Genomic DNA, 57,671 nt, shown 5'->3' on the forward strand with positions numbered 1-57,671 from the left:
GATCTGTACAGGATAGGTGGGAGCCTTTGAAGCATGAGCGCCAGCTTGTGTGGAGGCGACGTTGGGATACCACCCTGATCGTATCGGAGTTCTAACCTACTACCGTGAAACCGGTAGAGGGACCGTGTCAGGCGGGCAGTTTGACTGGGGCGGTCGCCTCCTAAAATGTAACGGAGGCGCCCAAAGGTTCCCTCAGAATGGTTGGAAATCATTCGAAGAGTGCAAAGGCATAAGGGAGCTTGACTGCGAGACCTACAAGTCGAGCAGGGACGAAAGTCGGGCTTAGTGATCCGGTGGTACCGAATGGAAGGGCCATCGCTCAACGGATAAAAGCTACCCTGGGGATAACAGGCTTATCTCCCCCAAGAGTCCACATCGACGGGGAGGTTTGGCACCTCGATGTCGGCTCATCGCATCCTGGGGCTGAAGTAGGTCCCAAGGGTTGGGCTGTTCGCCCATTAAAGCGGTACGCGAGCTGGGTTCAGAACGTCGTGAGACAGTTCGGTCCCTATCTGTCGCGGGCGTAGGAAATTTGAGAGGAGCTGTCCTTAGTACGAGAGGACCGGGATGGACGTACCGCTGGTGTACCAGTTGTTCCGCCAGGAGCACCGCTGGGTAGCCAAGTACGGACGGGATAAGCGCTGAAAGCATCTAAGCGTGAAGCCCCCCTCAAGATGAGATTTCCCAGTATGTAAGACCCCTTGAAGACGACGAGGTTGATAGGTTCGGGGTGGAAGTGCAGTAATGTACGGAGCTGACGAATACTAATCGGTCGAGGGCTTATCCTAATACGCTTATATAGGCCATACAACTTATAAGCAAACAGCTAAAGACATTCAAGCAAGATCTTTCGTATCCAGTTTTCAGGGCGCAAACTTTGTTTGTACTTTGAAGCTCAGTTCTTTTGCAATTGAAGCTCGTGGATCATTTCTTATTGAAATGTGCATTGTTCCCTGATAGCTCAGTTGGTAGAGCACTCGACTGTTAATCGAGTTGTCACAGGTTCGAGTCCTGTTCGGGGAGCCATTATTGCTCTCATAGCTCAGTAGGTAGAGTGCATCCATGGTAAGGATGAGGTCACCGGTTCGATCCCGGTTGAGAGCTCCAGTTCTTTACTGAACAAATCCTGATTTCATGCGAAGGACAAGTTGTTTCACTTTTAGTTAGGCCCGTTGGTCAAGTGGTTAAGACACCTCCCTTTCACGGAGGTAACAGGGGTTCGAGTCCCCTACGGGTCACCATTTATGGAGGATTAGCTCAGCTGGGAGAGCATCTGCCTTACAAGCAGAGGGTCGGCGGTTCGATCCCGTCATCCTCCACCATACCGTTCGCTGGGGTTTAGCCAAGCGGTAAGGCAACGGACTTTGACTCCGTCATCCTAGGTTCGAATCCTGGATCCCCAGCCATTTTCTTAGTAAGAGCCATTAGCTCAGTTGGTAGAGCACCTGACTTTTAATCAGGGTGTCGAAGGTTCGAGTCCTTCATGGCTCACCAGTTTATTTACCGGTAAGACCCACGCGCGTATGGCGGAATTGGCAGACGCACTAGACTTAGGATCTAGCGGGCGACCGTGGGGGTTCAAGTCCCTCTACGCGCACCATACATGAGAAAACCCTTCTGATAGAAGGGTTTTTTGCTGTCTATTTTTTCGTATTCCTTTTGTTTTCTTATCCCGTATAAATCCTCCTCACAAATAATTTCTAATTCCTAATGCAACCTAATGAACACAGGCATGTTTTTTTCACTAAATAGCTACAATATTGCACTTACAATCCGAGCATAATATGCTTTTTTGAAGAATAAGTACATAAATGCGCTTAAAATAAAAAGATGGTAAGTCAACTTCGAATACAAGAGGATATTTACGTTTAGATTTCAATAAAAGAAGGTTTCTTTGAAGAATAAGTACATTATTACTCTTAGAAACTGACAATGAAGTATGTTCCATATACGTTTAAATTGATTCAGATACTTGAATTCGTAAGAAAAGCTGGATATTTGACGAGTTGATCAATTTTATTCATTTCATCCTTTGTTGAATAGATGTTGCTTTTGTTGTCATAATAAACGAATTGGGGCAAAAGTTATAATCAATGAAACGACTTCCGAAAATTAACGTATTAAATAGTTCATTTAATGAATGAAATATACGGAGGTGAATCCCTCAGCTTGAGGGAACTAGTTGGACTTATCAATCATAATTAACTTACTGCTCGTACTATTATTAATTGTGTTAACGGCCTTTTTTGTCGCATCAGAGTTTGCAGTTGTTAAGGTAAGGATGTCGAGGATTGATCAGTTAATTTCGGAAGGTAACAAAAAAGCGATTGCAGCTAAACGATTAGTAACTGAACTTGATTATTACTTATCAGCATGTCAATTAGGTATAACGGTTACGGCTCTTGGGCTTGGTGCACTTGGTGAACCAACCATCGAGAAAATATTGCACCCTCTTTTCCAAACTTGGGGCATCTCGGACGCATGGGCTACTCCGATATCTTACATGTTGGCACTCTCATTGATGACATTTCTACATGTTGTATTCGGCGAACTTGCTCCTAAGACGCTTGCCATTCAATATGCAGAACGTATGACTTTGTTGCTTGCAAGACCGTTAGTGTTGTTTGGTAAAGTGTTATTTCCGTTAATATGGTTGCTGAATGGTTCTGCTCGTCTGTTTCTTCGCATATTCGGGGTACAACCTGCAGGGCATGAACAAGCCCATTCTGAGGAAGAATTAAAGATTATTATGACTCAGAGCTTTAATAGTGGAGAGATCAACCAAACCGAACTTTCATATATGCAAAATATTTTTGCATTCGATGAAAGAGTTGCTAAGGATATTATGGTACCGCGTATGCAAGTTGTTGCAATTGATGAGTTAATTGAAAAGGATGACCTTTTGGAAATTATCGACGCTAATCGATATACTCGTTATCCTGTTACACAGAATGGCGATAAAGATAAAATTATTGGCTTTTTAAATGCAAAGGAACTTGCAATAAATTTAGTACTTAAGCGACCGATGCATATGGCAAGTCATATTCATGAAATAGATGCAATCCATGAAACTGCACCTTTGCAGGACGTACTTTTGAAGATGCAGAAGAAGGGTACACCGATATCTCTTGTTATCGATGAATATGGAGGTACGGCAGGTATCATTACGATGGAAGATATTTTGGAAGAAATCGTTGGTGAAATTCGTGATGAGTTTGATAACGATGAAGTTCCTGATATCGTGAAGCTAAAGGATCATGTGTATCATTTCAGCGGACGTGTATTGTTAAGTGATATTGAGGCCCAATTTGGTCTAACGTTTGATAACAGCCACAATGTAGATACAATAGGTGGATGGCTACAGATTCAACTCCTTTCGCTTGACGAGGAGCCAGTACCTATTCATCAGGGTGAGCATGTATGGCATATCATTAAGATGGACAATCATCAGATCTTACAGGCATCACTTACGTTACATGTTGAGAGTTCCGAATAAATAACACACTCCAATTTCTTATTTAAAAAGATGCACAAACTGAGGTTAGTTTGTGCGTCTTTTTTATATTAAGTATGAATGAGAGGCTTAATATCCTTACAATGAGGGATGCGTTACTTGAAACGTACAGCAGGTTAATGCTTCCTTGAAAAGAGGACGTAGGTTCCGTTAATTATATATAAATGCATCAAAAAGACACACAGATTCCGCTAGTTAGCCTAAATAATGCTTAAAACATGGCATTTTTTAAAATAAGAGATCCTGTGTCCTTGTAAATTTTATAACTAATCTTTTTGCAAAAATAAGAGATCTGGTGTCCTCTCATATACTTTTCTTATTTGAAGACTTAAAATAGTGTAATTCATTTATCATTATGTTGTTTTTAAGTGTTCGTAATAAAGTTTAAATTTTTTTAAAAGTGGGCTTGCAAAGCAATCGAGAATTGTGTATTATATAAATCTAGGCAATAACACGCGCGTATGGCGGAATTGGCAGACGCACTAGACTTAGGATCTAGCGGGCGACCGTGGGGGTTCAAGTCCCTCTACGCGCACCATTCATGAAAAAAACCTTCTGATAGAAGGTTTTTTTGCTGTTTATTAACTTTATTAATAAGCTTCAATGATCAACTCTAAGATCGTGAGTAGCAATTCATAAAGAAAGAGCAAGTCATTGTTAGATGATGGCTTGCTCTTTTGGCGTTTTAAGGTCCATAACTTAGCGAGTGAGGAAAGTATAGAAACGTAATTAGTGTTTGTGAGCTGTTTCTTCAGCTTTAGTTAGCGTAACACTCCATGTGGGTTGATCCCACTTCACATCCCAACCAAGTAATTCAGAAGCGAAACCTAGGGGTACTTATGTACGGCCTTTTGTAATAAAAACGTTGTCGTCAACTTTCCTCTTTGTTCCATTAAGAGTCATCCAATCAGAGTCGATCCAGAAGATCGCGATATTTTCGCCTGTTTTGACAGATAGTACGGGTACACATTTACTCATACAAGCAGAGAAACTTCCGGAGTTTAAAAATCAGAAGCTTATCAGGTGTGGTTATTGAAGGAAGGGCAACCTCACAATGCTGGAACATTTTTAGTACAAGATGGAACTGTTGCGTTAAAGTTCACGTTTGAGCCGAGTGAATATGACACTGTCGCTATTACACATGAACCTGATGCGGGGGAAATCAGTCGCGAGGGGGAAATTGTATTAGCTGCGGCATTCATGAATGAAATACGATCGTAGGATGCAGAGATTGTTTTGGCTAAAATATTTTTTAATTTGTACTTGCAATGGGTGAATGCACGTGATATATTATAGATCTAAAGCATTTTACGCGCGTATGGCGGAATTGGCAGACGCACTAGACTTAGGATCTAGCGGGCGACCGTGGGGGTTCAAGTCCCTCTACGCGCACCATTCATGAAAAAACCCTTCTGATAGAAGGGTTTTTTGCTGTTTATTTTGCGTCTGGATGACGTCTTCTTCCCACAAATCCATCGTTCCAGCCGTGATAATGAGTAATTTGATCTTCGCCTTCTTTCCAACAAAGAAGAACCTCTTCTCCATCAACAATAGCTGGGAAGTCCATTAGACCAGGATGAATCATTTTTAAAAGTACACCTTTACGTGTAATATTCCCCATATACAAACTAAATTCCATTTGCATAAAATCGAGCTTTCCCTCCAGCTCAAACAAAGGATCATCAGATCCTGCGACATTATTTGCTTTTACCTTGCGGTAAGAGATGTAATGCTCTTCGATCTGTTTGGTCATAAGTTGTAATTGCTGCAATTCTAGTTTGATCTGTGGCAGCAATTCATTGGCTTCCTCTAATGTAAACCTTTTGTTAGACAACATACATCCACTCCTTGCTCCCAAGTGTACTAAAACATAGACCTAAAATTCAAATAGAGTTTTTATTACACTGAAAATTGATGTGGATATGGCCGATATAGTTCTAGTTAACTATAATTTGCATTAATGGTGGGGGTACTTCGGACTATGTTAGTAAAAAGAGAGAGACGTTGGATTCGTAGAATAGCTATAGCGGTAGCTGTAGCGATTGGTTGCAGCTCTATAGGTGTGGGTGGAGACATGCGGTCATTGCAGAGAGACAATGTTGCAGAAGCGGTCGGACACAATGGGCATCAAAACAAAGATATTTTCGTCGATAAAAAGGTAAATAGTGCTACTCAAGTTAAAAGTGAGTTTAAAACAGAAGTTGAATATTGGCGCTATGCAATGGACGGGGTACTAAACAGACCGTTAGTATTGGCGAACGGTTTGTTATTTTTGACGACCGAAAATGGATTAATTTCTGTAGTTGATAAAGATGGTAAACAACATTGGAGTAAAAATCAATATACAGGTTTAACTGCACCTTCAGCAAATAAACAAGGGGATATATGGATTGCCGGAAATAGCGCCAGACTCTATCGCTACTATGATAGTAAAGGCAACGGTGTGATGGCGGGTATGTACTATTTCCAAAAGAAGACGGAGGGGCTAATGCCGTCGGCTGTAACTGTAGATGGTGAAGGAAGACCTTATTTCACTTATGAGCACGCAGTTCTATCGCTGAATGCAAGTGAAGATAAGGAAATGTATCTGTTGCCTGTAGGGGTCAAGGTCATATCTTTGGTGCCGGCAAATAAGGGTGTTTACGCGTTAGGCAGTGATGGTAGCTTGTACGTTATTGATGGGAGCAAGCTGTTCTGGAAGGTTGTTTTGGTTGAAGGGCTGTCGAAAGTAGAACTAGGCAGTATGGATGAGAAAAATGTACAAAATGAGGAAGCGGAGTTTGTTGAGACGAATGTGAAGGATGAGTTGGGAGCGGCGTCTTTGGCAGGGGAATCGGGCGATAGCTTGCAGCAGATATCGAAGCAAGGTACGCAGTCGCGAGATGCAAAGCAAGAAGTGACAGATGTGAAGGGCGATAGTATGCAACTGTCAAAGCTAAGCGAAGAGTCACAAGAAGCTAAGCAAGAAGTGGCAAAAGTGAAGGACGATAGGGTGCAACTGTCGGAGCCAGGTGCAGAGTCGCAGGAAGCAAAGCAAGAAGAGGCAAATGCGAAGGACGAAAAGGTAGAGCTAGACAAGTCGCTGCAGATTGCTGAGGTGCAGAAGGCGAAGCTTGCCGCCGATGGAACGGGCGGCATCGTGCTTATGGCGGGCAAGACGCTCGCAGCTTACGATGCGGACGGCAAAGTCCGCTTCGTTCGCGAGCTGGCGGCGGAGCCCGCCGGAGGTTGGACGTCCCCGGTAGTTATTCCCGGGGACGATGGTTCGATCATTGCCGCTGAGCTTAGCGGCAATGCAGTTGTGTCGCTCCGCCTCCGCGACGGGGCGGAGCGGTGGCGCAAAAGCGTAAGCGGGGCTGGTGGCTTCGGCCCCGCGGCGCTTACGCCGGATAGCTCTAGCGGCCAAATTTTGGCCGCTAGTCGCTCCGGCGCCGTGCATGCGATCGATGGCGGAGCCGGCATGATCGCACACAGCTTTAAGCACGCCGCGAGCGCTGCGGGCGGCGTTGTTGCCCTTGGCGGCGGACGGATCGCTTATGCGTCCGCCAAGCAATTGGTCGCGGCGGGGTCGTATCGGCCCGTCGCGGTAACGTATGCGGCAGCGGTGCTGAAGCTGCCGATTGGTACGAGGCTGCTGCTCTCGGACAAGCTGAAACTTTCTGCTCCAGTTGCAGTGAGTTATCGCTCAGACAATAGCAAGATTGTTCGCATTAGCCCAGATAGTATCGTGACGCCAATCGCAGTTGGCAAAACTAATTTGATCATCGATGTTACAACGTCAGGCTACAGGGGCCAGCTCAAGCTTCCTGTTGAAATAACAGCTACGACATCTAAGCTAAAATCGACTGCTGCCTCTAAGAAGATTAAGCTGGGTTCTGGCCAATCATTTTCTATTCAGACCGTCAACATCCCGAAAAGCATGCCAATGACGCTAGGAGTAGCCCAACGATCTGTTGGCAAGTCGCAAGGACTTTCAGCTATAGCGAAAGCTTATGGTGCAGAAGCAGCAATTAACGGTACTTTCTTCTCTGCTTATGATGGATTGCCTGAGCCCTATGGAATGATGATGTCGAATGGCAAGTTAGATTTTATCGGAAATATGGGAACGACCATCGGTTTTACATGGGATGGTACAGTTTTAATGGATAGTTTGCGTGCGAAAATTATAGGCGGAACAAAGGGTTCATTTTCCCACCCGAATAACTGGTATGCCTATTTCGTTAATCGGACACCACAAAAGGGGAAAGCAACTGCAACGATGTTTACTCCGGCACGTGGACCGAAAATTGGATTCAACTTCGGTTCTTCCGTTACGGTCCGCAATGGTATCGTTACAAGAAAGGACAAAAATGTAAACGTCTCTATACCAAGCGATGGATATGTACTTGTATTTGCAGGTGCTGAAGAGAAGCTCGCTGACCGTTTTAAGGAAGGCATTAAAGTAGACTACAAGCTAGAAACTAAAAATATGAGCGGCAAAACGGTGGGCTGGTCTCGAGTACATACAGCCGTCGGAGCGGGCCCAAGACTTGTGAAAGATGGAAAGCTCGCTGTTAATGGTGCACAAGAAGGATTTACTGAGGCGGAAATTTTAAAGGGCTCAGCTGCAAGAAGCGGTATTATCGTTGAAAAAGATGGAACCATAATTATCGCGACTGTACCTTCTGCGACGATGAAGCAATGGGGAGAAATCATGTTGAAGCTGGGAGCTCATCAGGCGATGAACTTAGATGGAGGTGCTTCATCTGGCATGTACGGAGGTGGCAAGGTGATTACAACACCTGGCCGTTTAATTAGTAATGTACTCGTATTTGGAAATTCATTGAAATGGTAATGATGGGTGTGAATTTCTAGTTTTCTCATATTATAAGGGATCATTTTAATTGACAATCGTTCTGAGAACAATTATCATTAAAGGGAATTTGATAATCGTTATCACCACTAAGGATACAAAGTCTGCGGAAGCGCAGCAGAAGGAGAGTGCTTGTCACATGATTCGTTTGACGACTTCCGATCTCGACATTGCGTATGATGATCGTCTCATTGTCCAAAATTTAAATATTGCTATACCCCAAGGTAAAATCACAGCACTCGTAGGAGCTAATGGCTCTGGTAAATCTACAATTTTGAAGACGATGGCTAGGATTATGAATCCTTCTAAAGGCAATGTTTTGTTGGATGGTAAGTCTATTCATAAGCAATCTACGAAGGAAGTGGCGAAGCAACTCGCAATTTTGCCGCAAAATCCGACAGCACCAGATGGACTCACAGTAGCGGAACTTGTATCATATGGTCGTTTCCCATACCAAAAGGGATTCGGTTCGATGTCAAAAGAAGATCGCAGCATCGTCCAATGGTCGATTGAAGCAACAGGAATGGGTGATTTCGCAGATCGTCCAGTTGATCATCTCTCTGGAGGTCAACGTCAACGTGCGTGGATCGCTATGGCTCTTGCACAAGAGACTGATATTTTGTTCCTGGATGAGCCTACGACGTTTCTAGATATGGCCCACCAGCTTGAAGTGCTCCATCTTTTGCAAAAACTTAATGAGATGAACAATAGAACGATTGTTATGGTTGTCCATGACTTGAACCATGCAACGCGCTATGCTCATCATATGATTGCCATCAAAAATGGTGTAGTTAGTGGAGAAGGTTCTCCAATCGAAGTAGTTACCCCGGATATTATGCGTGAAGTATTTAATATAGAAGCGGACATTGTCCCAGATCCAAGAACGGGTGTGCCTTTATGTTTGCCATTTGCTTTGGCGGCAGCTCCAGTAGCTGATAAAGTGATTGTGAACACTGCTCCCAAGAAGCAAAAAGAGCTTGCTGCAGCAGGCGCATAGCCTTACATAAAACCCTCATTCTGTAGCCAGAATGAGGGTTTTAAAAAAAGTTTAATTATTTTTTAAAAAAGAGTTGCATTCTGTTTTGAAAGGTGATATATTATTACTTGTCGCCGCAATGAACAATGAATTGCAAGACGAAAGAAAATATCGCGCGGAAGTGGCTCAGCGGTAGAGCATCGCCTTGCCAAGGCGAGGGTCGCGGGTTCGATTCCCGTCTTCCGCTCCATAATTGTGCGGCCTTAGCTCAGCTGGATAGAGCGTTTGACTACGAATCAAAAGGCCAGGAGTTCGAATCTCTTAGGCCGCGCCATTTCCACAACAAAGTGGTTAAAATGTATATTTTCACGGGATGTAGCTCAGCTTGGTAGAGCACCTGGTTTGGGACCAGGGGGTCGCATGTTCAAATCGTGTCATCCCGACCATATAATTTTTGCGGGTGTAGTTCAATGGTAGAACTTTAGCCTTCCAAGCTAATAGCGTGGGTTCGATTCCCATCACCCGCTCCAGTATCTTAAGAGCCAAAGTCTTGTGTAAACAAGGCTTTTTTTGTTTTTATTTTTCAGTATAGGAATAACTCGTCCCCTAGTTTGGGACGGAAATGGGGCCAATTAATCATTTATTGGATTAGGTTATTTCCACCCATCGAATAATCAGCTAGTTTGCCAAAAAAGTTAAGCCCGCGAACCTTGATGGTCGGTGGGCTATTTACATTAAGAGGCTATCCATCTAATTCGCATTATCGATATAAATTTTTCCTGAATACTTGAAGATTAACTGTCAAAATACATAGATTTAAAGAGTTGAAACTGGCATGTATTGGCTAGTCTCACGAACTAATCATTTATTCTAAGCTCATTCCTTTCTTTTGAAATTTGAGGAATGAGGATGATATCAATTTGATATTTAATACTTCAGGCTGTCGAGAAAGTCTCGACAGCCATCTTTACATTCAGATCATTAGTACGAATATTATAGGCCCAAGCAATGACGCGGCTCTCTAATAGAGAAACCGAGTCAGAAAGATGCGAATAATTACACATTTTGTGATTTTATAATGGCAGTTGAGTGATTTTAGTTATTTTAATAAGTCCAAATGTTTATATAACTCCATGTGCTGTTTGAAGGACCAAGCACTAATGTCAGTTTTTTCATCGATTTTTTCATGAACATTCACCTTCCCATTGATAAGTTTTGGACTGCCAAAAACGCGTATGAATTCTCTCCTACTACTTTCACCTCCATTCAGTTAATATCAACCTGTCTATCCATAGATGACGATCATCACTTATCAGATGACGGTCATTTCGTATAGTTAGTCCAAAAAAGAAGATTTTAGAAAAACATGTACGTGGTGATGATCGGTAAAACGATTAATTCAAAAACGCAAACACAACCTTGAAGACCTTCAGGGTTGTGTTTGCGAGACATAATTGTTAGTGGCTAGTGATACGAATGTGTCACTCAGTCTTTTTTAGAAAAGATTGAGCTGTGCTAAGACAAACTGCGTATGCTTGCTGAGGTATATGACGACGAAGGTGTGCAGATGTCATTAACGGTGGAGTGATTTTTGTGAGGGATCAATACAATATTTGATTATAAGTAAATTTCTGATCTTCTATGTTGAATACCTAACTGTAATGCATAGTCTTAGTTGTAGTTATGGTCCCAAGTCCAAGCATGTAAATTACTCCATGTGCTTCCCGGAGGAGCTATAAAAGTGACTTTATAAATTCCCGTTGAGAGATTTGGTTGATTCATGTGCTGTCTAAATCCACCATCAACAAAAGATTGGCTTTGACCATTCGCAAGGACAGGCATATGATCCCCTTGAACATTGACCCAAGTGCCATCATTACGTAGCGCCCAAACTAAAAAATATACAAATGAAATGCCATCAGGTCCATATGCCTGTGATGCAGGGATTGTTACATTTCCGCTAACTGACATTTCACCACTTTGTAAATATTGCTGACCTAAATATACTTCTTGAATGACGTCGCCTGATGCCGAAGCCGTTGCGCTGAGCGAGAACATAAGTATCATTGTAGCCATCAGCACCAAAGTCAGTTTTTTCATCGAATTTTTCATAAACAATCACCTTCCCATTCATAGGTTTTGGAATGCCAGGAACGCATTTTGGATCGTTTCTACTTAAATCTGTTTTTCATAAAGCTACATTTACATTTGCTTGCCAATCCTAATTGAATTAGCAGCGCATAGGTACTTTTTCACCTCCGTTCAATAAATTTCAACTTGATATCCTTAATCAAAGATGGTGCTAATTGATCATAGCGTAAACAATCGGATGAGATAAGTACCATAATACACATAACCTAATACCTAATCATTGCTTGTTTTTGATGACGATCGTCACTTATCATATGGCAGTCATTTTTCATAAAGTTGTTCGATAAAGAAGAAAAAATGTTAATTGTAGAAACTCATGCGCATGGGAGGTGATCGGTAAAACGTTTAGATTAGGATACAGATATAGATAATTGTACGAATTGAATGAAAGAGGTTTAATAAGATTACCTAAAGTACTTTATGGCCAAAAGAGTTATCAGGAGTAAAATAGAGATAACAGTACTTTTGATGCGATTGTTAATCTGCACCCCTGAGGTGAATGCCAGTGAAGACGACATTCAAACTTGCTCGGATGATCACCCACGCTCGATGTTTCAAGTTGTGTTTCGTTATTTCGCAGCGTGAAAAGAAGCGTTACGGATTCAGGTTTTTGTAAATAAAATATTGGTATTGAATAGGCTATCTTTAGCTATGGAGAAATGCAATTTTTCATCAATCATATTGTTGAATTAGTCAGAATAATGCAAAGTCTTACGCTGCAGGGCTTCAACGTAGTAGTTTTTTGTAGTATGATGGTAGGAGTGATTACGCCATTAAATGAAACTGAGAGTAACCTTACGGAGTTGAACTAGGCATGTGCGCTAAGGATAAGCGGATGCTTTCAAAGTGAGTTTGCTGTACAGATTTGTAGGAGGAACGGTATGTCAGAACAATCTGTTTCATTAACAGCTGCTAGTCGAACACAAGCAAACAATTTGCTTAGACGAGATGTGCGATTCCTTGGGAACATTTTAGGTGAGGTATTGGTTCATCAAGGTGGACGGGAACTGCTTGATATCGTAGAGCAAATTCGTGAGCAAAGTAAAGCGCTTCGCGCTGAGTTTGTGCCGGAACTATTCGAACAATTTAAGTCTACAGTATCATCATTAAACCCTGATATTCGTCATCAGGTTATTCGTGCATTTGCCCTGTACTTCCAACTGGTTAACATTGCAGAGCAAAATCATCGAATTCGGCGGAAGCGGGACTACGAGGTTTCAACGGGTGAAGCTGTGCAGCGTGGATCAATCGAAAGTGCAGTTCAAGATTTGAAGGAACGCCAGGTTGATATTAACGATGTTAAAGATATTCTTGGTGGAATATCGCTTGAGCTAGTGATGACTGCCCATCCAACGGAAGCAACACGTCGTGCAGTGCTTGATATCCATAAACGGATTGCTGAAGATGTTATGTTACTTGATAATCCGACATTGACATTCCGTGAGCGTGAGAAGTTGAAAGAAAAGCTGATGAACGAAGTTTTGATTCTTTGGCAGACGGATGAGCTTCGCGACCGAAAACCGACTGTTATCGATGAAGTTCGTAATGGCTTGTACTATTTTGATGAGACGTTATTTGAAGTGTTACCAAGTGTTTATGAAGAGCTTGAGCGCTGCCTCAGCAAATATTATCCGGATGAGCACTGGCATGTGCCAGATTATCTGCGTTTTGGCTCATGGATCGGCGGCGACCGTGATGGTAACCCATCTGTTAAAGCGAATGTAACTTGGGAAACGTTGCAATTGCACCGCCAGCTGGCACTACGTAAATATGAAGAGAAGCTGAACGGTTTAGTTGACTTGCTAAGCTTCAGCACTAACTTGGTTACAGTCTCTGAGGAATTGACGGAGTCAATCCGTCTAGACCGCGAACATGTGGAGCTAAAGTGTGTGGAGCTGTGGCGCAATACGACGGAACCGTACCGTATTAAGCTTGGCTATATGCTTGAGAAGCTTGCAAATACACGTGATGAATCGCTTAAAGGCTCACCGATGCGTTATAACAGCCCTAATGAACTACGTGAAGATTTGCTTGTTATCGATCGCAGTTTGCGCAATCATTATGCAGATTACGTCGCAGATACAGATTTGGCTAAGTTAGTTCGTCAAGTTGAGTTGTTCGGATTCCATCTGATGGCATTAGATGTGCGTCAGCATAGTAAAGAGCATGAGAACGCTATGGCAGAAGTTTTGGCGAAAATGCACATTGTTGAAGACTATGCGTCCTTATCCGAGTCTGAGAAGACTGAGCTTCTACACAAACTTCTTAATGATCCTCGTCCGCTTACGTCGAGTCATCTAGATTATTCGGAATCGACACGTGAATGTTTGGACTTGTACCATACGATTTACCGTGCTCAAGGTGAGTTTGGCGAAAACTGTATCGGAAGTTACCTCATTAGTATGACGCAAGCTGCAAGCGATATGCTTGAAGTTATGGTATTTGCTAAAGAAGTAGGTTTGTTCCGCAAAGAAGCAAATGGTACTGTTAGTTGCACGCTTCAATCTGTACCTTTGTTTGAAACGATAGATGATTTACATGCGGCACCAGGTATTATGAAGGAGTTGTTCGAGCTTCCAGTCTACCGCCAGGCAGTAGAAGCAAGAGGGAACTTGCATGAAATTATGCTTGGTTATTCCGACAGTAATAAGGATGGCGGCGTTGTTACAGCGAACTGGGAGCTACGTGTAGCGCTTAAGGAAATAACAGCTGCAGCGAAGGAATATGATGTAAGGCTGAAGTTCTTCCATGGACGCGGCGGAGCACTTGGTCGTGGCGGTATGCCACTTAACCGTAGTATTTTAGCACAGCCACCTCATACAATTGGTGGGGGTATTAAGATTACGGAGCAAGGTGAAGTATTGTCCTCTCGTTATTCTATGCAAGGTATTGCATACCGAAGCTTGGAACAAGCAACGTGGGCACTTATTACAGCTGCTCGTATGGCGAAATACCCTGAGAAGGAATCGGCATCTGAGGCGGAGTGGGATGCAATCGCATGTTCAATCTCAGAAACGGCACTTAACAAATATCAAGATCTGATCTTCCGTGATCCAGACTTCCTGCAGTTCTTCAAAGAGTCTACACCATTACCAGAGGTTGGTGAACTGAACATCGGCTCACGTCCTTCCAAACGGAAGAACAGCGACCGCTTTGAAGATTTGCGTGCAATTCCATGGGTATTCGCATGGACGCAAAGCCGCTACTTGCTACCAGCATGGTATGCAGCAGGTACTGCGCTTCAGCAGTATGTATTGGATGAGCCGGAGAAGCTTGAGACGTTGAAGACAATGTATGAGCATTTCCCATTCTTCCGCTCGCTAATTGATAATCTGCAGATGGCACTTGCCAAATCAGATTTGCTCATCGCGAAGGAATATGCAACCATGATCAAGGACCATGGCGTTCGAGATCGGATTTTCACTCAAATCGAAACGGAGTTTGCACTAACTTCGAAATTGATTTTGAGTATTACAGGCCAAGAAGAGATTCTCGATAATGTGCCAGTCATTCAAGAATCTATTCGTTTGCGGAATCCGTACGTTGATCCGCTAAGCTATATGCAAGTACAGCTACTAACAGAGCTTCGTGAGCTACGCGACAATGACCAAGATGATCCTGAGTTGCTCCGCGAGGTGCTTCTTACGATCAACGGTATTGCAGCGGGTCTTCGGAACACGGGCTAATAGTTATTATTAAGGACCAGCTACGGAAATTTTTCCGTAGCTGTTTTTTTGATTTTAGAGATTGTTATTGTGTTGAAGTTAGTTTGCTTTCGAGCATGTGCGGGGCTTTCTAAACCGAAAAAGTCGGGTTAGCGTTGCGTCCGGTCTAATATTGGTCGGCGTAACCCGAGAAAATCGGGTTAGCGTTGTGTCTGGTCTAATATTGATCGGCGTAACCCGAGAAAATCGGGTTATAGGTGTACTTTTGCAAGAGGATAGCATTACTTCCCTATGTTTTATGTTACGTTTACTCCCACTTAAGACTACTTTAAGGTACAACCCCCATTATAGAGATATCAAATAGATCAGTTGATCATACATGGGAGGATGTTAACCAATGAGCAACGATAAACATGATTTCAAAACACTACACTCACAGAGCAGCACGAATGGTGAAACTTATGCGAGCAAAGATACCAATATAAATTCCGGCACATATGAAAGCTCGAATGCAAGCCATCAGTCAGTTGCGCCACAGTTCGAAGCCTATTATAGAGAAGTGGGACAAACTCGTCCTAAACGCAAAAAAAATAACCCAGCGATTGCAATGTTCGCGGCATTTCTGACAGGTGCACTTGTGATCGGTGGAGCGACTTATTCAGCGGATAAAGCGAACTTGTTTACCGGAGGAGTTACAGATAGTCGTTCGGCAAGTGGGATTGTAGCAAACGGTGGAGCGGGTAAGGACGCTGGACTTACGACAGCTTCGCTTACCACAAGTGAGGGTATTGCAAATATTTATGAACAAGCAAGTCCAGCGGTTGTAAAGATTGAAAACTATAAGGAAGCGCATCAGTCTGGAACGATGAGCGATATGTGGCTGCGTCAGTTTATGGGCGGAAATAACGGAAACGGTCAAAGTGAAGCAGAAAGAAACAGCATAGAAGGTCAGCAAGGTAATACTGGCGAGCTGGTGCTAAAGGGAGCGGGAACAGGATTCTTTTTTGATAAAGAAGGCTATATTTTGACCAATGAACATGTTATATCTGGTGCGTCGGAGGTACGGGTGACGGTGAGCGGAAGGGATGAGCCGCTAGTTGCCAAGGTGCTTGGAACGAGTAAGGAACTGGATTTAGCAGTACTAAAAGTTGAAAAGCCGGACGGGGGTAACTTTCCTGCACTTAAGCTAGGCGATTCTAATAAAACGAATATAGGTGATTGGGTCATTGCGATTGGCAATCCGTACGGCTTTGATCAGTCATTGACGATGGGTGTCCTTAGTGCGAAGGAACGTCCTATAACCATTCAGGATGAACAAGGAGTAGAACGGAAATTTGAACATCTGCTCCAGACGGATGCATCCATTAATCCCGGTAACTCTGGCGGACCTCTGCTAAATGAAAAAGGAGAAGTAATAGGAATCAATACGGCAGTAAATGCACAAGCACAAGGAATTGGCTTCGCGATTCCAACAACAACGATTACAAAGGTGCTTGAAGGGCTGAAATCGAATACGTTGTAAGAAAATGTAGGATCTGAACCTTCTTGAAGGCTCAGATCCTTATTTTTGCGAAAATAACTTCTATTAATAATGACTTCTTTCTCGTTGGTCTTGCTTTTTGAGTGCAGGTCGTTTACCATTTTTTTATGTAGTTGATAAACGTTTATTATTGTCGCAGAAACGACGATTATATAGATAGAAAGATGATAGGAACGTTTGGAGGAGTAAAAAGGTGAACGTGGTGGAGAACGGGCTTGCTCGATTAGCTCTTAAGGGCGATCAAGGGGCATTTGCAGAGCTAGTAGACTTATACCAAGACAAGCTCTTTCATATGGCTTACCGAATGCTGAACAATCGACAGGAAGCGGAAGATGTCGTACAGGACACTTTCCTTCGTGTACACAAAAATTTAGACCGGTTTGATGAAACGTTGAAATTTTCAACTTGGATTTACCGAATTGCTACGAATCTATGTATCGATCGACTTAGAAAGCGTAAACCTACGTATTCTCTGGATGCGGAGTCCCATGATTATGACGGTTTAGATGGGTATTCGATGATCCCAAGTGATAATCGAACGCCTGAGTCGGAGCTTATCCTTTCAGATACACAGCGGATTATTCATCAAGCAATGGAGTCGCTGCCACCTAAATACAAGTCAGTTATGATGTTAAGGTACATACAAGATATGTCGCTCCAAGAGGTAGGAGATATTCTCGGTATGCCGGTAACGACGATTAAGACGCGTGTGCACCGTGGTCGTGAGTTTTTGCGGAAGAAACTAGAACACCGATTATAATGGGGTAACAATTGATTTAAAATATTTGAAACATCACTCATTCTATTACGTATCCTATAACGAGATTAAAGCGAACGCACAAGCAACGGAAGAAAGGAATGGCTGCTATGGAATGTAAAGTTGCCATCGTCAAGATCCATCATTACTTGGACGGCGAGTTGCCACGTGAAGAAATAACACCTTTACAAGTGCATATGAATGCCTGTCCTGCTTGTCGCACTCGGTTTGAACAGCTAGAGAAGACAGACGCTGCTGCGTTCGTCGCCTTGGAAACGGTCAAGCTGACTGCGAATTTTGACGCTGCGGCATCCCAGCAATTGAAAGAACGTATTATGTCGCAACTACCGAAACAAAAGAAGAAAGAACGTAGTTCGTTTGTCCGTTTTCTGTATCGCTATCCCGGCATAACAGCGGCGGCTGTGTTTCTGCTAGTTATGATGGGCAGCTTCTTCGCATCATGGGAAGAAGATTCCAAGATGATTGTCTCAGGCGAGGATCTGCAGCATGTTGTCATTGACGGTAATACGGTCATCGTCCCTGCGGGCGTCCAGATTACTGGTAATTTGACGGTTGAGAATGGTAAGGTTGAAGTGCAAGGTTCCGTAGATGGCGATGTTACAGTCATTGACGGTTCGATGGTTCTTGCTTCAACTGGTCATATTGCGGGGCAAAGTAGAACGATTGATCAAGCACTTGATTGGTTCTGGTACAAAGTTACCTCCACTTTCGGTGTCGTTGTTTCAAAATAATCATAGTCGCTTCCCTCCAAAAGGGAAGCATTTTTTTTACTTTGGCAACTGTTCATAACTTTTTCTGAAAATAATTTTAAAATAAAGGATTTCCAATCCCATTTATAGAAAATAATAAGGTTGATATGCGATTATAGAGATAGTAAGTGATCTGCAGTTGGGGGTTGGCGCATGAGTTATTTTACAGATTCAACTTGGCATGATTGGTTAAAGGATATTATAGATATTGGTATCGTTAGTTTTATTATTTATAAAATGATTTTGTTAGTCCGTGGAACGCGTGCGGTACAGTTGTTAAAAGGAATTTTTGTACTTGTTGCAACTTGGGGCATTAGTACGTGGTTTAACTTATATACGCTTAAATGGTTAATGAATCAGTTGTTTACATTAGGTATCGTAACGGTAATGATTTTATTCCAGCCTGAGCTACGTCGTGTACTAGAGCAATTGGGCCGTGGCAACCTGTTTTCTCGTACTTATTCCCAAGAGAGAAACGCCGTAAGCGAACAGATCGAAGAGGTTATTCGCGCGGTTCAAAATATGTCCAAGCGTAAAGTCGGCGCATTGATCGTATTCGAGCGAAAGACAGGTGTTACCGAATTAATTGAATCTGGTATTGCAATGGAATCAAAAATTACATCGGAGCTGCTAATTAATATTTTTACACCGAATTCACCGTTACATGATGGAGCCGTCATTATTCGAGGGAATCAAATTATGGCTGCTGGCTGCTATTTGCCGCTGTCTGAAAATCCGTTTATAAGTAAGGAGTTAGGCACGCGTCATCGTGCTGCAATTGGCGTTAGTGAAGTTAGTGATGCATTGTCGGTCGTCGTGTCAGAGGAGACAGGGCAAGTTTCGTTATCCATTAATGGAATGATCGTTAGGGACATTAACGAAGAGTCACTTATTTCTAAGCTGTTCGAAGAACTCACAATGACATCGAACAATGGTCGAAAAGATAAAAGTTTGAAGATTGCGTTTTGGAAGCGGAAGGGAGAGTAACATGGACAAATGGCTAAGTCACCCCACCGCCCTTAAGATTATATCTGTCATTCTAGGGCTTCTATTATTTATAGTTGTACATATTGATCCACAAACATCACCACAAACGGTCACCTCGAATGTGGATACAAAAGTTATTGAGGCTGCAACAATTGTGCCGATGGGACTGGATGAGAAAAAGTACGTGCTGACGGCAATGGAGCCTACAGTCGCGCGTATCGTCGTTGAGGGGCGTATTACAAATTTACTTACGGCAACGAATGCCGATTATATTGTTAATGTTGATTTAACTCATGTGAGAGCAGGCATTCAAGAGCTTCCGCTAACGGTGAAGATGCCTAGAGGCATTAAAGAAGTTGAGTTGTCACCAAGGAAAGTAACCGTGCAAATCGAAGAGATTGTGAGCAAATCGTTTGATGTACAGGTCATTACTGAAGGTAAACCTGCGGCAGGATATGTGCTAGGCACACCAGAAGTTTTGACTGAAAACAGTGATGTCGTACAAGTAACATTGCCAAAGGATGACATGCTCAAAGTTGGTGCTGTAGCGGTAACGATGAATGTTGAAGGCCAAGATAAAACGGTCACGAACAAAAAGGCGAAAATAGTCGTCTATGATACTGAGGGGCAAGAAATTACGAATGCGAAGGTTGAACCAGCGACGCTACATGTGGAGACGAAGATCACACTCCCGTTCAAGCAAGTACCGATTCAGATCAGGTATTCCGGGAGTTTACCACAAAACTTAGGTCTAGTATCAGTTAAGCCAGCTCAGGATGACATAACCATTTATGCACATCAGAACGTACTTGATAAGGTCGATGTTTACGATGGAGTTGTTCTTGATCTCACGAAGGTGAAGGAGTCGGGAGCCTATAAAGTGAAGCCATCGCCAGTTGAAGGCATTCACTCGGTATCTCCTGGTGAGATTGAGCTTGAGGTTGTTGTCGAGAATGCTGCTACACGTGTTTTGAAAAACATACCCATCCTCATAGATGGGATTGCACAAGGATTAACGGCACAAGTAATGAATCCTGTGACAGGGACGATGGATCTGGAGATAAGTGGAGCGCAATCTGTTCTTAATCGTGTAAAGCTAACAGATATAGCTATCGTAGCCCCAGTTACGGGACTTGCTGTAGGGACACATACAGTGTCTCTCGAACTGGATTTGCCGCCGCTTGTGCAAACTGTTTTAACAAATGGACAATCTTTATCTGTTACAGTTGAGATTAAAGATGACTCTACATCTACCGAACAAGGTGGTGGAGGTGAAGAGCTTGAAGTTGGAGGAACGCCAACCGAAACACCTACAACAGGGACAGAAGAGGGCGGACAGACTGGTACTGGGACCGACGATGGAACGTCTAGAGGAAATGATACTGAGAGCAGCCCTCCGGCAAATGAAAGCGGGAGTGTCAATGGTAGCCCGGCTAGAAAAGATTCACTAACAATTGATGAAGTCACGAATAAATGGTACGCAATTTTATAAAAATTTCATTCATGATAATAATTTAAATCCATTCATAGTAAAAGGGGATAATGAACGATGGGGAAATATTTTGGTACAGATGGTGTACGTGGTGTTGCGAATAAAGAATTAACGCCTGAGCTTGCATATAAGATTGGTCGTTGTGGAGGATATGTACTTACTAGACTAGCGGAAAAGCCGAAAGTTGTAATCGGACTGGACACTCGTATATCGGGCCCAATGCTCGAAGCATCTCTAATTGCAGGATTGCTTTCGATTGGAGCTAGCGTTGTACGTCTTGGTATAGTATCTACACCTGCTGTAGCTTATTTAACGAAAGAGCTTGGTGCAGATGCAGGTGTTATGATCTCTGCTTCACATAATCCGGTTGAAGATAACGGCATTAAGTTTTTTGCTGGTGATGGTTTTAAGCTATCAGATGAAACAGAGCTTGAAATTGAAGCATTGATCGATGCAGAAGTAGACGAATTGCCTCGTCCAGTTGGTGGAGACATTGGTACTGTATCGAACTACGATGAAGCGAAAAGAAAGTATTTGAATTATTTGAAGACGACAGTTGGCGGTAAGTTTAGTGGGTTAACAATTGTACTGGATTGTGCAAACGGTTCGGCATACGAGCTTGCTCCGACCTTATTCCGCGAACTAGGTGCGGATATTATTACGGTAGGTGCGGAACCTGATGGACGCAATATTAACGCGGGTGTTGGTTCTACCCATCCAGAATATTTACGTGAGAAAGTTTTGGAGCATGGAGCTGACCTTGGCTTAAGCTTCGATGGCGATGCGGATCGTTTGATTGCAATAGATGAGAATGGCGAAGAAGTGGATGGAGACTTCATCCTTTGTATTATTGGTGACCGTTTGAAGCGGGACGGCAGGTTAAACCATGATACTGTTGTTACGACAGTTATGGCGAATATCGGCTTCTTCAAAGGTGCAGAGAAGAACGGCTTAAAAACTGCACAAACAGCAGTAGGCGACCGTTATGTAATGGAAGAGATGCGTCGTGGCGGCTATAACTTGGGCGGCGAACAATCTGGCCATGTTATTTTCTTAGACTATATTACGACTGGGGATGGCATCTTGTCGGCTTTGCAGCTCGTAGAAACAGTAGCTTTGTCAGGTAAGAAGCTAAGTGAACTGAAGAAGTTGATGCGTAAGTATCCGCAAAAGCTTGTTAACGTTCGTGTAGCTGACAAGAGCCTATATAACGGCAATGCAGCCATTGAACAGGCTGTGAAGCAAGTGGAAGACGAACTTGGCGACAATGGTCGTGTACTTGTTCGTCCGTCTGGAACGGAGTCGCTTATTCGCGTTATGGCTGAAGGACCGGACAAAGAGCAAGTTGAAGCTTATGTGGATCAGATTGCAGCAGTTGTAAAACGTGAACTAGGTTAACGATTATTAGCAATAATGAATGAAACGGTCATGCGGAGCAACGGTGCTCTGTTTGGCCGTTTTTTGCGAAAAATAGCGAATTTGAGGTTCGTTTATGAGGGATTCGGACAAAATAGTTACGAATTAGATCAATTTTCAACCATTTTCATAAAGGGGTTGCACCATGGAGTGAAAATGAATATGATAGGACATAGCATTCAAGAAGGAAAGCGAGGGTAGAGGTTACATTGGTAATACAAGCGCCAGAGCTTGCGTGATGAATAGACTTGAAGTAGTTGCTAAAAATAGTGCTATGAAGGGATGTTCATACGGGAAGCTGACGAGGTGAAGGTGTTCGAAACATTCGGCGGGGACCTTCCGGTATTTAGCTAGCCATCCGAAAGCTGTTACGTAAAACGATTGGGCGACCGATCGGACAATCGTACAGCAGGCTGCTGCAAATGAATTGCTCCCATATGTCCACGATGCCGCCTGCGAGGCTGGCACGGGCAGAAGGGTTACGTTTTTCGCAACAATAAGAATCATGTGACAACTTCATATTTGCTTGTGCTACGCAGAGCTGGCATCCGTATGGACGGGAAATATACCGTTGACGGAGGTCTATTAAATTATGTGTGGAATAGTAGGATATATTGGTAAACGCGACTCTCAGGACATTTTGGTAGAAGGATTGAAGAAGCTGGAGTACCGTGGGTATGATTCCGCTGGCATTGCAGTATTTACGGAAAATGGTCTAGAGGTATCGAAGTCGAAAGGTCGTCTAGCTGTACTTGAGGATAAGCTGAAGGATGAGCCGCTTGCTGGTTTTGTTGGGATCGGGCATACTCGCTGGGCAACTCATGGTAAACCATCCGATGTTAACTCGCATCCTCATACGGACAATTCAGCGAAGTTTTCTGTCGTGCACAATGGCATTATAGAAAATTATTTGGATCTCAAAGATGAGCTTATTGCAAAAGGTCGCGTAATCGTGTCGGAGACGGATACGGAGATCATCGCACATCTTGTCGCTGACGAATACGAAGGCGATATCGTTAAAGCTGTTCAACAAGCGGTAAAACGTATGCGCGGAGCTTTTGCTCTTGGCGTATTGACGGAATATGAGCCAGAACGACTCGTAGCTGTGCGTTTCGCTAGTCCGCTCGTTATCGGTGTTGGCGATGGAGAGAACTTTATTGGGTCGGATATTCCCGCTATTTTGGAACATACGCGGGATGTATATATATTGGACGACGGCGAAATGGCCGTACTGACACGTAATGGTGTCGAACTTATGACTACTGACGGCGAAATTATTTCCAAGGAAATATATCATGTCGATTGGGATCTAGTGACAGCAGAGAAGGCCGGATTTGATCATTTCATGCTGAAAGAAATACACGAACAGCCTAAAGCTTATCGTGAAACGATGCTTGGACGCATCGCTGACGATGGCAAATCTGTAAATTTGAAGGAACTAACGATGACGGACGACTACATGAAGTCGATTCGTAAAGTGCATATTGTCGCTTGTGGTACGGCATACCATGCAGGACTTGTCGGCAAGTCAGTTATTGAATCATTAGCACGTATTCCAGTCGAAAATGATGTCGCTTCGGAGTATCGTTATCGCTCCCCGATCATCACACCGGATACACTCGTTATCGTTGTAAGCCAATCGGGCGAAACAGCAGATACGCTTGCTGCACTTCGTGAAGCTAGACGTAACGGGGCAAGAGTATTAGCGATTACAAATGTTGTCGGAAGCTCAGTTGCTCGTGAAGCAGATGACGTGCTCGTTACTTGGGCGGGTCCTGAGATTGCGGTTGCTTCGACAAAAGCGTATACGTCGCAGCTTATTGCGTTCTACTTGTTAGGGATGCATCTTGCGCGTGTACTTGGTACACAAGAGCAGTCGGCAGTAGAAGCTATGGTAGCTGGACTTCAAGCATTACCGGAGCAAGTTGAAACGATTTTGGAGCAAGCAGCGGTATTGAAACAAGTTGCTGAATCTATTTCTCATCATAAGAGCTTGTTCTTCATCGGACGTGGCGTTGATTACGCTGTTGCTCAAGAAGGTTCACTTAAGTTGAAGGAGATTTCGTATATTCATTCGGAGGCTTATGCAGCTGGGGAACTAAAACATGGAACTTTGGCACTTATCGAAGAGGGCGTGCCTGTTATTGCGTTGGTTACGCAGGAAGCGTTGTACGAGAAAACACTTAGCAACATTAAAGAAGTGAAAGCGCGTGGCGCTCACGTACTTGGTATCGCTAACAGCGGATTTGAAGGCGAAGTCGCTAAGTCAGTCGACGAAATATTTGCTATTCCGAAGACACTGCCGATCCTGTCGCCAGCACTTTCCGTTGTGCCGCTACAATTGCTGTCTTACTACGCTTCACTAGCGCTGGGACATGATGTGGATAAGCCGAGGAATTTGGCGAAGAGTGTGACGGTGGAGTAGGGTTGCGGTTTTTGTAGTAGACAAGTGTTAGAAGAAAATAAAGTGTTAGACTGAAAATTATCAAGACCTATAATCAAGAAAATCAAATAAAATAAAGAGCTCCACATATTATGTATGACTAATATGTGGAGCTCTTTATTTTAATTATCGTAACGAAAAAGGTGGCGACAGCGACGGCGATCTGATTCCTTGATGCATTCAACTAACGTTTCCCGTTAGCTTAACAGGACCGAAGGCCGAATAGCCCGAAGCGTGAATGCGGTGTTAGCCGATGCTTCTGGCTTTGAGGGTTTACCCATATGTTCTTAACCTAGGAAATTTCGGCTAACGTTTTGTATTGACGACGTCCTGGCCCCTTAGAGCCGCTGCTTATAGTTGTGAGGCTTGCCGAACACCTAATGCAGTGACTTCCCGACGGGCTTAGGGGGCTGGATGTGGCCAGTCGCTTCTCAGAGTGACCCCGAGCATCAATATGGTGTTAGCCGAAGGAAGTTCTGGAAGCAGCCATTGTATTTAAGACGTTCTCAAAATAGCTATATACTTCATCTGCAATTCCAAGAAACTCTTCAACAGGTACATGACTATCCAAGTAACAAGCATACAGATAATCAACTAACGCGGAGTCAATCTCACAATAGTCTAATATGGCATTTTTCATCTGAATAATGTCATCTTGCCATACACCTGTATCTTCTAAAACCAAAGAGTATAATGCACGAATTAATCTCTTAGAATAACCTTTAATATATCTAGTTTTCAATGTGTTATCACTAGCATTAGAAAGTAAACTATGTATACGATCTACTTCCTCCTTGGTCTCTGTATTTAAGTCTAAAATGAACTCTGGAGAAGTAATTATCGGTGGCACTCTTTCACCAACGTCATGACCATATACGCAAACACAAATTATCTTAATCCAAAAACCCCACTCATTCGGTTTACTTAATACATCGTCAATCGAGCAAATTATCGTATCAATCTTAGTTAATACTGGATATTCTTCCAAAAGATTATCTTTAATATTTGACAATCTTTCGTAATCAATATCTTTGGGATTTGCACATACAATAGTAAAGTCTGCATCTGACTTAAAAGGTTTAGCAGTTCCTTTTGGAATCGAGCCACACATATAAATGCTATGAATCTTACCTTTAAATTCGGTAAGTATATTATCTATATACTTATCAACAAAATCCTTATATTCACTTTGTATTACAATTCTATTTATAACTTTTTCTAATATCATATAGACTCCTCCTAAACATATAAGAACTTCTTTCGGCTAACGTTCTTGAATTTTCGACGTCCGACGGAGTCGGATGTGTCCGGCTGAATCTACTACTTGGCTTCTCAACTTCGAGGGTGTAGCCCGAAGCGTGATTGTGGTGTTAACCGATGCTTCCTCTTCTTAGAGTTACCCACCGAATATGTCTTGATCTTCTTATGCCCTTATCCATTCTTGACCTTTATATGCCCATATCCAACATTGACCTTTATATGCCCTTATCCGAACTTGACCTTAGATGCTTCTGGCTTTGAGGGTTTACCCATATGTTCTTGACCTAGGAAGTTTCGGTTAACAGTGTATTTACGAACATCGCGAAAATTATCAATTTTTAAGTATTCGCGAAGTTATTGAACGACACACATTGAATGCTACGTGAGGATTGAAAGGCCGAAAGATTAATGAATAAAGGGATGCAGGCGATTCGCAAAGTTAATAATTTAGAGCGATCCTAATAAAAGATGAGGTATATGTGATGCCAAAAAACGATAATATGCTGGCAATCCTATGGATGCTGAATTCGGGCGTTAAAATGACCGCAAAACAAATATTCGAAAAGTTAGAAATAAATATAAGGACAGTCTATCGGTATATTGATGCGCTAGGTGCCAGTGGAGTGCCTATAATATCCGACACTGGTCATAATGGCGGGTATAGCTTGCTGAATAATTTTATCATAGCACCTCTGCTATTTGATATTGAAGAAAAAAAAAGCACTTCTTCATGCTGCTGTTTTTGCAAAAGAAGCCGGATACCCTTTGAGTGAGGCATTAGGTAATGCGACATCCAAATTGAAAATGTATTCGAATCAGGAACAGGAAAGTGTTCTCAGCCGTCATTTAGCCGGATTTGAAGTTATAAACCGTATGGGAGACCCTTCTATTCAGCCAGTATTGGCGGAATTGGAGCAAGCTGTAGCAAACGAATTCTCTGTAGAAATTGATTATCGCACACGCCGTGATGATCAATCCAAGACTAGGGTGATAGATCCCTATGGAATGGTTTACTGGAACAATAAATGGTATATTATTGCATTTTGCCACCTAAGAAATGAGATCCGCAGCTTTCGGGTAGAACGGATTTTAAATATCAAGCGTACTCAAAACATATTTAAGCGTTCCAAAGCTTTTTTGGCTCGGGAATTTTTTTTGCGAAATCTATTACCTGATTTAGTCGGCAAGGACGGGTTAATTGCTTTAATTATCGAAGGTAGGTCAGAGGCGTTGGATGACTTATGCCTGCATTGGTTTTTGGGGCATCATCTGAAAGAGCGTACATCAAATCAAGCAATCTTTTTACTTGAGGAAAAATCAATTCATACCTATGTTCCTAATTTTCTCTTATCCTACGGGAAATCCATTCAAGTAATCGAACCACAGAGTTTGAAGGAAAAACTTGTTGGTGTTGTGTCGGAGTTAATGGAATATTATCAACGTTAATAGCTTCACTGACAGCGGATGTCAGTGAAGTCATTTTATAATGATGATAATCATTGATTACCGATGGAAGGTTGGTATCACTTGATGAATTGTAAAATAAGGAGAACTTGCAAATGAATAATACGGTATATCTTTATGTGTTTGACACAATGTCAGACTGGGAAATAGGCTACTTAACTGCCGAACTGAACTCGGGAAGATATTATAAAAAGGGGCTGGCCCCATCAAAAATAATTACCGTGGGAATTGATAAGACTCCAGTAACTACAATGGGCGGATTGAAAATACTGCCTGACATCAAATTGGATGAGTGCAGCATTGAAAGATCAGATACATTGATTTTACCCGGTGGAGATACATGGATAGAAACGATTCACCACCCCCTCTTAAAAGTCGCTGAGAGGTGTTTAAGGGAAGGTATATGGGTTGCAGCGATTTGTGGTGCTACAATGGGGCTTGCCCAGACAGGATTGCTGAATTCACGTAGACATACAAGCAATGATCTGGAATACCTTAAAATGATCTGTCCCACTTATACAGGAGAAAAGTATTACATAATGGAGTCTGCTGTAACTGATGGAAAACTGATCACAGCATCTGGAATAGCTCCATTGGAATTTTCTGTACACATTTTGAAAGCTTTTGATGTGTTTTCTTCAAAAACATTAGATGCCTGGTATAGCCTTAATAAGACTAGTGATTCTAAATATTACTATGAGTTGATGAATCCAATACAATAAAGTTATCAGCATTTAAGGAGGATTCGTTCCACAGGAATTCTAACGGAGTACGATAGTTAAGCAAAAAGGGTTCCACATATTAGTCATGTATAATATGTGGAACCCTTTATTATATCTGAATTTCCTAAATCTAGGTCTTGATAAACTAGGAGAATAAAGTAATAGACTGACAATGCTTCATTAAGCTATACCAGCTAATAGCTTGTCAAGATTACCAGTAAAATGACTCTAAACCATATGTTATAGTTAAAATAGGCAAGCCAAATAACCCTCCAATTCAAACGGTGTTTTGGAAGGTTAAACCAATTGAATTTGTTAAGCCAGACGGAATAGCTTTTTACTTTTCAAGATGGCATGGAGCCAATGAACTAGCTTATTTGCACATGCGACCAATGCCACTTTATGTGGTTTACCCTCGGTTCTTTTACGTTCGTAAAATTCTTTGAGTCGAGTGTTGCGAGAACGAATAAGTCCACACTGAACAGCCATCACCAGCGCGTAACGCAGCTGCCTGGAGCCACGTTTCGTAATTCGGTTTCGAGTTGCTGTAAACTTACCGGAAGCAAAGACACTCGGGTCAATGCCTGCAAAGGCGACTAGCTTTTTAGGATGATCAAATCGGTCGACTTCTCCAATTTCAGATAAGATTGTTGCCGCAATTTTATGTCCGATGCCGGGAATCGACTGAATTAATTCATACTCTTCAATTTCTTCAGCCAGAGCATCTATGTTCTGTTCCAATTCAATAAGATGCTCTTGGTACTGAAGAATAAGGGTAATAAGGACTTTCAAATTGATTAAGTGGCTTGCGTACATGGTTTGCTGAAACGGGTTTTGTTTTGCCGCATCTAGCAGCCGTTGAACGCGTTGGTTAATCCAGTCCTCTGAACGTCCTCTTTTCGAAGAAAGCAGTTCTTTCATTCTAGCCTTGAGTGTATCCTCTGGTGTCTGCAAAACCGAATATGAGGTTGGAAACTCACTTAAAAAACGTAGCGAAATGCCTGAATACATAGCTCCAAAGACACCTTTGTAAGCAGGGAAAACCTGATCTAGAACAGCTTGGAATTGCAGTTTAGTCTGTACACACATCTTTGAAAGAGACTCATATTGCCTAGTTAGATAGCGTAGATTGAGTAGCTGGACGCCTCTTTTCTTAAAGGGTTCAAACTCTTCCTTGTAGTACAACTCTCCCAAAAGATAAGCGTCAGCAGAATCCGTCTTTACTTTACGAWRTTGAGACTTCCTAAGCCGATTTGAGATGAGCGGATTAATGACAATGTAAAYATAGTGATGTTCCTCTAGGAATTGAACAACAGGGCTTTGGTAATGTCCGGTTGCTTCTAGAATAAGCAAAGGRCGTTGTTTGGATACAGATTCTACGTCCTTTAAAACTTGATGGAGATTCGCTAAACCATCAGGAGTGTGCTTGAAATGGAATGTTCCTCTAAATGGTTTTCCACGCTCTAAAAAGGCTTGTCCATGACTTTCTTCTTTAGAAATATCTAGCCCAATAACTGGATTCATTTCATCTCTCCCTGTAAATGTAGATTTACTGGCAGCCCCTACGGTTTCTTCTTGTCGCTCCATAGCATCGCTTGTTATTCGGGATCTTACGTCCTAACCAGCCTCAATCATGGTCATGACAAGTAGGGTGAACATTATAGCGCTCGGAATCAAGTCCCACGGGCAGGTACGTTCGACCAGGTTACCTTAATCCTCTATGCAAATGAAAAAAGGATCAACCAGAAAGAACTGGTTGATCTCATAATACGAACGGGCAGATTAAGGCTATAAGTAAAGTGATAATTCACTTTGATAAATCCGAAATTGCTTTGTCGGTATTATTTTATGGCTTCGTAAGGATTGCAAAACCATCGAAATAGGACAGTTTAAAACAGATGTTGTGCTGTAGTTGGTTTTATGAAGGGAAGGTATAGGGGTGAGTATTTATTACGCTTCAAGCAAAGAGGATATCACTAAGGATGCACTCCAAGAGTTATTTCTTTCGCTAGAATGGGAATCTGGCAAGTATCCAAACGAGCTTTTACAAGCAATCGGAGGGTCTCATTCAATTGTTACCGCTTGGGATGGAGGAAAGCTTGTCGGTTTGATAAATGCTTTGTCAGACGGTGTTTTAACGGTATATTTTCATTATATGCTTATTAATCCGAGTTATCAGAGTATAGGTATAGGTACGGAAATGATGAATATAATGCTTGATCGATATAAAGGGTGTAAAACAAAAGTATTAATTTCTTATCCTCATGCAGTGGATTTCTATAATAAATTTGGCTTTAGTACAGAGGATGGAGCTACACCAATGTTCATCTCAGAGTTGATATGATTGAACTAACGGGGACACGTTTGTTCAATCACAGCGGCAGTCTAAGACTTTATTTATCAAGTCTTAGACTGCCGCTGCTTCTTTTAATGAATCAGTCTAAAACTAATTTTTCTAAAAGCGGAGTAATCTCCAATTCAAAAACCCCGTTATATCAACAACTCCAGTCTATTACTTTATTTTCACTGAACAATAAATAGCAGATTCAGTGTCCTTTAAGAAAAGGAAGCGTACAAAGTACTGATTTTGAGGTAGAACAATCATTAATCTTATTAAATAAACCAATACCATTGCTCAAATTCACTTTTTAACCTCTCAAAGACCATACCACGCTTCCATCCGGGCGCAACATGACAACATTGCCATCGTCTTGAACGACGAGATAGCTACCCGGGTTACCACCTGTATTGGAAAACCATACGATTTTTTTGCCTTCATCGAAGATGTATAAGTTGCCGTCGTGTTCCATATAACATGCCCCTGCCCGTGCAGCAGTTCCTGAAGCCCATAGTGCATTTCTTGTAATCATCACTTGAGGAGGATAAGTCTTATTACAAGCAGTCAACATAACTGTCTTTTCAGCGATGATGGCCTTCGTTTCTTGAATTTGTTCCATAATTTCAGCTTTTTTATTGGTCGGTGCTTTTTTGAGTTCTGTTTGAAGGTTAGTTAAAGCGTTCTGTAATCGCGTAATTTCAGCATCGATGGGGCGGCACTCCGGAGCTAGCGGTCCGTTAGTCTTAATGATCTTATACAATACGAGATTGCCGTCTCCTTGAAACACCAATGAGTAGTCACCGCTCGGAGAGTGAATACCTTGATCATAAGCTAGCGTTTCTCCAGGGCGAACGTCATTTCCCTTTGCAGCTGGGCCATTTGGTAGCCATAGTCCGCGATCCGGAGTCCATGGATGACGTTCCCAAGTCGCCCACCAATTTTCCGCCTCCGATGGGACGTAGCCCCCTTTTTCTTTTCTCCTGCGCACCAGATCGCTTAATCTGTTTTTGAGCTCACGTACTTGTCGAATTGCATCGATACTATGCTCCATTCTTGGAGCCGGATGAACAGGTCTTCCATCTTTGGTTGTGAACTTGTAGCCACTGGCAGCGTATTCGAGCTTCCATATTTCATATCGGGTTAAATAAATAAGTTTCGTTTGTCTGTCCCGGGAATATTGTTCAGTCAGCCGTCGATAGTTGACCGGGTCAGCTTGCTTAGCCTGATAAGTATCGTCCGCTCTCATATAACCATAAGCCATTCGAATGTCTATTAATCCGGGGTCAATTGTCATTATGTCGTGTATATCGAGCTCTGGTTGAATAATCGTTACATTTACATTCGAATTAACATTCACGATATATGGCTCAATTTCGTTCTGCGCAATTTCATTAGACATAATATCGCTTGTAGCACGAGTCGCCACATCAATTAAATTAGCTACACCTACATCGAATGACGGGATGATGTTCCCAGAAAGAATTCCGCGGGGAGGGTCCATAGAATTGTCGGATGCCATTACAGCAAAAATTTCAGTTGCTCCAGCTTGTATAGCTGCTTGAATCGGTACGATTTCGCGTACGCCGCCATCTACATAGTTCTCTGTGCCAAGCTTCACCGGAGAAAAGGCTAGCGGAATCGAGGCTGATGCAAGAGTACCTTCACTCAAGCTGATGCTCAGAGGAAGTGATTGCGGAGGATTAGCTCTATCACAGCTCGACAACAGACCGTTCTGATGTGATATTTCGGCGTTCAGTTCTCGAATTTGCTCTATAATAGAGCTTTTATCATTAGTTGGAGCGATACGCAATTGGGCTTGAAGATGGTTCCTGCTTCTTTCAAGCTCCTCGATCTTCGTAGCAATTGGAATACATGCAGAAGCATGCAAAGGTACGGATTGAACGTAATACACACTATCTCGCTCTAGCAAATTCCCTTTCTCCGTCACATATCGTAATGCACCACTCTCAAGAGCGACGACGCTCATACGCAATTTAATACCACTTTGCGATACTTTTCGCGGGTCGAGTTTGCTTAAACTAATTAATTTTGCACGAATTGGATTCAAATTATAAAGGGATTGTGATTGGGCGCTCAATACCTTTTCAATTTCACTTTTCAGTTTATTGATATCACCCGAGTAATCACGTATTACCTGCACCAACCCATATGTCCCTAAAAACAAGTTAAAAGAGTCTTCTCTTATTTTTTTACTACGGAATGCATCATCTTTAATAAAATTCACGATAGTTGAATCTTCTATATTGGAAAACCATCCTTCCTTCACCCACATGTCTGATTCGACTATTAAATCGCGCCAAATACCGATCAATCCACGAAGACCCCTTGTGGCGTCGTTTCCGTCTCCTTCACCCTCCGCAAGTTTAACCGCATTAATGGCCCCTACTGAAGTCCCTGCAATAATGGCAGGTCTAATGTTTCTCTCATACAGGTAACGTACCGCCCCTACTTGGAAGTTTCCACGCGAGCCCCCGCCACTCAATACCAACCCAATTGTCATTTCATTTCCTCCTAGTTTCATTTACTTGCCTTCCATCATCGTAAAATTTCCCTTATCCCGCTCACAAGAGGTACATGCCTAATCCCACTAAGGATTTTTCCGGGAACGTTTTTCCCGGTTCTGCCGGGAAAGTCGTATGGTATAATTTTCATCAATCACTCATCTTGAAAGGATTTATGAATATGCGCCTTATCCTACAAAATCAAGCTAGCTTCAGCTACCTACTGGGACTGCATTTGCTTTGGTGGATAATTACTGCTACTTCGGTCGTGGCTTCGCTTTATGGTCATTTCGGAAGTTGGGGCTTCTATAGCACTTCATGCGGGGATGGGTTCTGCAATAGTTACTTTCAGATGAATACGTCCCAACTAATTCATCTTGAAGAGATCGGGATTTCTCCAGATCTCTATGGGAGTCTTACGAACATCCTCTTAGCGCTTCAGAATTTGTCTTCATGGGCTATCGGTTTTCTCCTTTACCGTTACGGTTGGAAAGATCGTTACTGTGTGATGGCTTCATTGCTTCTCATCGCCACAGGTACCTATTACAGCACCGAAAATCATTTTTATGTCGATCATCCTCTTATGAACGTTCTTGTTACCGGATTGAATATGATCGGAGTTATCTATGTTGTTTTCCTGTTTTTGCTCCCTTCCGGGCGATTCAATCCTCGCTGGACTGCGGTTTTTGCTTTTGTCTGGACCACACACAGCTTTCTTCGTCACTTTGTTCCTAACATTCCTTATCTGAAAGTTTCTCCATGGTTTTTTTTCGCCTATTTTATCGTGTTACATCTTATTGTCCTTTACATACAGACCGAACGCTTCTTCAGTGAGTCTTCGCCAGAAAAACGTCGTCAATTGATTTGGTTAATAGCCGGATTAGCGGGTTTTATTGTCGCAAGTATACTTACACCACTCCCTTTTTTTAACGAGCACGGAATATGGAGACTAATCGTTCAAATCACACTGTATACAAGCTTGTTATTTCTTCCATTTTCTATAGGTTTAATGATACTTGAGACAAGAGCTCGCAATATGTCCGGCGCTTTCAACCGCACGATGGTGTACGCTCTGCTGAGCGTCTTTGGCATCATGGTTTACGTGCTTTTATTGGGTACGTTTGGAGCTCTAGTACAGGGGAAAGTGCCTGCCATCGTTTCGCTATTAGCTACCGGACTGATCGCTGTCGCCTTTCAACCGCTCAGGGAATTCGTTCAACGTGAAGTGAATCTCCTCGTCTATGGCGAGCGAGAAGATCCCTACGTTGTGCTCTCCATGTTGACCAAACAATTGGAAGCTTCATTGTCACATCGATCTTTTCTTCCTGCCGTTGTTGCCAAACTCGCCTCCATTCTGCGAGTACCCTACACGACTATTGACATTTACGGACAGGATGGAGCAGAACGGCTTGCCACATTCGGAAAGGAAACCCGCATCATCCGTACGATTGAACTTGAAGTGAATGGTGAAGCAGTAGGACAACTCGTTCTAGGGGGAGAAAAGCTTCACGGAACGATGCTTCCAAGCAAGCAATTAAAAATGGAAGATCTCATTCGTCAAGTAAGCATCGCCATCCATTCCGTGAAACTTGCCGAAGACCTTCGAAAATCGAGGGAAAACTTAATTACTGCTCGGGAGGAAGAACGCCGACGGCTTCGGCGGGATTTGCACGACGGACTAGGTTCCTCTCTAGCCAGCATGATACTTCGTCTGGATGAAGCGATCCACCAGTACTCTCTTCTGGGCCAGCCGAACAACTCAAAGCAAGTGATGGAGGCCGTTCGATTACAACTGAAAGAATCGATAACCGACATTCGACGACTTGTCTATTCGTTGCGACCGCCCACCCTAGATGAATTCGGTTTGGTCTTTTCCCTACAAGAACTTATTTTGCAATATCAAAACCCTGCCCTTCAAATCATCATGGAGGGAGCAGAACGAGATCTAGAGGTTTCTGCAGCGGTGGAAGTTGCTGTTTTCCGGATCGTTCAAGAGGCACTTACGAACGTCATTCATCATGCGAACGCCAGCACTTGTCGCATCATACTGCGACTTGAAGATCACTTTTTTCACATCCAAATAACGGATAATGGAAATGGAATGCCCTTACATGTAAAACCAGGAGTTGGAGTATGTTCGATGAGGGAGCGCGCAGAGGAGCTAGGTGGATCATTTCATTTGATTTCAGCCCCGGACAAAGGAACTGACATTCAAGTTCATCTGCCGGTTGAGAAAAGGAGGACTGACTGTGCAACATGTTGAGAAAGAAACATTACGAATTTTATTAGCAGATGATCATCCGATGTTTTGCGAAGGGCTCGTTGCTATTTTCCATTCCGTAGAGGGCTTGGAAGTTGTGGGACTGGCAACTAACGGGACCCAGGCTGTTCATCTAGCCGAAAATCTTCAACCCGATGTCATTCTAATGGATGTGAATATGCCAGGCTTGAATGGTATTGAAGCAACCCAGGAAATTATTCGGACTTCTCCTCATATCGGAATATTGATTTTAACGATGTTCGATGACGACACATCCGTATTTACCGCAATGAGGTCAGGCGCACGTGGTTATTTACTTAAGGGAGCGCACAAAGAAGAAATCGTTAGGGCTATTCAAGTTGTTGGATGCGGGGAGGCGATTTTCAGTGCGACGATTGCCCGAAAATTAATGTTTTACTTTGATTCAATGATGAATAAAGCAGCCGGCAATGTCCTATTTCCTCAATTAACGGGTCGGGAAAAAGAAGTTCTGGAATGGATTGCACGCGATCTAAGCAACACTGAAATATCTCGACAGTTAGGACTTTCACTAAAAACAGTCCGCAACCATGTGTCCAATATTCTGAACAAGCTACAAGTTGCAGACAGAACGAAAGCAATCATCCTTGCTAAGGAAGCCGGAATGGGCGGCTGAAGTATGGATCGCCGCCTATTTCTTATCTTATTTTTGTGGATATATTTAACATTTTGAAGTATTTAAAGCTCCAAACACGCTTTTCAACTTGATCAAAGAGAATTTTTAAAGCCATTTAATCTTTAAGAAATTACACTCAGTAAATACCCCTAGCTAATTTGTTTTTATGTAACTATTTATGCCAATATCATACACGAGGCTAGATACTTATGGGCGTCTGGGAATACATCGTTTCACAAAGAGGAAGTAGCCATGAAAGTCTCGTTATTAATAGTAGAAGATATTTTTAGAATATCTATGGACGATATTCGTATCTAGGTCATCTTGGCATCGCGTTGAACTCCCTAACGGTTAACGTTAGTTCAACAACACAGCGGCAGTCTACTTTATTTTCTCAGTCTATATTTGTTGAATTATCAATCTTTAATATAAAATATCAAACTTTATTTTAAAGCTTTGATCCAATAATCTCAGTGTACTTTGCGGCAATCAAATTGTTTTCAGAACTGGGTTTGAATGTAATAGTAGATACTGTAATTGAAAATGACAAGTGGTTTAATGATTGTCTTGATCTATTTGTCGATCAGCCTACTTTATTTATAGGTGTAATATGCTCAAAAGAAGAACTCATAAGAAGAGAAAAAGCGAGAGGAGATAGAAATATTGGACTAGCAGCTGCACAGTTCAGCAAAGTATATTGCATTGATGAATATGATCTTTAAGTAAATACAGAAGAGATGAATCCAATAGAATGTGCCGAAAAGATATTACGTTTTATTGAGTCCAATAAGGAATACACGGTATTTAAGAAATTAAGTAAAAGAAATGTTTGTGTTTCATAGAAAGCGTATCCATCAGATCACTCCATGTTTAAGCATTAAACAATTGGATAACTCAAAATAGCAATCGATAAGAAATCGCTATATCAGTAATAACTTAGAATAACAGTAGATTCAAAAATTCATAGATCTAGTGTGGCAAACGTCATGATTATGAAGGAGGAACATAGTAGTGACCGAAAAGAATGCTTCCCTTGCTCCACACGATCCGTCCAAGCCGCATCCTGCTCTTGCTCGATTGAATGTGTTTGTAGGTAAATGGAATACGGAAGGACTAATTAAGGTGAGTCCAACTGGCACGGCTGTCAAGCTGAAAGCGACTGATATTTATGAATGGCTGCCTGGTGGGTTTTTCCTTATTCATTACGTGGATGGCTATATGGGGGACGAAGAGGTTAAAACCATCGAGATCATAGGTTATGATACTGTAAGTCAGACATATTTCACACACTCGTATGATAACCGAGGTAGCGTCGGCACGTACCAAGCGAATCTGCTTGATGCTATCTGGACGATTACTGGAAAATCAGAGCGCTTCACAGGTATGTTTAGTGATGACGGCAACACTTTAACCGGCAGTTGGGAGCTGTCAGGCGATGATGACATGTGGGTACCTTGGATGGATATCAAGTTGATAAAAGTCGTTTAGCTGAAAATTCCCCAAACTAAAAGACTGAAGATAGTGTTAACTTAACGGGGAGGTGTTAAAAATATTTTCGCATCGATTGCTTACTCACGACACGATTATTGAATTATTGCCTGACATTAATCCAGAACAGAATTTACTTTTTTATAGTTATTTAACGCAACATAAGGAGAAGGCTCAATATAGTTGTCAATTTATTAATAGCAAACTTACAGCCGTATTAGCTTATCTTAGTGGACTTTCCTTTCCTGCATTTTCTTTCTTTCGAGTTGAAGAGCAGGACATCTTTTTTCCAGAACTAATTGCTTTTACAAGAGAAACGATCAAACTTGATGAAAGTGCTGTTTGTGGCACGATACTCTGTCAACGAGACCTTAAACTTTTTCAATCCTTTGATCTCATCAAAGGGATTCCTCAGCGCTTTTTAACAATGAAGCATCAGAATGATTCAAAACTCCTTGAATCTAACATTGCCAAAAAGATAAGTGAAAATGAATATGCTAAGGTGATTGATTTTTTACATAGTAGTGAAATGAGGTTTTTTACTAGAAGTGAGTTAGAGTACTATCCTTTTATCGGAATAAAAGAAGGAGAGGACTTCATAGCTGTGGGAGGTTTCCATTTTTATGATTCACAGTTAGTTGAGCTTGGGAACATTGTTACAAGATTAGATTATAGAGGAAGAGGATTAGCTAAGCGCCTAACAAGTGAATTGACACGTCTAGGTAAAAAACGTTCACCAGATGTCTATCTGGGCGTATTAGCTAATAACTTACCTGCTGTTTGCGTATATGAAGGCTTGGGATATCAAACAACAATGGAACTTTCCATTGTGAATTTCACTTTATCTAAAACACAAATTATATGTCATTATTATTGAGTTAACGGAGAATGTTAATTGCACGACTACAGCAGTAGTCGAAGACTTTATTTTTCTATTCCAGATTCCTGTCTGCTTCTTTTAATGGATTAGACCGGTAACCTCCTATTGCGTTAACTGGCAAGTTAGCGTAATAGGAGAATGGTACAGAATCGCTCCAGCTTCACGGGAGATTGTTTACTTTGCCATTGGCTTTCCATATCTCACTAAAACATGCCAAAGTAATTTTAATTCTTGCAGAACTTCGTTGTAGGTTCCTCTATCGCTCCAATTACTTGGATTTTGTTTCAAGTCCCTAGCTGCAGAGCCGATCATATTTACATCAATGTACTCATTTTGCGCAATTCTTTTGGCGAGTGAAGGCATCGATGGGCCTCTAAAATGGATAGGAACCTCATCAACCAAAAGATTAAAGCCCATGTGCCAGTAAAGATCAATTGAATATTTTAAACATATTTGTTCTAAGATTCGTCCTGTATGGGTGCCCTTAAATGATGGATCGGCAACAAGTATCTTTACGTGTTCTTTCAGAAAAATATCACCATGAACCTGAGCTTCGATATAGTGGTCAAGATTTCGGTTTGACTCTTTATTTGATGGATTTTGGAATGGTTTCTCCAGATTGATGAGCATATGGTCGATTAACTTTCGAACCGTCAGATTTCTTTCACCAATGGCAAAATCACTATAAAACGCATCCCTCATGAGCGCAGCCAAAATGAGGTCAAATTCTTCATACGTCCCTTTTTCCTCGGGGTCTTGGTGAGAATCTAAATAAGTATACGTGCACCGATGAGAGAGTTCAGGGGATAAAAGGAAATAGCATGATCCAAAACGTGGAGCAGGTCCATCGGGATGTAACATAACATTGAGCGCTCCATACTTGGGCCGTTCGCTATTGGTGGAGCCATTTATTTGATACGCTCCGCCAAACATTTTATTTTCCCAAACGTCACGTTCACCACCTGGAAATGCTGATACACTTCCATTCGATAGAAATGTCTCAAACTGGCTTTTATAAACCCCTTGCTCAAGTAGTGCTTCAGCAACGCTTTTCATGGACGGATCTAATCGATCTGGGTGAAAGTGTAGTGCAATACTAGCGTGGGATTTTAGTTTAGCGACAGCCTCTTCAAATGTTTTCAGCTCTATGCTGGACACTCGAAGGATTTCTTTAATTGTTAGCTCCGTCTCATTTTTGCGGCTTCTTGCATAATTTGTTATACACTCTTGAGCTAATTTCTGAGACCTGGATAATTTCATGGGCAGAAGAGTTCCTTCCCTTTTTATAGAATCATAATACATGAGGGGCAGTATCGGAAATAGCAGATTATTATTTTAATTTGAACTTCAGAAAGCTTCACTTCTTAATATGTCAAATTTTTATCCATGTTGAAAAAAGATATGTTATAGTAAATTAATTCCAAATATAGGAGGATGTCTATGAAAAAGAGATTAACAATTTTCGGCCTTTCTTTATTTATCTTATTGTTTGGAATGAGTGTTGTTTCAGCTAACTCTGGAGTTGCTTCCTTGTATGTTCAAGCTGGAAATTCTGCGACTGCAAGCCCGGTTGAAGGTTTAGGTAATTACGGCCATTTAGCCGTACAAGCGCATGGATCTGGCCCCGTATATGTGACTATACAGGAGGTTTGCGGAACTTCATCTAGTTTATATTATGAACTTACTGTGAATTCAGGAATAAGTGCAGATTTCATTATCTTGAATGCAGGCTGCACGTATACATTAACTCTCAAAAACGATAGTCCTTCTCATGCAGCATCGGCTGTGCTTCGTAATGAGCCACTATAATTAAACGCAACAATATTACATTCTAAAAACACCTTGATAAAAGGTGTTTTTTTATATTCCTACAAGAAAAAGCGACTTCCGTGGCTTCAATAAGTTAACGGGAAGTTTTCGCTAACTGGAAATGAATGTTGTTTTTATATACCCACTATTATATAATGAGTAAAAACTCATTCATTAAAAAGGGGGAGATTCAATTGCCGCGCAGCAAGCAACAGTTTGAAGAAATGCGTATTGCCACTAGGGAAAAAATCCATTCAGCTGCGATGCAGCTATTTGTTCATCAAGGTTTCGGTTCGACGAATGTTCAAGATATCGCGGATACAGCTGGAATTAGTATTGGTCTGCTCTATCGTCATTACAAAACGAAGGATCAGTTATTTAACGAATTGGTTGCCTACTCGGTTGAAGGATTGAAACGTAATATTACATTCTTTGAATCCGATCAATCCCCTAAAAAGTTAATGGTACAGTTTGTGGACAAAGTCTACACTGACATGATCAATGGGGAGGAACTAGCCCATCTACTGATTCTTATTAATCAATCGCTATTAGCTGGTGCTGCCACAGCTTCAAAACATTATGAAGAGATGCTCCAGATAAATGCCAGGCTGCGTGATTCTACGGCACAGCTCATACGAAAGGGTCAGCAGCTCGGGGAGTTCTATTCGGGTGATGCCCAGGAAATGGCTACTCTTTTTTATGCATCGATTCAAGGCTTGGCTCAAATGAAAGTATTACTAAAGAGCAACTTTACCATGCCCTCACCATCTATCCTCACTGCATTTCTATTGAAGGAAAGGAAGTGATCATGTCATGATTAACGTGATTAGAGCTGATCAAGCTGAATTTGATGTAAGGCGAGGAGTATCTGAAATCTTTGCAGAGGGATTCACACAGTGGCTAGGTTTTTTCTCTAAGGATCCGAAAAGGATTGCCGCAGCGTTCGCTCATACATTCGTTTTGGAGCAATTTTATGTGGCTCTATACAAGGGGCAAGTGGTAGGAATGGCTGCTTGTACAGATGGAACTTCACTTTCGGTTAAACTGGATAAAAAGGAACTCCGCAAACATTTAGGCTTTTATAAAGGTACTATAGCCGGTATTTTCTTAAAAAAAGAATTTGAAACTGCCTTTGTTCTTCCTTCACCTGGTGTAGGATCCATTGAATTTGTAGGGACGGCCGCCGAATTCAGAGGGCAGGGGGTTGCTTCGCAACTGATCCGTCATATTCAAGAGCATGCACCATACGAGGTTTATTTGATTGAAGAAGTCGCAGATACCAATATTCCAGCGATGAAACTCTATTATAAATTGGGTTTTGAAGAATACAAACGCAAGCAAATACCAATTAAACGAGCGAAGAAAATAGGGATTAATCACCTTGTATCTTTGAGATATTCGAAATAATGTGCGTAATAAGTGTTATTATGTTGCCCGATGTTCAGTATTTATAAATGGAACAAAAGAGGGAGAGAAAGTAACGTACCTATCTCCCCGCGAATTCACTTGCTATTCAAGATTAATCATAGAACCATACATATGCCGACTTAGATCCTACAATATAAAATTCAGCCTTTCTGTTGTCTCCGTCCACAAATCCCCCAATACCTCGCCAAACTGCACATTTGTCACTACCCGTTGCTACTCTTTTCACATAATCAGGAGGATTAGGCACAGAATCGGCCTCATACAAAGTATAGATATCGTGTACTGTTGAACAAACCCTAAAATCTCCTCCGGTAGAATTTACAGTAGGGGCACTAACATAAAAATTGGGTCCTAACCTCGTAAGTTGGTCTTCTCCAATCCAATTCCACACGCCATCTCCGGCTTGGGGAGTTGCAGGCGAATTTCCTACTGCGCTTGCTGTTGATAAAGGAATCATTAGTATGAATACTAATAGCATCAAATAGATTCTTGTCCTTGTCCCTCTGCGCAAACTCAAAATATCAAAAAACCTCCTAGCAGCATTTTGTTGCAAATCTTTCACATCAATCTACCTCCTAGAAATATTTTGTTTTACACTCAGAGTATATCAGTAGAGTTAACTGATTTACATAAACTTTGGATAATTTAGGCATGTATTTCTTCCTGCTCAAGTTATTAGCACATGAAAGTCCAGCTCAAGTATGCTAACATCGTTCAAAATCTCCACTTGTTAGCTCCTTTTATGCAAAAGCTCAATTGTTTTCGTAGCGACACGGTCATGAAATTCCCGATCATGTTCCACGAACACAATGGTCGGTGCGTACTCAAGCAGCAGCTCCTCAATCTGCATTCGGGAAATCACATCGACAAAGTTGAGCGGTTCATCCCAAATATGCAAATGAGCTTCTTCACATAAACTCCTCGCGATTAAAACTTTTTTCTTCTGTCCTCCGCTAAAAGTCGACATATCCTTCTCGAACTGGACACGAGAGAAATCAAGTTTACGTAACACCGTCTTAAATAAACTTTCATCTATGCCGTGCTCTGCCGCATAATCAGAAAGCGATCCTCGAAGATGGGAAGTAGTCTGTGATACATAGGAAATACGAAGCTGCGGCTCGGAGCGATAAGTGCCTGTATAATTTAGCGCCTCTCCTCTGAGCAAGCGAAGCAAGCTTGACTTGCCAGAACCGTTTGGGCCTGAAATGGCTATCCGATCTCCTCGTTCGATAGTTAAACTAACGTTTTCGGAAATTGGTTTTTCCCCATAGAAAATCGTAACGTCACTAAGTACTGCTAGTTCGGCTTTGGAATACACGAGCTGAGAGATGGCAAGGCTTTCTGACTGTTCAATATTATGGAGCAGCTTCGATTTCTCCTCTACAGCTGCATGTTGCCGTTGTTCGATAGATTTCGCGCGTTTCATCATTTTTGCTGCTTTGTGCCCGACGTAGCCTTTATCCAACTTGGAGCCGGAGTTTCGAGTTCCGTTTTTCGATTTTTCAATCTCGTGAGACCAGCCGCTCGTACGTTTGACAGAAGTAGATAGACGCTGAATATCCCTGTGCAGCTTATCATTCTGTGCCAATTCGTAAGAGTCTTGACGAGTTTTATTTCTCCACCAACTAGAGAAGTTGCCTTTTTGGATATCAATGTTCGTTTTGTTAATTGATAAAATATGATCGACACAGCGGTCGAGAAAATCCCGGTCATGTGAAACAAGAATAAACCCACGTTTCGTATTCAAATAATCGCCGACAAGCTTGCGAGCATGCAGGTCGAGATGGTTAGTCGGCTCGTCGATAAGCAGAAAACGATTGTCGTGTATAAACAGTACGGCAAGCAATACCTTCGTCTGCTCACCTTGGGAAAGTGATTCGAATGGCCGATACATGACGTCTTCCGCAACTTTAAGCAGATTCAGCTCACGCATTAACTTCCAGTGCTCATAACCAGGTACGATCTCTTCAATAACATCGACGGTCAAATATTCAGGATGTTCTACGGGAAACGGAAAATAATCAAAGTCTACCGGCGCGGAAATCGTGCCGCTGAATTCGTATTTCTTCAACAACAGGTTAAAGAATGTCGTTTTCCCTCGCCCATTCCTCCCTGTAAATCCTAACTTCCAATCGGTATCTATCTGAAAATGAACATTTTGAAAAATGGGGTCATAGCTGCCTGGGTAGGCAAAAGTGAGATTAGATACTTGTATAGCTGGCATGGCTATCATCCTTTCGTATTGAAATAAAAAAGAGCCGCAAGAAAGGTGCATTCTTGCGACTCAAATCGATACGAGGAAATACGGCACCATATAAAGGTGCCGGATAACTGTCCGAATAGGGAGCGCAAACGAAGTGCAGATCTTTCTTGCAGAGACGAAATAAACAAACTACAGTCAATAACTGAGTCCGTTCTTTCCGATATCTCGCAGCAAGAAAGTTCTACATGTATCCGTTCAGCTCCCATCATTTAAATTACGTACAGCTTAGCATAAACGCCATTTAACTACAATACGCTACACAGCTCAGTCACAGTCTAATGCTTAATTAAATCGTACAAAAATGTAGATTTGAAATATAGTTGCACCATTTTATGCCATTATATATGATCATCTAATGGGGCGTTTTATGTCGAAAAGAAAAAACATCTTAGATTGAACGGAAGTTCTCGTTCCATAAAAGCTCTAAATAATTTCTGAATTTATTGCATCGAGGGGATGGGGAAATGAGCGATACAAGGACCAAATTGATGTTGGATTTGCAAAGAATTGAGAATGATGAGTATCAGTTACGTGAAGGTGAGCAGCATCAAGATTTCTTACCTTTGTTACTTCAATACATTGGCGATCCTCAGCCAGAATTAAGGGACAACCTAATTTATCCGATGTTTTATATGTGGATTAAGGAAGAGAATAGATTCAGTGGGGAGGAGTTGCGTAGTCTTGTAGCTGTTCTGACCGATGAGAATCATTTGTTCTATAATATTGGCATTGAGGATGATCAGTCAGTATTTACAAGGACATTCTCTGCCTTGCCTATTGCTTTGATTCTGCAACGCCACAGACAGAATCCATTGTTCAATAAAGCGGGAATTAAGCAATTAATGAATGCAATGCTCCGTTATTTTAATGAGGAGAAGGATCTGCGAGGTTACCTTCCAGTAGGAGGCTGGGCTCACAGCGCGTCTCACGGTGCGGATGTTTTTGTAGAGCTGGTTCAGTGCGAGGAGAGCAGCGCCGAAATGCTGCGTGAGGTTCTTGTCGCTATTTCTAGCATTCTACATAATGGTAGACATATTTTTAGCGATGAAGATGATGAGAGGTTAGTCAACATCGTGGATACGATGATGAACAAAGAGTTACTTCCACATCAAGAAATCGCTGATTGGATTAGCGGCTTAGCGCAATGCTGCGATTTGCCGAGAAGTCGCAGTCAGATGATTGCTCGCGTGAACAGTAAAAATTTTGTGCGCAGTCTCTACTTCAGAAGGGGACATGATAGCCGAGGAAATGAGCTTAACACTGTCATGCTTAGTACTGAGGTGAAATTAAACAGATCTTCTATCCGTTAAAGGATTAGAGGGGCAGTCCCAAAAGCCATGGAAAATTGGCTGAGGGATCGCCCCTTTTATGTAAAGAAAAAAGCTACCCTTTGGCGAAATGGAAGTACCACCTACCACACACAAAAGGAGAGGCATAAAGGGCAGTTTAGTGTGATCAAGTATGTGGAAAGATACTGAAACAATCGTGTTTTTAATTGGAGGAACATTATGATTGGTTCAGCGGAAATAAACAAAGTTATACGAGAGATAATTACTCCTGTACTTAAGCAAAATGGATTGACTAAGGTTCAGACGAGAAATAATTGGGGGTGGCATAATGATTGCATTTGGGTGCTTCATATTCGTTCCGTGGGCAACTACTTTTCACTGATTACAGGATGGACGCCATCATCAATTGTCGTAGAAATAGGCATCTATTATGCCTTTATACTGTCAGAACAGGATATTAAAGCTGATAATAAAGCTAGACTCCTGCCTAAAGTACATGAGTGTCACATTCGAACAGAATTAACTTGTTCATTAGACCAATCAAACTACACCAAATGTTTAGAAAATCCTACTGAAAAAAGAACTGATATCTGGTGGATTGAACCTGATGGGAGCAATATTGAAGTAGTAGGAGCTAATATTAGGGATGTTTTTCTTGAACACGGCTTAAGTTGGTTTGAAAAATTTACTGATTTGCGCGAAGCATTTTCTAAGATTGAGGAGGAAAATAACTCGTATAACAAATTCTACAAAGCTAAATACTTCGCCCAACATATAAATGACTTAGATAAATTCAAAGAATACAGTATGATGCTTGAAGAATGTAGAGGTTAGGGCATTTAACTAACGGGACACGTTAGTTAAATAAAACATCGACAGTCTATGATTTTATTTTCTCGTACACGATTAAGACTCCTAACTGCCAAGCTTGTCTACCAAGAGAATTATCCTTGGAGGCAAGCTTTTTGACTTTCAGAGATCCAATCATCCCATTCATCCTCAGTTATCAATGTTTAATCTGCGTTATATCAACCTGAGCCGAAATCCATTACGCTAGGAATACAGCAAGAGAAAATTATATGGTAGCGCTTTCGAAATACCGAATTCAATTATAAATGGGAGGGATATACTCATGAAGTTGTCGTTCAAAAGGTTAATGAGCACCGCAATTGCGACCATGATGTTAGCAACACTGCTCGGCGCTTGCAGTACGTCAGAACCTGCGAAACCTACGCCAGGAACTACTGATGCACCTAGCACGGGAGCTAAACCGTTTGCAGGTCAGAAGCTTTCTATTATTACAGCCAACCACCCTTGGGGAGACGCAATCAAAACGTTTGTCCCACAATTTGAAGAAAAAACAGGTATTAAGGTAGATATTCAAAGCTTCTTCGAAGATCAGCTCACCCAAAAGCTCACTGTACAATTCACCGCTGGCTCAACTACTCCAGATGTATTCATGTTCCGTCCGATGCAAGATATTAAACTTTTTTATAAAAATGGCTGGATTCAAGCTGTAGATGAATATGCGAAAAAGGATGCGAGCTACGATTTAGCGGACTTCTCGAAAACATCAATCAGCTCTACCACTGTCGACGGCAAACTTGCAGGCATTCCGATTATTACGGAACAGCATATTCTCTATTATCGTAAGGACCTGCTTGCACAGGCTAATATTGAAGTACCAAAGACGATGGATGAGCTAAGAGAAGCGGCTAAGAAGCTGCATGATCCAAAAAATGAAATGTACGGTTTCGTTTCTCGTGGTCAGCGTTCCCCGTTAGTCGGACAAATTTCTTCGTTTATTTATTCCGAAGGCGGCGATTTCACAAGCGGTGATAAGGCTACTGTAAATACACCTGAAGCGATTAAAGGGATGACGACTTACGCTAACTTGCTAAAAGACTTCGCACCGCCAGGCGTACTGAATATGTCTTGGCCACAAGCAATCGGTATATTTGCACAAGGTAAAGTTGCCTTCTTTGCAGATGCCAATTCTATTTATCAAAATGCGATTGATCCTGAGAAATCCAAAATAGTAGATCAAGTTGGATACGCTCAGTTCCCAGCTGGAAGCGCGGGTTCCAAACCTTTTAACATTACCTCGTGGGGAATAGCAATGAATGCCAAGTCAGAAGTGAAAGATGCAGCATGGGAATTTATGAAATGGGCTACTAGCAAAGAGATTGTACTAGCTACGCAGAAAAGAGGTAATCCAGGCCCTAGATTATCGATATGGGAAAATCCAGAAGGCATTACCGCATATCCACAGCAGCTCGCGGAAGTTACAAGAGAAACGCAGAAGGGCGGAGTCGACCATTCCCTGCCACAAATCAAAAGCGTTACTGAAGCTCGTGATATTGTAGGCTCCATCATACAGAAGGCGATTAGCGGCGAAGATATTAAAGCAGCAGCTGATCAAGCTAATCAAGAGTTGCAAGCGCTAATGGACAAAGATAACGGGAAATAACCGAACGAAAAGCGAGGGGCTGTCCCAAAACAATTTTGCTGGCTAGAACAAACGGAGCAAGACATATGCTGGATTGGGCAGCGATCGGAAGCATATGTCTTGCGCAGTTTGGGTTTGGGCAGCATCTTTATTTTTGAAGAAGCAACTACACCCATAAGAAAGGATTTGATGAGCCATGTCGACCAACTGGTTCGATCGCAATTTGAAATGGATCTACACCCTTCCTGCGGTTTTGTTCGTTCTGCTTATGATGGTGTTTCCCATTTTGTACACAGTAAGAATCAGCTTCTTTGAATGGAGTATGTCGGCAACATCACCGCCAAAATGGGTAGGATTAGCTAACTATATAACGTTGCTGAAGGAAGAGCGATTTTGGAATTCTGTCCAGAGCACCTTTACTTTCACGTTTGGTGCAATCATCATCGAAACCTTTTTAGGTGTTGCAATCGCTTTGCTGCTGTTCAGAAACTTCCGTGGTAAAAATATTGCAAAAACGATCTTCTTACTTCCGATGGTAGCTACACCTGTCGCAATGGGGCTCGTATGGTTGCTTATTTATGAACCGACTATTGGTGCTGCTAACACCTTATTGAAACTGATAGGGTTAGATCCGCAGTTGTGGATTGCATCCCCTACGCAAGCACTACCTTCCTTGATTTTGATTGACGTTTGGCAATGGACACCGATGATTTCCTTAATTGTAATGGCCGGCTTATCTACATTGCCTTCGGAACCTTACGAAGCAGCGGATGTTGATGGCGCATCGAAGTGGCAGAAGCTTATTCACATCACCTTACCTATGCTGAAGCAAACGATTATCGTAGCGATGATGCTGCGACTTATCGACGTACTCAAAACATTCGATATTATTTATGCGACAACACAAGGTGGACCAAACAATGTATCTGAGACGCTCAATATTTACGGTTACACACTTGGCTTCCAATACTTTAAATTAGGTACGGCTTCATCATTGCTCGTTCTATTCTTCGCTTTAGTTATGGGCGCTACACTTCTTATGATCTGGATTCGCAAACGTATGGAGGCGTCGGCATGAAACAACAAAAAAGAATGTATGCGATTATTTTTTCGCTCACAACGTTGGTCGTACTGCTAGCCTTCTCTTTCCCATTCATTTGGATGCTACTCGCATCGTTTAAGACACAAGCCCAAATTATGTCCACGGACCAGTTTTTTGTGTTCAAGCCTACGTTTAACAACTATATCAATGTATTTCAAGAATATGATTTCATGAAATTCGTAATCAATAGTTTTGTTGTCGCAGCGGGCTCAACGATTGGCTCTCTTATTTTAGGGCTCCCAGCCGCTTATGCCATTGCTCGTTATCGACTGCACAGCCTTGGTTTAATTATATTGGTTGCCCGGATAGTACCCGGGATCTCATTCTTGATTCCTTGGTTCATCATATTTTCAAAAGTGGGGCTTGTGGACACGTACACCGCACTTATTCTGAGCCACATGCTTGTAGGTTTGCCTTTTATTATTTGGGTGATGATTTCCTTCTTCGAAGGACTGCCGCAAGAAATTGAGGAAGCTGGCCTCATCGACGGATGTACCCGTTCGGGTGTGTTCACACGTGTTGTACTGCCGATATCTGTTCCTGGAATTATTACTTCATCTCTATTATCGTTCATTTTCTCATGGAACAACTTTATGTTTTCGGTCATTCTGGCAGGAGACAAAACAAAAACGTTACCAATAGCCGTATTTAACTTTTTATCCTATTCGGAAATTAACTGGGGAGCTTTGATGGCGGCAGCTTGTATCATTACTTTACCCGTTCTTATTATCGCCTTGCTCGCTCAACGATATATTGTAAGCGGTCTTGCGTCAGGTGCAGTGAAGGGATAAGCTAATCCTTATAGACCACTGGGATAAGAGGCGGTAACGATGATGACTGGAAGACTGACGATCTTTAGTAAAATCATTATGTTAATTGTAGTGTTGGTCACTCCCGTACTTATTCTTTATATTTATACCAATAGGGTCAGTGTGGACGTCGTTCAAGACGAAATTCAGTCTTCGAGCCTCAGCCAGCTGTCCTTTTTCCTACAACAATTCGATACAACGGTAGAGCAGCTTGCTATGTTTCCTGGTATTTTAGGTTCAGATCCTTATTTGCGTGATTACTTAGAAAAACGTTCCAACAAGCCATTTGACCGTATTACTGAACAGACTCGAATTACCGAAAAATTAAGTTTGCAGAGCGTTTCTAGTGCTTGGACGAATGATCTTACGGTCTATATGCCAAAGGAAAAAGAGGCAGTATCCTCTAATTTGCTGATGAGTTATAACGAAGAGGATATTAGAACCTTTGCTCCTCTATTAGGTTGGACCTATGACTCTAGCAAACGTGAAGAAGCAAGGCAACCCGGAGCACGCTTTGTTCGGCAAATCGTCGAGCCTTATGGAGCTACATCGGTCTCCCAAATCCGTACGATGATCCAAGTAAGCTTCTCGGACAGCAATTTAACAGCCATGCTGGATCAGGTCAAGTCAGGAGGAAAGGGTGACCCTTTCTTCTATCGTTTTGGCAAGCCATCTATTGGAAGCAGCACGAAGAACAACGCTAGAATAGAAGAACTGGTGTCGTTCTTAAATGATCAGCATTTGGAGGATACGGGTAGCCTATTTACGAAGCTAGAAGGCAAACGACATGCCGTCTTTTATGTAAAATCCGCCCAGCTAGATTGGTATTTAATAAATTACGTTCCTGTACAAGATATAGTTGCTCCTATCAAGCAAACAAATATACTATTCTACATAACAATCGTATTGCTTCTCGCAATGAGCTTCTTAGTCGCTTATTTCTTATATCGCAACGTTCAGCGACCGATCCGTAAATTAGTGCAAGGTGTTCAGCGTCTGAAGCAAGGCGATTTATCCGCAAGGCTCCGTTTCAGGCCGCATAACGAGTTTGATTTTCTGTTTGAACGCTTCAATGAAATGGCGGAACAGATCCAAGATCTGATTGAGCGCGTATACGCAGAGAAGCTTCGTTTACACGAAGCAACCGTAAAGCAGCTTCAAGCGCAAATTAATCCTCATTTTTTATATAACAGTTTATTTTTTGTCATCAATACTGCCAAACTTGGAGACACCCCCGCCGTTGTAGCAATGGCTCAAAATTTAGCTGAATATTATCGATATTCCACACGTATGGAATTGCAAACTGCAGCTTTTCGTGAAGAAATGAAACTCATTGAAAATTACTTAACGATCCACAATTTACGGATGCAGAGGCTTTATTACGAACTTCATATTCCAGCATATATGCTAGATGTTCAGGTGCCTCGCTTATTAATACAGCCCATCGTTGAGAATGCAATTGTACACGGTGTAGAAAAAAAACCGGGCGAAGGTATTATTCTAATTACAGGGGAACAACATGGCGACTACTATACGATTACGATAGAAGATAACGGTCCCGGTATGGAACCTGCTGAGCTGCATGAATTGGAAAAACAATTGACTAGACCGATGGATACTGAAGTTAGTTGTGGAGTATGGAATGTACATAAACGCCTTCATTATATGTTCGGCGGCAGAGACGGTGGTGGGATTACGTTAGCTCCAAGCAAGCTCGGTGGACTAAAAGTAACATTGAGATGGAGGAGGTGCGAACAAGATGTCACAGCTCTTAATCGTGGATGATGAGGCACATGTCGTAGAACGATTAGCAGAACTTGTACCTTGGGAGCAGGTCGGAGTTGTTACCGTGCACAAAGCCTATTCCGCTGATGAAGCTATCGAAAAGCTGCATCAGCATCCGATAGATGTTGTCATTACCGATATTCATATGCCTGGTATGACTGGTCTTGAACTATCCGCTTTGATCAGAATCAAATGGAAAAAAATCCAGTGTATTTTGCTGTCGGGCTATGCTGATTTTGAGTATGCAAAAAAAGCGATCCATCAAGGTGCTTGGAGTTATTTGTTAAAACCGGTTACTGACGAAGAATTGCTCGCTACTGTTTCCCAAGCTTTGCAGAAAATTCAGGTAGAGTGGGAGCAAGTTCTCTCTAGCGGCAAAGTCTCGCGTACCTTGCGAGAGAACTTACCTCAGTTGCGTGCTAACTTGCTTAATGAGCTGTTGCAGGGCAGAAGGCTTAGTGATTCCGATTTGCAAGATAGACTCAGCATGCTGCAATTACCTGACTTTCATGGAGAAGCGTTTTGGTCCATGCTAGTACGGCTTGAAGAACCTTTTTATGGCTATGATTCCCGAAATCTTGCACTTGTAGAGTATGCGGTTGGAAATATTGCCGAGGAGCTGTTTGCCCCACAATTTGAGCTATGGCAAGGGAAAGATTCACACGATTATTTAGTTTTCCTAGTAAAGCTTCGGAGCAAAGATGTGGACATCGACATGACGCCTATGGATGAGACTGATTCTTTACATGTAATGGAGCTCGTAGCTACACAACTGCAGACTGTGATTCATACCCACTTAAAAGGTTCTGCCTCTATTTTAATAAGCCGTAAAGGGGTTTTTCCAGATGATTTATCCGAACTTTACAACAGCACCCTTACGACACTTAGAAAACGGATTGGCACCGAGCAGGACTTAATTGTGACCTTTGCGGAGGAACAAGCGGAAAGTATAGAAATGCGATCAATCCCTTCACTATATGAAATGCCTACGCTCGCGCAATTATTGGAAGCGGGACAGTGGATGGCAGCACATAACCGTTTAGAGCTAATAATGAGGGAGCTTAAAGACAAACGAGTGGAGCTGCAGGAGCATCTGCTGGAAGTGTTTGTTTCGATTGCATCAGCGGCTACCTATTTTTCGCACAAAAATGGACGCCCCTTATCCGAGTTAATTGGTAAGAGCTACAATAAGCTCGTTCAAGGTACTCCACATCGCTCTTATCAACAGCTTTATGAATGGTCTTTTGATGTACTAAATTGTCTGCGCTCTGGTAATGAGGTTGAGGTGCGGGACTCTAGAGCGAAGCTGATTGCTGAAGTGAACCAATTCATAGAACAGCATTTATCGAGTGACGTATCTTTAACGGCGATCTCCGAGCATGTGTTTATGCATCCTGTGTATATTTCAAAAATTTATAAGCTAGAAACCGGTGAAAATTTAAGTGATTATGTGTATCGCATCCGAATTGAAAAAGCTGCTCATATGCTCTTATCCTCATCAGACAAAGTGTATGAAATCGCAGCACGAATTGGCTATCAGCGAGCTCACTCCTTCATTAATGTGTTCAAAAAGCATACCGGCTTAACGCCACAGGAGTATCGAGATACTTATGCTCAAATCTAGGATGCTATCTCGTAATTGGAAAAAGAACCAGCTCAGATCGCTTGTGTAGGGCGAATTGGGCTGGTTTTTTACATGCTTGCGATTGTATGGGTGGATATTCAGGTTTTGTAAGTTCTAACGAATCGTGAGAAGCTTATTTTGGGAAAAAGCGATGTGAAAAAAAGCTAACGAATCACAGCAACGCTATTAGCTGCTTTTGATCAAGAATAGGGGCTATTTGAACGAAATAGGGTTGCTGGTGTTCGTTACATTTTTTTTGAAGAGAAATGAAGTGGAATAACGTGTTTTAGGTTCGTTACAGTAATTAGTTGTCTGCATATTTGCTTTGCGCCGTTGCTAAGTGGCATAGTAATCTTTGAGAGTTCCTTTCTTCGGGCAGAATCAGCAATTCCTTATTAACAATTTCATTAAAGGTGGTTATTTATATAATGGCTAAAGGGAAATTTTATGTCGTTTGGGTCGGCAATAAAACAGGGGTATTTGCTTCATGGCCAGAATGCCAAGCGCAGGTTAGCGGAGTGCAGGATGCCAAGTTTAAGTCCTTTGAAACGAAGGAGCTGGCAGAAAAAGCTTTCCAAGACGGCTGGCGCAGTCATTGGGGCACAGGCGGAGGGAGCAAAGCTTCTGCAAGTGGTACTGTCAAAACGAAAAGCAGCGTAAAGCAGCCTGTCTTATTCCAAGAAGAAGCAGCATCAATCGACTACGATAGCATTTCTGTTGATGTAGGAACAAGAGGAAATCCCGGTCCTGTTGAGTATAAGGGCGTAGACACACAAACGGGCGAAATACTATTTTATGTCGGACCAATACCGAACGGTACCAACAATTTAGGCGAATTTATTGCCGTAGTACATGCTCTTTCCTATTTGAAGGAGAAGGGCTGCACGAAGACGATTTACAGTGATTCTAAAACAGCTTTAAGCTGGCTTCGCAATAAAAAGGTAGCTTCGACCTTAAAAAGGGACGCTTCTACCGCAAAAATATGGGAGCTGACGGATGAAGCGGTGAAGTGGCTTCACACGAATACATATACAACTAAAGTGATGAAATGGAATACGGAAGAGTGGGGCGAAATTAAAGCGGACTTCGGGCGGAAGTAAGGATATTATGTTATAGATGCTGAATCAGATCTTTTCATCGGTTATGATCGGAGCGGTTATGCACATGTGTATAACTTTTAAGAATAATACGCTGTTGATACATGAAATAATTACGTTAATTATTAAAAAGATAGGCCATAAGTGTAGTTAAACATTAAATGTATTAACAGTATTAACAATCAGTATAGGATAACCTATAAGTAAGCTGACTTATCCCCACCGAGTGGAGGAATTTTACGGAGCTCTATGGAATAATGAAATAACTTTTAATGAGGTTGATTAATTAATTATAAAGGGAGAGGTACAATTCATGAGTGAATTTACATACGGTAACATTATTAGGGCATCTGATAAAACAAAACTAGTCGAGCACCTCCCAACTGGAACGCCTACTCTTAAGCTTAGTGAGGATTGGTTTGCCTTTTTCACTCCTAAGGACGGGGAGTTTGTGGCTTCGCAGCAACTTAAGACTTTATCCGCATATTGTCCGATCATGTATTTTACCCACTTAGAGGATCATGGCTGGGGGTTTGAGATTTTCAATAAAGGAGAGGTCGTGTCGGACCTACAGATTATGTACGGGCTAACCGACGAGGAAGTCGATGAACTGCTGGCTGAATATGAGGGAGCTGAGGACACATTTTTGGATGGATACTTGAAACAAAATCCTCGTGCCGATGCCTTTAGTGTTTTCGATCTAACTAAAGAACAGATAAAATCCCTTGAAGAACTATTTGCTGGTAATGTCTCGTTCGAAAAGGGAGAGTTCGAAGCAGTAGAGAAGTTTAAGGAGATACTGGGCATCGAAGAGATGAGCTTGATCCGTTATGAGCGTACAGAAGGTCGAGAAGAGATAGAGTACATTTAAGCTAGGTACATTAGCGGTGTTAAATATTTTTTTATCCAAACTACAGAACGGATACTAACCATTTAATCCAATATGCTGCTGGTACTAGTAATACTTGTGCAAGAACAGTTCCTAGTAATCGCGACATCATTAATACACCAAAGATCTTATTTAATGTAGCGATCTCCTTTTCACCTCTAAGGACCTTATCGGTGATTAAGCCAATTTGCGGATCTATTAGTATAGTAAGTAAAATAGTCGCAATTCCATTGATCAGACCAGATGATTGTGATGCGGCGATCGAATATTCTGTTGTTAATGTTGAAGCAAGTAGAGCAGCTAACACACCGATCGTATAAATGGTGGTCACTAAACAATTTAGTACGACAAGCCGTTTAGGTATACCTCCGGTTCTCAAACGTGATAGTATCGATAGTTTGGGAAAACGTAAATGGTATCGGATATTGGTTATTTTTTGAATGGAAACAGAAGAACGAACAAGTTGAGGTATGGACCCTGCGACTTCTAAATGTGATATTACCCTCGAAGAAAGTAAAACAGCGGATGGGAACAGTAGTAATGCAACTAAAGTTCCCATTGTAGCTGCCCCGATAATAATTCGAAACTGATCAATGAGATTATAATCTAATTGATGTTTTGAGAAATCTATCATTTTACCTGTAAGTGGAGCCTGTACCATATTAGTTGTTCTTGAAATAAGCAAAATGATCCCCGATAAGGACAATGCAACCGCCAATTTCCCTAAACGAACCCCTGCCAATCGAAGAGAATAGGTAAGTGTTTCAGAAAGATGGATAATAAAAGTAAACATAGCTACGAGTATTACTTGTTCAAACAATTGAACACCTCATAATGTTTATGATGATAGTGCGAAGAGATAAGAGCTATTTAAATTATAACGACGTAATAACCATCCAAAAAGAGAAAGAAGCGCTTAGGTTTTTTCCTATTTTTGTGCTTTATTTGATCTTAACGTTTGATAAACAATAACCTCTTCAGGTATGATGCCTGTAAGAGGTTATTTGTTTAATCATATTTGAGTATAGGAGAGTGCTACATGGACGTTTTTGCAGAGTACTTAGCAAAGATTGATAATCCGCAACATCGCGAGAGGACGGAAGAGGTGTTGGCCTGGGTATCTAAGACATTTCCACAGTTAAAGCCAAAGATTGCATGGAATCAGCCGATGTTTACTAACAATGAGACCTACATTATTGGCTTTAGCATATCCAAACAACATATGGCGGTTGCCCCTGAAGCCGCAGGAATTATTCGCTTTGCTGATGAAATTGTACAGGCTGGCTATGATCACACGAACCAACTGCTTCGTATCAAGTGGAATAGTCCGGTAGATTACGCCTTACTTGAGCGAATGATCGAATTTAATATTATCGATAAGGCGGGCTGTTCAACATTTTGGCGGTAAAAAATTGCTTAAGTCACCAGAAAGTGAGTCATTTTATTTCTGCGAAGAAAACTTCAAATGAACAATAGCACTATTAAACTGGTTGTCATTTTTTTCCGTATAAACGAGTGTTTTGCCGGAGGGGCTCCAAGAAGTTTCTGCATTTTCGATATCTACCGCTATTTGGGTAGACTTGCCCGTTAACATATCGTAGATATAAAGCCCTTTAACCGTTACTCCGTTTACAGCGGCTTCTTGGGTATATGAAATCATCCGCTGATCTGGCGACCATGAAACCCCGCCAATTACTGTGCCCTCAGTAATCGTTTTTTGATTTTCACCATTTGCGTCTGATAATGTCAGAATGCTCTTGGAGCCGGGTATGTGATTAACCAGTATTTGATTCCCATCTGGCGATGGGACTACTCCGTACACATTATTTATATTCAAATTTGTTTTTTCTTTTGTAGTCAGGTTCAGCACTTTTAAGGTCTCATCGGAATAGGCAACGTAATAAATATTTTCCTTCATTTGTTCAATGAGTAAAAATGCTTCCACGCTCAAGTGGGCAAAGGGGGCAACACTTCCATCAGTGCTAGCTGTATAGACAGCCCTGCTGTAAGCTGCGCCAATAATCGTATTTTCATCAGCCCACTTTGCAGTAACAGCTCCTCCAATCTCATCATTGAAGAGACCGAATGAATCCAGCGTCTCTAGATTAAGCACGTAATAAGCAGGATCACCGAATGTGAACTCATGATATAGTAAATGCTTTTTATCCGCAGATAAGGTCGCGCCTCCCAAAAACATATTATTTTGTTCTTTTAGCAGTTTGTATTGTTTCGTATTTATGTTATAAAAATACAAACTTCTAGGATAGGAATCTGACAATTCTTCCAACTTCATTTTTTCTAATGTTGTATTTTCTTTCGATACGATGACGGTTTCATCATCCAGCCAATCAGTGATTTCCACGTTTTCATAACGTTCTATCTTTTCCACGGATACATCATGTTCGCCTGCCTCTTTGCTGGCATTATCGATGACAGTTATCGTTCCCTCGGTCTCTTTGATGACTACTCTGTTGCTATTCGTTTCTGAACTGCAGGCTGTGACGAATAGAAGTACTCCTGTAACGAACATTGCAATTCCCATTTTAGCTATCTTCATAAAGATCGCCTCCTCGACACTTACATTATCAAGAAATTGTTCCGAAAATATAAACGAATGTTTCCAACTTGTAAACAAAAGTATCAAAAATGTTAACTGAGTTCACTTTTCATTTGGGCTATAAATAGGAAAAGAAATTCTAAACACAGTTCCTGTCAAACCTGTGCTCGCAAGAGCGATCGAGCCGCCTTGTATTTCCGCATACTTTTTGGCAAGTGAAAGTCCAAGTCCTGCTCCGCCGTTTTCCCGGGATCTGTTTTTATCAACAGTGTAAAAAGGATCAAAAATTTTGTGTACCACTTCTTCTGGGATGCCAATGCCTGTATCGGAAATTTCAATGATAACGTGACCATCCCTTACTTCATTTTTTACAAAAATATAGCCCCGTGTCTTGTTATACTTAATGGCATTATCCATC

At 41.9% G+C, this 57,671-nt stretch carries 44 protein-coding genes, 13 tRNA genes, 1 rRNA gene and 3 pseudogenes (1 of these 61 running past the window's edge); 47 read left to right on the forward strand and 14 right to left on the reverse strand.

Annotation, left to right across the window (positions count from 1 at the left end):
- The 10 genes from I6N90_RS20760 to I6N90_RS20805 all read left to right on the forward strand — a co-directional run.
- A 23S ribosomal RNA gene (locus I6N90_RS20760) occupies positions 1-788 on the forward strand; the annotation flags it as partial.
- Between the two features lie 162 nt (positions 789-950).
- Positions 951-1,026: transfer RNA gene (locus I6N90_RS20765), tRNA-Asn, on the forward strand.
- Between the two features lie 5 nt (positions 1,027-1,031).
- Positions 1,032-1,107: transfer RNA gene (locus tag I6N90_RS20770), tRNA-Thr, on the forward strand.
- Positions 1,108-1,166: 59 nt separating this feature from the next.
- Positions 1,167-1,241: transfer RNA gene (locus I6N90_RS20775), tRNA-Glu, on the forward strand.
- A gap of 5 nt (positions 1,242-1,246) precedes the next feature.
- Positions 1,247-1,322: transfer RNA gene (locus I6N90_RS20780), tRNA-Val, on the forward strand.
- Between the two features lie 10 nt (positions 1,323-1,332).
- Positions 1,333-1,406, forward strand: a tRNA-Gln gene (locus tag I6N90_RS20785).
- A gap of 12 nt (positions 1,407-1,418) precedes the next feature.
- Positions 1,419-1,494, forward strand: a tRNA-Lys gene (locus I6N90_RS20790).
- 23 nt (positions 1,495-1,517) lie between these two features.
- Positions 1,518-1,600: transfer RNA gene (locus I6N90_RS20795), tRNA-Leu, on the forward strand.
- Between the two features lie 582 nt (positions 1,601-2,182).
- Positions 2,183-3,496, forward strand: a complete 1,314-nt coding sequence (locus tag I6N90_RS20800) for a hemolysin family protein (protein WP_197937599.1) — start codon at positions 2,183-2,185, stop codon at positions 3,494-3,496.
- 473 nt (positions 3,497-3,969) lie between these two features.
- A tRNA-Leu gene (locus tag I6N90_RS20805) sits at positions 3,970-4,052 on the forward strand.
- 191 nt (positions 4,053-4,243) lie between these two features.
- On the opposite strand, the pseudogene I6N90_RS25490 reads toward I6N90_RS20805, so the two are convergent.
- Positions 4,244-4,339: pseudogene (locus I6N90_RS25490) on the reverse strand (hypothetical protein); the annotation flags it as partial.
- Between the two features lie 12 nt (positions 4,340-4,351).
- The gene (locus I6N90_RS20815; protein ID WP_197937600.1) at positions 4,352-4,492 is read right to left on the reverse strand and encodes a hypothetical protein; all 141 of its coding nucleotides are present in this window, start codon (positions 4,490-4,492) and stop codon (positions 4,352-4,354) included.
- A gap of 45 nt (positions 4,493-4,537) precedes the next feature.
- On the opposite strand from I6N90_RS20815, the gene I6N90_RS20820 reads away from it, so the two are divergent.
- Together I6N90_RS20820 and I6N90_RS20825 are read left to right on the forward strand one after the other, a co-directional pair.
- The gene (locus I6N90_RS20820) at positions 4,538-4,735 is read left to right on the forward strand and encodes an anti-sigma factor (RefSeq protein ID WP_197937601.1); all 198 of its coding nucleotides are present in this window, start codon (positions 4,538-4,540) and stop codon (positions 4,733-4,735) included.
- A gap of 91 nt (positions 4,736-4,826) precedes the next feature.
- Positions 4,827-4,909 (forward strand) — tRNA-Leu (locus I6N90_RS20825).
- Positions 4,910-4,949: 40 nt separating this feature from the next.
- On the opposite strand, the gene I6N90_RS20830 is transcribed toward I6N90_RS20825, so the two are convergent.
- Complete coding sequence (locus I6N90_RS20830) at positions 4,950-5,351, reverse strand: DUF2203 domain-containing protein (protein ID WP_332262488.1); 402 nt, start codon at positions 5,349-5,351, stop codon at positions 4,950-4,952.
- A 144-nt stretch (positions 5,352-5,495) separates the two neighbouring features.
- On the opposite strand from I6N90_RS20830, the gene I6N90_RS20835 reads away from it, so the two are divergent.
- From I6N90_RS20835 to I6N90_RS20860, 6 genes are all read left to right on the forward strand, one after another.
- Positions 5,496-8,348, forward strand: coding sequence for a phosphodiester glycosidase family protein (locus I6N90_RS20835; RefSeq protein ID WP_197937602.1), 2,853 nt, complete (start codon positions 5,496-5,498; stop codon positions 8,346-8,348).
- A gap of 157 nt (positions 8,349-8,505) precedes the next feature.
- Positions 8,506-9,363, forward strand: coding sequence for an ABC transporter ATP-binding protein (locus tag I6N90_RS20840; protein WP_197937603.1), 858 nt, complete (start codon positions 8,506-8,508; stop codon positions 9,361-9,363).
- Between the two features lie 154 nt (positions 9,364-9,517).
- Positions 9,518-9,592: transfer RNA gene (locus I6N90_RS20845), tRNA-Gly, on the forward strand.
- A gap of 7 nt (positions 9,593-9,599) precedes the next feature.
- Positions 9,600-9,676, forward strand: a tRNA-Arg gene (locus I6N90_RS20850).
- Positions 9,677-9,711: 35 nt separating this feature from the next.
- Positions 9,712-9,788, forward strand: a tRNA-Pro gene (locus I6N90_RS20855).
- 10 nt (positions 9,789-9,798) lie between these two features.
- Positions 9,799-9,872, forward strand: a tRNA-Gly gene (locus tag I6N90_RS20860).
- Positions 9,873-11,013: 1,141 nt separating this feature from the next.
- Here the strand turns inward: I6N90_RS20860 and I6N90_RS20865 are convergent.
- Complete coding sequence (locus I6N90_RS20865; RefSeq protein WP_197937604.1) at positions 11,014-11,454, reverse strand: hypothetical protein; 441 nt, start codon at positions 11,452-11,454, stop codon at positions 11,014-11,016.
- Between the two features lie 920 nt (positions 11,455-12,374).
- On the opposite strand from I6N90_RS20865, the gene ppc reads away from it, so the two are divergent.
- The 7 genes from ppc (at position 12,375) to glmM (ending at position 22,102) form a co-directional block, all read left to right on the forward strand.
- Entirely contained in the window at positions 12,375-15,179 is a 2,805-nt protein-coding gene (gene ppc, locus I6N90_RS20870; protein ID WP_197937605.1) for a phosphoenolpyruvate carboxylase, read from the forward strand.
- A gap of 376 nt (positions 15,180-15,555) precedes the next feature.
- Positions 15,556-16,680: a S1C family serine protease gene (locus tag I6N90_RS20875; protein ID WP_197937606.1), complete on the forward strand. Its 1,125-nt coding sequence runs from the start codon at positions 15,556-15,558 to the stop codon at positions 16,678-16,680.
- 211 nt (positions 16,681-16,891) lie between these two features.
- Complete coding sequence (gene sigW / locus I6N90_RS20880) at positions 16,892-17,458, forward strand: RNA polymerase sigma factor SigW (protein ID WP_197937607.1); 567 nt, start codon at positions 16,892-16,894, stop codon at positions 17,456-17,458.
- A 98-nt stretch (positions 17,459-17,556) separates the two neighbouring features.
- On the forward strand, positions 17,557-18,207 hold the full coding sequence (locus I6N90_RS20885) for a zf-HC2 domain-containing protein (RefSeq protein WP_232243216.1): 651 nt from the start codon (positions 17,557-17,559) through the stop codon (positions 18,205-18,207).
- A 171-nt stretch (positions 18,208-18,378) separates the two neighbouring features.
- Positions 18,379-19,212, forward strand: a complete 834-nt coding sequence (cdaA, locus tag I6N90_RS20890) for a diadenylate cyclase CdaA (RefSeq protein WP_197937608.1) — start codon at positions 18,379-18,381, stop codon at positions 19,210-19,212.
- A 1-nt stretch (position 19,213) separates the two neighbouring features.
- Positions 19,214-20,704 carry a CdaR family protein gene (locus I6N90_RS20895; RefSeq protein ID WP_197937609.1) on the forward strand — a complete coding sequence of 497 codons (1,491 nt, stop codon included), beginning with the start codon at positions 19,214-19,216 and terminating at the stop codon, positions 20,702-20,704.
- 57 nt (positions 20,705-20,761) lie between these two features.
- Positions 20,762-22,102 (forward strand): phosphoglucosamine mutase, encoded by a 1,341-nt coding sequence (gene glmM / locus I6N90_RS20900; protein WP_197937610.1) that lies wholly within the window; start codon positions 20,762-20,764, stop codon positions 22,100-22,102.
- A gap of 364 nt (positions 22,103-22,466) precedes the next feature.
- Here glmM and I6N90_RS20905 read toward each other — a convergent pair whose 3' ends face one another.
- On the reverse strand, positions 22,467-22,640 hold the full coding sequence (locus tag I6N90_RS20905) for a hypothetical protein (RefSeq protein WP_197937611.1): 174 nt from the start codon (positions 22,638-22,640) through the stop codon (positions 22,467-22,469).
- A 72-nt stretch (positions 22,641-22,712) separates the two neighbouring features.
- On the opposite strand from I6N90_RS20905, the gene glmS reads away from it, so the two are divergent.
- Positions 22,713-24,545 (forward strand): glutamine--fructose-6-phosphate transaminase (isomerizing), encoded by a 1,833-nt coding sequence (gene glmS / locus I6N90_RS20910; protein ID WP_197937612.1) that lies wholly within the window; start codon positions 22,713-22,715, stop codon positions 24,543-24,545.
- Between the two features lie 478 nt (positions 24,546-25,023).
- On the opposite strand, the gene I6N90_RS20915 is transcribed toward glmS, so the two are convergent.
- Entirely contained in the window at positions 25,024-25,791 is a 768-nt protein-coding gene (locus I6N90_RS20915; protein WP_197937613.1) for a nucleotidyltransferase domain-containing protein, read from the reverse strand.
- 514 nt (positions 25,792-26,305) lie between these two features.
- Here I6N90_RS20915 and I6N90_RS20920 point away from each other — a divergent pair.
- Both I6N90_RS20920 and I6N90_RS20925 read left to right on the forward strand, forming a co-directional pair.
- A pseudogene (locus I6N90_RS20920) lies at positions 26,306-27,269 on the forward strand (helix-turn-helix transcriptional regulator).
- A gap of 113 nt (positions 27,270-27,382) precedes the next feature.
- Positions 27,383-28,009 (forward strand): type 1 glutamine amidotransferase family protein, encoded by a 627-nt coding sequence (locus I6N90_RS20925; protein WP_197937614.1) that lies wholly within the window; start codon positions 27,383-27,385, stop codon positions 28,007-28,009.
- A 315-nt stretch (positions 28,010-28,324) separates the two neighbouring features.
- On the opposite strand, the gene I6N90_RS20930 is transcribed toward I6N90_RS20925, so the two are convergent.
- The gene (locus tag I6N90_RS20930) at positions 28,325-29,533 is read right to left on the reverse strand and encodes an IS110 family transposase (RefSeq protein WP_197937863.1); all 1,209 of its coding nucleotides are present in this window, start codon (positions 29,531-29,533) and stop codon (positions 28,325-28,327) included.
- A 415-nt stretch (positions 29,534-29,948) separates the two neighbouring features.
- Here I6N90_RS20930 and I6N90_RS20935 point away from each other — a divergent pair, with 415 nt between their 5' ends.
- A complete protein-coding gene (locus I6N90_RS20935) occupies positions 29,949-30,353 on the forward strand; it encodes a GNAT family N-acetyltransferase (protein ID WP_197937615.1) in 405 nt (134 codons plus the stop codon).
- A 304-nt stretch (positions 30,354-30,657) separates the two neighbouring features.
- On the opposite strand, the gene I6N90_RS20940 is transcribed toward I6N90_RS20935, so the two are convergent.
- On the reverse strand, positions 30,658-32,868 hold the full coding sequence (locus I6N90_RS20940) for a patatin-like phospholipase family protein (protein ID WP_197937616.1): 2,211 nt from the start codon (positions 32,866-32,868) through the stop codon (positions 30,658-30,660).
- A 182-nt stretch (positions 32,869-33,050) separates the two neighbouring features.
- Here I6N90_RS20940 and I6N90_RS20945 point away from each other — a divergent pair, with 182 nt between their 5' ends.
- From I6N90_RS20945 to I6N90_RS20965, 5 genes and pseudogenes are all read left to right on the forward strand, one after another.
- Entirely contained in the window at positions 33,051-35,132 is a 2,082-nt protein-coding gene (locus I6N90_RS20945) for a sensor histidine kinase (RefSeq protein ID WP_232243217.1), read from the forward strand.
- Positions 35,119-35,784, forward strand: a complete 666-nt coding sequence (locus I6N90_RS20950; protein ID WP_332262489.1) for a response regulator transcription factor — start codon at positions 35,119-35,121, stop codon at positions 35,782-35,784. The genes I6N90_RS20945 and I6N90_RS20950 overlap by 14 nt, the downstream gene beginning before the upstream one ends.
- A 458-nt stretch (positions 35,785-36,242) precedes the next feature.
- A pseudogene (locus I6N90_RS20955) lies at positions 36,243-36,626 on the forward strand (phosphotransferase-like protein); the annotation flags it as partial.
- 169 nt (positions 36,627-36,795) lie between these two features.
- Positions 36,796-37,272, forward strand: coding sequence for a DUF1579 family protein (locus tag I6N90_RS20960; RefSeq protein WP_197937618.1), 477 nt, complete (start codon positions 36,796-36,798; stop codon positions 37,270-37,272).
- Between the two features lie 76 nt (positions 37,273-37,348).
- On the forward strand, positions 37,349-38,149 hold the full coding sequence (locus I6N90_RS20965) for a GNAT family N-acetyltransferase (protein WP_232243218.1): 801 nt from the start codon (positions 37,349-37,351) through the stop codon (positions 38,147-38,149).
- 177 nt (positions 38,150-38,326) lie between these two features.
- On the opposite strand, the gene I6N90_RS20970 is transcribed toward I6N90_RS20965, so the two are convergent.
- Positions 38,327-39,412, reverse strand: coding sequence for a DUF3626 domain-containing protein (locus tag I6N90_RS20970; protein WP_197937866.1), 1,086 nt, complete (start codon positions 39,410-39,412; stop codon positions 38,327-38,329).
- 180 nt (positions 39,413-39,592) lie between these two features.
- Here I6N90_RS20970 and I6N90_RS20975 point away from each other — a divergent pair, with 180 nt between their 5' ends.
- The 3 genes from I6N90_RS20975 (at position 39,593) to I6N90_RS20985 (ending at position 41,368) form a co-directional block, all read left to right on the forward strand.
- Entirely contained in the window at positions 39,593-39,961 is a 369-nt protein-coding gene (locus I6N90_RS20975) for a hypothetical protein (RefSeq protein WP_197937619.1), read from the forward strand.
- A gap of 194 nt (positions 39,962-40,155) precedes the next feature.
- Positions 40,156-40,767 carry a TetR/AcrR family transcriptional regulator gene (locus I6N90_RS20980; RefSeq protein ID WP_197937867.1) on the forward strand — a complete coding sequence of 204 codons (612 nt, stop codon included), beginning with the start codon at positions 40,156-40,158 and terminating at the stop codon, positions 40,765-40,767.
- A 7-nt stretch (positions 40,768-40,774) separates the two neighbouring features.
- Complete coding sequence (locus I6N90_RS20985) at positions 40,775-41,368, forward strand: GNAT family N-acetyltransferase (protein ID WP_197937620.1); 594 nt, start codon at positions 40,775-40,777, stop codon at positions 41,366-41,368.
- Positions 41,369-41,480: 112 nt separating this feature from the next.
- Here the strand turns inward: I6N90_RS20985 and I6N90_RS20990 are convergent, their stop codons facing one another.
- Entirely contained in the window at positions 41,481-41,951 is a 471-nt protein-coding gene (locus I6N90_RS20990) for a hypothetical protein (protein ID WP_197937621.1), read from the reverse strand.
- A 168-nt stretch (positions 41,952-42,119) separates the two neighbouring features.
- Entirely contained in the window at positions 42,120-43,613 is a 1,494-nt protein-coding gene (abc-f, locus tag I6N90_RS20995) for a ribosomal protection-like ABC-F family protein (RefSeq protein WP_197937622.1), read from the reverse strand.
- 503 nt (positions 43,614-44,116) lie between these two features.
- On the opposite strand from abc-f, the gene I6N90_RS21000 reads away from it, so the two are divergent.
- The 9 genes from I6N90_RS21000 (at position 44,117) to I6N90_RS21040 (ending at position 54,678) form a co-directional block, all read left to right on the forward strand.
- Positions 44,117-44,962, forward strand: coding sequence for a DUF2785 domain-containing protein (locus I6N90_RS21000; protein WP_197937623.1), 846 nt, complete (start codon positions 44,117-44,119; stop codon positions 44,960-44,962).
- A 198-nt stretch (positions 44,963-45,160) separates the two neighbouring features.
- Positions 45,161-45,775: a DUF4304 domain-containing protein gene (locus I6N90_RS21005; RefSeq protein WP_197937624.1), complete on the forward strand. Its 615-nt coding sequence runs from the start codon at positions 45,161-45,163 to the stop codon at positions 45,773-45,775.
- Positions 45,776-46,073: 298 nt separating this feature from the next.
- A complete protein-coding gene (locus I6N90_RS21010) occupies positions 46,074-47,411 on the forward strand; it encodes an ABC transporter substrate-binding protein (RefSeq protein WP_232243219.1) in 1,338 nt (445 codons plus the stop codon).
- A 175-nt stretch (positions 47,412-47,586) separates the two neighbouring features.
- Positions 47,587-48,468, forward strand: coding sequence for a carbohydrate ABC transporter permease (locus I6N90_RS21015; RefSeq protein WP_197937625.1), 882 nt, complete (start codon positions 47,587-47,589; stop codon positions 48,466-48,468).
- Complete coding sequence (locus I6N90_RS21020) at positions 48,465-49,283, forward strand: carbohydrate ABC transporter permease (protein WP_197937626.1); 819 nt, start codon at positions 48,465-48,467, stop codon at positions 49,281-49,283. Before I6N90_RS21015 ends, I6N90_RS21020 begins: the two co-directional genes overlap by 4 nt.
- A 39-nt stretch (positions 49,284-49,322) precedes the next feature.
- The gene (locus tag I6N90_RS21025; RefSeq protein ID WP_232243220.1) at positions 49,323-51,086 is read left to right on the forward strand and encodes a sensor histidine kinase; all 1,764 of its coding nucleotides are present in this window, start codon (positions 49,323-49,325) and stop codon (positions 51,084-51,086) included.
- Complete coding sequence (locus tag I6N90_RS21030) at positions 51,061-52,710, forward strand: response regulator (RefSeq protein ID WP_197937628.1); 1,650 nt, start codon at positions 51,061-51,063, stop codon at positions 52,708-52,710. The genes I6N90_RS21025 and I6N90_RS21030 overlap by 26 nt, the downstream gene beginning before the upstream one ends.
- 428 nt (positions 52,711-53,138) lie before the next feature.
- A complete protein-coding gene (rnhA, locus tag I6N90_RS21035) occupies positions 53,139-53,810 on the forward strand; it encodes a ribonuclease H (protein WP_197937629.1) in 672 nt (223 codons plus the stop codon).
- Between the two features lie 310 nt (positions 53,811-54,120).
- Positions 54,121-54,678, forward strand: a complete 558-nt coding sequence (locus I6N90_RS21040; protein WP_197937630.1) for a hypothetical protein — start codon at positions 54,121-54,123, stop codon at positions 54,676-54,678.
- 40 nt (positions 54,679-54,718) lie between these two features.
- On the opposite strand, the gene I6N90_RS21045 is transcribed toward I6N90_RS21040, so the two are convergent.
- Positions 54,719-55,516: a lipid II flippase Amj family protein gene (locus I6N90_RS21045; RefSeq protein WP_197937631.1), complete on the reverse strand. Its 798-nt coding sequence runs from the start codon at positions 55,514-55,516 to the stop codon at positions 54,719-54,721.
- 219 nt (positions 55,517-55,735) lie between these two features.
- Between I6N90_RS21045 and I6N90_RS21050 the strand changes: the two genes are divergently transcribed.
- Positions 55,736-56,104: an iron chaperone gene (locus I6N90_RS21050; protein ID WP_197937632.1), complete on the forward strand. Its 369-nt coding sequence runs from the start codon at positions 55,736-55,738 to the stop codon at positions 56,102-56,104.
- 33 nt (positions 56,105-56,137) lie between these two features.
- Here the strand turns inward: I6N90_RS21050 and I6N90_RS21055 are convergent, their stop codons facing one another.
- Complete coding sequence (locus tag I6N90_RS21055) at positions 56,138-57,253, reverse strand: TolB family protein (RefSeq protein WP_197937633.1); 1,116 nt, start codon at positions 57,251-57,253, stop codon at positions 56,138-56,140.
- A gap of 102 nt (positions 57,254-57,355) precedes the next feature.
- Positions 57,356-57,671: the end of a sensor histidine kinase gene (locus I6N90_RS25315; protein ID WP_197937634.1), read on the reverse strand. Its footprint extends 1,151 nt past the window's final position; the window shows 316 of its 1,467 coding nt (coding positions 1,152-1,467); the start codon falls outside the window, past its right edge; it ends in the stop codon at positions 57,356-57,358.

It is taken from the genome of Paenibacillus sp. GSMTC-2017 (assembly GCF_016019935.1).
Taxonomy (GTDB): Bacteria; Bacillota; Bacilli; order Paenibacillales; family Paenibacillaceae; genus Pristimantibacillus.

Coding starts and splice junctions, on each gene's coding strand:
- I6N90_RS20815 (WP_197937600.1), bottom strand. CDS start 4,492: ATGAGTAAATGTGTACCCGTACTATCTGTCAAAACAGGCGAAAATATC.
- I6N90_RS20830 (WP_332262488.1), bottom strand. CDS start 5,351: ATGTTGTCTAACAAAAGGTTTACATTAGAGGAAGCCAATGAATTGCTG.
- I6N90_RS20835 (WP_197937602.1), top strand. CDS start 5,496: ATGTTAGTAAAAAGAGAGAGACGTTGGATTCGTAGAATAGCTATAGCG.
- I6N90_RS20840 (WP_197937603.1), top strand. CDS start 8,506: ATGATTCGTTTGACGACTTCCGATCTCGACATTGCGTATGATGATCGT.
- I6N90_RS20865 (WP_197937604.1), bottom strand. CDS start 11,454: ATGAAAAATTCGATGAAAAAACTGACTTTGGTGCTGATGGCTACAATG.
- ppc (WP_197937605.1), top strand. CDS start 12,375: ATGTCAGAACAATCTGTTTCATTAACAGCTGCTAGTCGAACACAAGCA.
- I6N90_RS20875 (WP_197937606.1), top strand. CDS start 15,556: ATGAGCAACGATAAACATGATTTCAAAACACTACACTCACAGAGCAGC.
- I6N90_RS20885 (WP_232243216.1), top strand. CDS start 17,557: ATGGCTGCTATGGAATGTAAAGTTGCCATCGTCAAGATCCATCATTAC.
- cdaA (WP_197937608.1), top strand. CDS start 18,379: ATGAGTTATTTTACAGATTCAACTTGGCATGATTGGTTAAAGGATATT.
- I6N90_RS20895 (WP_197937609.1), top strand. CDS start 19,214: ATGGACAAATGGCTAAGTCACCCCACCGCCCTTAAGATTATATCTGTC.
- glmM (WP_197937610.1), top strand. CDS start 20,762: ATGGGGAAATATTTTGGTACAGATGGTGTACGTGGTGTTGCGAATAAA.
- I6N90_RS20905 (WP_197937611.1), bottom strand. CDS start 22,640: ATGAAGTTGTCACATGATTCTTATTGTTGCGAAAAACGTAACCCTTCT.
- glmS (WP_197937612.1), top strand. CDS start 22,713: ATGTGTGGAATAGTAGGATATATTGGTAAACGCGACTCTCAGGACATT.
- I6N90_RS20915 (WP_197937613.1), bottom strand. CDS start 25,791: ATGATATTAGAAAAAGTTATAAATAGAATTGTAATACAAAGTGAATAT.
- I6N90_RS20925 (WP_197937614.1), top strand. CDS start 27,383: ATGAATAATACGGTATATCTTTATGTGTTTGACACAATGTCAGACTGG.
- I6N90_RS20940 (WP_197937616.1), bottom strand. CDS start 32,868: ATGACAATTGGGTTGGTATTGAGTGGCGGGGGCTCGCGTGGAAACTTC.
- I6N90_RS20945 (WP_232243217.1), top strand. CDS start 33,051: ATGCGCCTTATCCTACAAAATCAAGCTAGCTTCAGCTACCTACTGGGA.
- I6N90_RS20970 (WP_197937866.1), bottom strand. CDS start 39,412: ATGAAATTATCCAGGTCTCAGAAATTAGCTCAAGAGTGTATAACAAAT.
- I6N90_RS20975 (WP_197937619.1), top strand. CDS start 39,593: ATGAAAAAGAGATTAACAATTTTCGGCCTTTCTTTATTTATCTTATTG.
- I6N90_RS20985 (WP_197937620.1), top strand. CDS start 40,775: ATGATTAACGTGATTAGAGCTGATCAAGCTGAATTTGATGTAAGGCGA.
- abc-f (WP_197937622.1), bottom strand. CDS start 43,613: ATGCCAGCTATACAAGTATCTAATCTCACTTTTGCCTACCCAGGCAGC.
- I6N90_RS21000 (WP_197937623.1), top strand. CDS start 44,117: ATGAGCGATACAAGGACCAAATTGATGTTGGATTTGCAAAGAATTGAG.
- I6N90_RS21005 (WP_197937624.1), top strand. CDS start 45,161: ATGATTGGTTCAGCGGAAATAAACAAAGTTATACGAGAGATAATTACT.
- I6N90_RS21010 (WP_232243219.1), top strand. CDS start 46,074: ATGAAGTTGTCGTTCAAAAGGTTAATGAGCACCGCAATTGCGACCATG.
- I6N90_RS21015 (WP_197937625.1), top strand. CDS start 47,587: ATGTCGACCAACTGGTTCGATCGCAATTTGAAATGGATCTACACCCTT.
- I6N90_RS21020 (WP_197937626.1), top strand. CDS start 48,465: ATGAAACAACAAAAAAGAATGTATGCGATTATTTTTTCGCTCACAACG.
- I6N90_RS21025 (WP_232243220.1), top strand. CDS start 49,323: ATGATGACTGGAAGACTGACGATCTTTAGTAAAATCATTATGTTAATT.
- I6N90_RS21030 (WP_197937628.1), top strand. CDS start 51,061: ATGTCACAGCTCTTAATCGTGGATGATGAGGCACATGTCGTAGAACGA.
- rnhA (WP_197937629.1), top strand. CDS start 53,139: ATGGCTAAAGGGAAATTTTATGTCGTTTGGGTCGGCAATAAAACAGGG.
- I6N90_RS21040 (WP_197937630.1), top strand. CDS start 54,121: ATGAGTGAATTTACATACGGTAACATTATTAGGGCATCTGATAAAACA.
- I6N90_RS21050 (WP_197937632.1), top strand. CDS start 55,736: ATGGACGTTTTTGCAGAGTACTTAGCAAAGATTGATAATCCGCAACAT.
- I6N90_RS21055 (WP_197937633.1), bottom strand. CDS start 57,253: ATGAAGATAGCTAAAATGGGAATTGCAATGTTCGTTACAGGAGTACTT.